The following is a 57,671-nucleotide window of genomic DNA, read 5'->3' as shown; positions in this document are numbered from 1 at the left end:
ATAATCTTTAATTAAAGTATTAGACCAATTCGTTTCTACCCAACGTTCTTGCCAAGAGTTAGAATTATTAATATAAACGACTAAACCAGCACTGTTTTGTCCATTTCTTTTGGCTACATATTCATCATTATCTGTATACAATATATTGGTAGTTCCGCTAGCTAGATTATTATGTATCCAGATTAAATTATTTAAACGCTCTTTATTTAACCATTCTTCATAATCTTGATAAAAAATTGTTGGATATCCTTCGTGTGTTAAAATATAAGCATAGGCCAACATTTTACCACTAAAAATTTCATCAGTATCATGATTGGTTACGAAAGTTACTGCTCGTGTTGAGTTTCTTTTCCATAGCATATCATCATTTAAATGATTTAAATCATTTCCTTCAAATGCATCACGCATTCTATAATAACATGCAAAGTCAAAAGCACTCACTTCAGCTTGACTAGTCCACCAATCAAGAGTTCCTGCATTACCATCCCAATACTCACCTACCGAAAATCCACCAACTTCATTTTTCCAATCTTTTACTACCCATGGCTCAAAACCTTTTACATAGTCGAATCGCCAACCATCAAAACCGATTACATTTTTATAATATTTCGCAACGCTTTCTGGATTTTTCCATAACCAATCTTGCACGTAGTTTTGGTGATGGCATAAATCTGGAAAACCTCCGAAAGCTCCAGAATCATTATTATGAATTCCGTTTGGATGAAAATCATTATATGTTCTAAAGAACTTACCCGATAACGGATTAAAATCCGTCCAGTTTGATTGACCATTAATAGGATTTACCTCACTATCTCCTCCACTATTATGGTTGATAACAATATCTGCAATAACACTTAATTGAGCATTATGTGCCTCTCCTATTAAACTTTGTAATTCTGATTTTGAACCAAAACGTGTTTCAACACTTCCCATTTGATTGTACTCACCAAAATCATAATAATCAAAAGGATCATATCCCATTGAGAAAGCTCCATTTTGTGCTTTAGTTACTGGAGGTAACCAAATAGCATCAATACCTGCATTACTCCAATCTTGTACTTTGCTTTCTACCGTTTGCCACCAAGTTCCTCCTGCGGGAACATCCCAATAAAAAGCTTGCATCATAACTCCAGAGCCTATGGGTTTTAATCCTGCACGAGCAGATAGATTACTTGCTGTTTCTTTTACATCAGATTTTAATTCAGTTTGAATGTTTTCTTCGGATGAACATCCGATAAAAATGATGATTATCGGTACGATAAACTTAATTAATTTTTGAAGGGTTTTCATAATTATTTGATTTAGTTGATGGTAAGTTATAAAGAGAATCTCGAATTGCGAAATCGATATAGAAACGAAAACGATTTCGTGTTAATAAGTTGTTGATTTTATAATTTTAAAAAGTAATAAGTGTCAAATAACAAATAAATTAACTTTTATTTATTGATATTACCAACACAACAAGGAATTCAATTTTAAACTTCTTTTTAAATTAAACAAAAAGACAGTATTTCTATACTTTCTTTTAAACTAACCTTTTATAAAATACAAATCCCGCCGAAGCGGGATTTCATTTTATATATACTACGATATACTATAATTTATGATTTCAGTACTATGTAAACATATAATACCAAAATATTATGTTGCTACTTTATATTCTTTACCGTCAATAACCATTTTGGCAATAATCTCTTTTAATATTTCAGAAGTTCCTCCTCCAATGGGTCCTAAACGGCTATCTCGTAACATTCTTGCTAGTGGGTAATCTTCCATATAGCCATAGCCTCCTAATAATTGAAGCGCATCGTAAATAACTTCATCTGCCATTTTTGTTGAAAGTAATTTACTCATACTTGCTTCTTTTACCACATATTGCCCGTCATTCAAACGTTTTGTAATTGAATAATTATATTCTTTACACATATCTACTCTACTCGCCATTTCTGCAACTTTATGACGTAATGCTTGAAACTTATTAATCGTTTTTCCGAAAGCTTCTCGTTCGCTCATATATTGAATAGCATACTCTACAGCAAATTCGGCACGAGCATGTGCATTAATTCCCATTACCAATCTCTCTAATGCAAAATGCTGCATGATATATGGAAAACCTTTTCCTTCTTCTCCCATTAAATTTTCTGCAGGCACTACTACATTATCGAATGCAATTTCACCAGTATCTGAAGCTCTCCATCCTAGTTTATCTAATTTGGTTGAAGATATCCCTGGTGTATTTCTATCCATGATAAAAATACTCATTCCTGCATGTTTTGCTTCTGGATCCGTTTTAGCAGCAACTACTAAATAATCTGAATAAACACCATTCGTTATAAACGTTTTAGAACCATTAATAACATATGCATCTCCTTTTTTAATAGCTGTCGTACGCATGCCTGCCACATCGCTTCCTCCGAAAGGTTCCGTAATACATAAGCATCCTATTTTATCACCTTCTATACTTGGTGTTAGATATTCTTTTTTAATACGATCATCTCCTTCTTTATTAACATGGGTCATCGCTAAATATGCATGTGCCCACATTGCTGCAGCAAATCCACCAGAGTTGATACGTTGTAATTCTTCTAAAAATATTGTTGTATAAAAAAGATCTAGATTTAAACCTCCATATTCTTCTGGTTGATTTAACCCAAAGTATCCCATTTCTCCGAATTTTTTCCAGATGAAACGTTCTATAGTTCCTGATTTTTCCCATTTATCGATATGCGGAACAACTTCTTTTTGTAAAAATTCTCTAAAACTTTTACGAAAAGCATCATGCTCTTCAGTAAAATACATACTGCTCATAAGTTAATTTGATTGTTTGTTTGCTATTTTGCTTCCAAATATAAGATTATTCTCTCGTATTTATTTACCGGAAAACCTTCAATGTTTTTTAATTCTGAAATATTTTGAAGTTCAGCAACCTCATCTCGATAATCAAAAATTTTCTTACACAACTCATAATCTATATATGGATTTTTTAATACTTCTTTAAATGTTGCCGTATTAACATTTATTTTTTCGATAATTGGTTCTGTAATTATTTTAAAAGTTTGTAAAACTCTTTTTATAACTTCTGGCTCTATATTCCAAACTTCGTATAATTGTTCGGGATAAGAAAAACCTTTTAATCTAGAACGGTATTTTATAATTCTTTGAGAGAGCTTTTCTCCAATACCATTAACAATTGTCAAATCTTCTGCTGTTGCTTTATTAATATCATTTGTAGAAATTACTTTCTCTGGATATTTCTTTTTACTATATGAATTTTCTTTATTACTAAAACTAACATCCTTTTTTTGATTACGCTTTACAACCCAATCTGGAAATTTAAAATATGTAGCTATTTTATTTAATAATGTATCATGCACTTTTGTTACTTGCTGAAATTCTTTAACAGAGTTTACAAACTTATTTTGCTTTCTATAACTATGCAATCTATCAATTTCATTTACCGACATTCCTAACTGATACCCTTTAAAATCGGTTATATAATTTGGATTGAAAGGATAAAGTTTGGGTTTTCTATTTTCAAGCTCTACAATTTTTAAGCTATCTATTTCTTTTTGGAAAGTTAACAATTCCGGGTGATTTGTATTTTGCAATTCATCAAAAGAAAAATCAACAAAAAAATATAAAGCTTGGGCAAGAATTATGACTACAAATAAAAACAAAATCCCATTTCGTTGGCTTTTGCTATACCAGAAATGGGATTTAAAATTTTTCATATTATAAAAACTAAAAGTAAGTTCTACTCTAGAGCTTCTTCTTTCATACTAATTGCAGTTAAATAACGCTTTAGTTGTTTTTTAACAACTGGCATTAAGAAATATAAACCAACCATGTTAGGGAAAACCATAGCAAAAATCATTGCATCTGAAAAATCCCAAATTGATTTCATACTTGCTGCTGCACCAATCACCACAAACGTTAAAAATAATATTTTATATGTTAAATCAGCTTTTTTACCTCTACCAAATAAAAACTTCCAAGATTGTAATCCGTAGTAAGACCACGAAATCATAGTAGAAACTGCAAATAAAACAACTGCTATTGTTAAAAACACATTTGAAAACGGAATAAATTGAGCAAAAGCTTTAGAAGTAATACCTGCTCCTTCATATGCTATTCCATCAATAAATACTGCTCCAGTACCATCTCCCCCATATTGAAAAGCTCCACCAAAATTAAAAATAACAATTACTAAAGCTGTCATGGTACAAATAACTATAGTATCTATAAATGGTTCTAATAATGCTACCAATCCTTCAGATGCTGAATATTTTGTTCTTACAGCAGAGTGTGCAATAGATGCAGAACCTGCCCCTGCTTCATTAGAAAATGCGGCTCTTTTAAAACCAACTAAAAGTACACCTATAACTCCACCAACTCCAATCGCCTTAGGATTAAAAGCTTCACTAAAAATTAATCCAATTGCATCATCTATTAAAGTAAAATTACTAAGAATAATATACAAACAAGCCACAATATAAAGTAATGCCATAAACGGAACTACTTTTTCTGTAACAGTTGCAATCCTCTTAATACCTCCAATAATAATAATACCAACTACAAATGCTAAAACTAAACCAATTATAGCTCCTGCACTAGTGCTCTCTAAACCTAATAATTCTTTAATTACAACTGTTGCTTGGTTAGATTGCGCAGCATTACCTCCTCCAAAAGAACCTCCAATACAGAAAATTGCAAATAAAACAGCCGATATTTTTCCTAAAGTCTTAAATCCTTTTTCTTTTAACCCTTTTGATAAATAATACATTGGGCCACCGTAAACAGTACCATCTTTTCCAACGTCACGATAATGAACACCTAATGTACATTCTACAAATTTGGTAGACATCCCTAATAAACCACAAACAATCATCCAAAATGTTGCTCCCGGCCCACCTAAAGCAATAGCCAAAGCTACACCAGCAATATTACCATTACCAACTGTACCTGAAACTGCAGTTGCTAACGCTTGAAAATGAGTAACTTCTCCTTCTTGACTTTCATCTCTAATCGTATCTTTTATATCTCCATCTATCTCTAGATCACTATGTAAATTTTCAATATTTTCTATATGCTCTTCAATATCATCAATAGTATTCATATCTACACCTTGAGCAATTCCATCTTCACCATATAAAAGTTGGGCTCCGTGTTTTTCAATATCTTCATACTTTCCTCTTACAACATTAATTGCTGTCCAGAAATGACGAATATTAGGAAAACCAAAATAAACAGTGAAAAAAGCAGCACTAAAAACTAGTAGAATTAAAACGAATGGTGTGCCTGCTATTGAGAAAAAAATCACATTGCTAAAGAAATCTGAAATAGGTTTGAACCCTTCATCAATTTGTTGATCTAAACCTTTTTCTTGTGCAAATGTTAACATCGGTGCTATAATACACAGCAACGTAAGAAGTAATTTCTTCATAATATTAAAGTATTGTTTTACTTGAATTAGTAGCGCGCAATATCATAAAAAATTGTACTTTTGACAACTTTTCATTGTTAAATCTTAACTTCCAGTTATATTTTCTTTAAATCTTTGTAAATCTTTCTTAAAAGGATTTAACTGCAACTGTAACTCTTCTTGCGTTTTATCTAAATTAAAACCTGTTTTTACAGGTCTTACAGCTCGTTGATTTAATGTTTTCGACGATATTGATTTTATAAGTGATTTATCCAACTCAAAAACATCTGCAATTTGTTGCGCAATTTCATAAATACTTAATAACGTATTAGAAGAAATATTAAATATTCCTTTAGCCTTTTTTTCTATACATACTTTACAAGCTAGTGCTAAATCTTCTACATAAGTTGGCATACGAAATTGATCTTTTACAATCGTAATTTCTTTCCCTTCGGAAAGCATTTTTCGTACCCATAACACGATATTATTTCTACTCATATCATGTACTTTTCCATACACCAAAATAGTACGAAGAATCGTATAATCGATACATGAGTTAATAAGAATTTCTTCTGATTTCAATTTTGACAATCCGTAGTAACTTAATGGGTTTGGTTTATCAGTCTCTTTATAATATCCCTTTTTCCCATCGAAAATAAAATCAGTAGAAATATGAATGAGATGTGAGTTAATTTCTTCACATAAACCTGCAAGGTTCTGAACCAACTCCACATTAATTTTATCACAGTCCTCTTTATTATCTTCACAAGTATCTACATTGGTCATAGCTGCTGTATTGATAATAAAATCAGGAACTTCGCTGATTACAATTTGTTCTAGTTTCTCAAATTCCGTTACATCTATATTGAAGTACTTATAACCTTTAGTTTTAGGATAACGGTTCTCGCCTCTAGAAAGAGCAATAATTTCAAAGTTATTATCTTCTAAAAACAAATCTAATAACGACTGTCCTAACAACCCATTACTTCCTGTAATCAATACTTTTTTCATTAAAAAATCTCTCTTAGTTTCTTAATTTGTTCTGGTCTTCCAAGTACAATTAAGTTTGAATCGGAAACTAATTTCACAGAAGCTTCAGGGTTAATAACATATTCTTGTTTCGGAGTTTTAAAACCAATTACAGTACATCCCGTTTTTTTTCTTAAATCTAAATCTAAAATTGTTTTATTAAGATATTCATCGGGTAAATCATTAACGGCTATTTCTTCCAAATTTGTAGTCGTATCACCTGCAATTGTTAATCTATCTACAAATTCAATTACATCTGGAGTTACTACTAATGAGGCCATATGCGCTCCTCCTAATTTATCAGGCATAATTACATTATCTGCTCCTGCAAATTTCAGTTTTTTGTATGAACTCTCGTTTGATGCTCTGCTTATAATTTTACAGTCTTTATTTAACTGATGTGCTGTTAAAACTACAAACAAATTATCTGCATCCGATGGCAAGGCAGTAATTAAACTTTTAGCATTTTTTATCCCTGCACGTAGCAAAGCTTCATCTAAAGTTGCATCTCCTTCAATATTCAAAATTTTATCTGCATCGAGCAATTCTATCAATTCTCTATTTTGCTCTACAACTACTACATCTTGTTTGTAATTATTCAATTTAGAAATAGCTTGCTTCCCGTTTCTTCCAAAACCGCAAACGATGGTATGTCCTTCTAATTTTTCTATTTTTTTTTGCACTTTTTTTAGTTTTATTTGATGAAAAAACTGACCACTGATTAAATATTCAGAAAAGGATGAGACTGCATAACCAAAGGTAAATAAACTCGATAAAATTAATCCAATCGTAAATATTTTTTCTTCTGTTCCAAACGGATGTACTTCACCATAACCAATTGTTGTAATAGTTATAATAGTCATATACAACGCATCAATTAAAGAATAATTGAACAATATTGCATAACCAAAAATTCCCATTGACAATATCAATACAGAAAAGAAAATGGCTTTATATAATCGTGATTCAAGTACAGAATTCATTACAAATCAAAAACAGAAGTTCGCTTGGTGTAAATCATATCTTTTAAGCGCAATAAAAAAGCTAAAGTAAGATATAACCCAAAAGATAACCCAACAGTTACAAAAGAAATATAAATAAAAAATAAACGTACATTAGAAGCACGCATACCCAGTCTGTCTGCAAATCTTGATGATACTGCAAACCCATGTCGTTCAAAAAAATGTCGTACAGAATGAATGAATTTCATTATATCAATTTTACTGCAAGATAACATTTTAACTTTATTTGTTATCAAGTCTACAAACAAAATAGAATTGGATTGCGTAAATTTGCTTTTTTCTCAAAATTTCAACATTGAAAGAACAAGAATACATTGAAGTTTACGGTGCACGCGTACATAATTTAAAAAATATTGATATAAAAATTCCTCGTGAAAAGCTAGTAGTTATTACTGGTTTAAGCGGTAGCGGAAAATCTTCATTGGCTTTTGACACTATTTATGCCGAAGGTCAGCGACGTTATATCGAAACATTTTCTGCATATGCACGTCAGTTTTTAGGCGGATTAGAAAGACCTGATGTTGATAAAATCGATGGTCTTTCACCTGTAATATCCATAGAACAAAAAACGACTAATAAGAGTCCGCGTTCTACTGTTGGAACTATAACCGAGATTTACGATTTTTTACGTTTGCTTTTCGCACGTGCCTCAGATGCATATTCCTATAACACAGGAGAAAAAATGGTAAGCTATTCAGATGAACAAATCAAAGAATTAATTTTGTCTGATTTTACTGATAAACGCATCGCTATTCTTGCCCCTTTAATTAAGTCGAGAAAAGGACATTATCGCGAACTGTTTGAGCAAATTTCGAAACAAGGATTTGTTAGAGTTCGTGTTGATGGGGAGATTAAAGAGATTGAAAAAGGGATGAAACTCGATCGGTACAAAACCCACGATATTGAAGTGGTGATTGATCGATTAGTTGTAAACGCATCCGCAGAAAAACGCTTAGAGGAAACTATTAAAACGGCGTTGTATACAGGTGATAATATTTTAATGGTAATTGATGTAGATGATAACAATCCACGTTATTTTAGTCGTGAATTGATGTGTCCTACTACTGGAATTGCTTATCCAAACCCTGAGCCTAATACCTTTTCATTCAACTCCCCGAAAGGAGCTTGTGTTTCTTGTAACGGATTGGGAATTACCAACGAAATCAATTTTAACAAAGTTATTCCAGACAATACTATTTCTATAAAAAATGGAGGAATCACACCATTAGGAGAGCAAAAAAATAGTTGGATTTTTAAACAGCTACAAAATATTGCCGAGCGTTATGATTTTAAATTAACAGATCCAATTAATAAAATTCCGAAGGAAGCTTTAACTGTTATTTTACATGGAGGTAACGAAACTTTTGAAATAACCTCTAAAGACTTAGGTGTTACTCGTAAATATGAAATTGATTTCGAAGGAATTGTAGCTTTTATTGAAAGTCAGTATAAAAATGCCGATAGCACTTCTATAAAACGTTGGGCAAAAGGTTTTATGGATGAAGTTGCTTGCCCTACCTGCAAAGGAAAAAGACTCAAAAAAGAAGCCCTTCACTTTAAGATTTTTGACAAAAACATTAGCGATTTAGCTAAAATGGATGTAGTTGAATTAGCAAATTGGTTTGCTACTATTGAAAAAAAATTATCAAAAAAACAATTAACAATTGCTTCAGAAATACTGAAGGAAATCCGAACTCGTATTCAGTTTTTATTAGACGTTGGATTAGATTATTTGACCTTAGATAGAACTTCAAAATCTCTATCTGGAGGCGAAGCACAACGTATCCGTTTAGCAACTCAAATTGGCTCACAATTGGTGGGAGTTCTTTACATTTTAGATGAACCTAGTATTGGTTTACATCAACGAGATAATGAAAAGTTGATTCAATCTTTACTAACCTTACGCGATGTTGGTAATTCTGTTTTAGTCGTAGAACATGACAAAGATATGATTGAACAAGCTGACTTCGTGTTAGATATTGGTCCTGGCGCTGGTCGTCATGGGGGAGAAATAGTAAGTGAAGGTACTTTTGAAGATTTAAAAACACACAACACCTTAACTGCTGATTATTTATCGGGAAGAAAAAAAATTGATGTTCCTAAAAAACGTAGAGAAGGCAATGGAAAAAGTATTAAACTATTTGGAGCTACAGGTAATAATTTAAAAAACGTTACGGTTGAATTTCCTTTAGGAAAAATGATTTGTGTTTCGGGTGTTTCAGGTAGTGGAAAATCTACTTTAATCAATGAAACTTTGTACCCTATTTTAAATGCGCATATTTACCGTGCAGTTAAAAAACCAATGCCTTACAAAAAGATAGAAGGCTTAGAACACATCGATAAAGTTATCGATATTGATCAGTCTCCAATCGGAAGAACTCCACGTTCTAACCCTGCCACTTACACGGGTGTTTTTGGTGAAGTACGTAGCCTATTCGCTAAAACCCCAGAAGCATCAATTCGTGGCTATAAACCTGGTCGCTTTAGTTTTAATGTAAAAGGTGGTCGTTGTGAAACTTGTCAAGGTGGCGGAGTACGTGTTATTGAAATGAATTTTCTCCCTGATGTTCATGTGGAATGTGAAACATGTCAAGGAAAACGTTTTAACCGAGAAACATTGGAAATTCGTTATAAAGGTAAATCAATTTCTGATGTATTAGAAATGACTATTAATGAAGCTGTTCAATTCTTCGAAAACATTCCTAAAATTCATCGAAAAATTAAAACGATTAAAGATGTCGGTTTAGGATATATTACCCTCGGACAACAATCTACAACACTTTCTGGTGGTGAAGCACAACGTATAAAACTAGCCACTGAATTATCTAAAAAAGATACTGGTAATACCTTTTATATTTTGGATGAACCTACAACAGGCTTGCATTTTGAAGACATTCGTGTACTAATGGAAGTTCTAAATAAATTAACTAATAAAGGCAATACGGTTCTAATTATTGAACATAATTTAGATGTTATAAAATTAGCGGATTATATTATAGATATTGGTATGGAAGGTGGTAAAAAAGGTGGAAGTGTTTTAGTTACTGGTACACCGGAAGAAGTTGCAAAACATAAAAAAAGTTACACTGCCAAGTTTTTGAAAAAAGAACTAACTTAGCGCGCTTTCTTTTTAAGAAAAATATAAATAAAAAGTGATTAAAAATGACAAATGAAGATAGAAAAATCCGCGAAAAATTACAACAAAAGACGTGGAATGAGATAAAAACAAACGATTCTTGGGCTATTTTTAAAATTATGGCGGAGTTTGTTGAAGGTTACGAAAGACTAAGTAAAATAGGTCCTTGTGTTTCAATTTTTGGATCTGCAAGAACTAAACCTGATAACAAATACTACATTTTAGCAGAAGAAGTAGCTTATAAATTAACTCAAAATGGATTTGGTGTAATTACTGGTGGTGGACCTGGAATTATGGAAGCTGGTAATAAAGGAGCACATAGAGGTAATGGGACTTCTGTTGGCTTAAATATTGAATTACCTTTTGAACAACATGACAATCCTTGGATTGACAATGGAAAAAGTTTAGATTTTGATTATTTCTTTGTTCGTAAAGTAATGTTCGTAAAATACTCGCAAGGTTTTGTAGTAATGCCTGGTGGTTTTGGTACCATGGATGAACTTTTTGAAGCTATTACCCTAATTCAAACTAACAAAATTGGGCGTTTTCCTATTGTTTTAATAGGCACAAAATTCTGGGGAGGTTTAATCGACTGGATTAAAAACACCTTAATAGAAGAAGGAAATATTAGTGAAAAAGACTTAAATTTATTTAGAGTGGTCGACACTGCAGATGAAGCTGTTGAGCATTTTAATAAATTCTACGAGAAATATCAATTAAAACCAAACTTCTAAAAAATATATTTTATATTCAACTCGTTGTATCACTTACAACGAGTTTTTTATTTTTATAAACATTGAATTTTAGAAAAGCACTCTTTTTAATTTTTGTGTTGAGTTTTACAATTGTTAAAGCTCAAAATAATTCTATTCACATAAAAGCGGAATTAGATACGCTAAACCATTCTATAAAAATTCAACAAAAAACAACCTTTTTTAATACTTCTAATAAAACCCTAACAAACTTTTTTCTTCATAATTGGGCAAATAGTTTTAGAGATAATGAAACACCTTTAGGTAAACGTTTTGTTGAAGATTATAAAAAAGATTTTTATTTTTCAAAAAGTAAAGACAAAGGAAGTACTAAAGTCTTCAATATTACCGTAAACCATTTACAATCAGATTTTGAAACATTAAAAGATCAACCAGATATTTTAAAAATAACTTTACCAGAGCCCCTTGCCTCTAAAGATAGTATTGTAATATCATCTACTTACATTGTTAAACTTCCTAGTGCAAAATTTACTGGGTACGGAAAAACTAAAAAAGGGTATCATTTACGCTATTGGTATTTAGTTCCTGCTGTGTTTCAAGACAACAAATGGCAAACTATGAGTAACTTAAATATGGATGATTTATACCAAGATGTTGCATATTATACTATAGATTTAAACGTACCTAAAAACTTTATCGTAGAAAGTAATTTATACCAATACAAAACAAAAAAAGGAAACCTAACTAATTACTATTTAGTCGGTAATGATAAAAAAGACATCATTATTAATATCAACAAAGAGAAACGATTTAAATCGTTTCAAACAAAAAATACAGAAATTAAAACAGATATTTTTGATAATAAAATAAATTATTCTGCTACACGAAAAATTATACAAAGAGAAATTAGTTTTATTGAAGAGTATATTGGCAAACACCCACATTTAGAATTATTGATAGATGCTAATACAGTAAACAAAAATTCGCTCAGAGAAATCTATGGTTTACCTCATTGGCTAAAACCATATCCTGAAAATTTTAAATGGGAAATGCATTTTTTTCAGGCATTAACTACTAAATATATCGATGATATTTTACTTTTAAACAAAAGAAAAGATTATTGGTTAAACGATGGAATTCAAACATTTATGATGATGGAGTATATTAAAAAATACTACTCCAACGTAAGTGTTTTAGGCAAATATGCTAAGTATTGGGGAATTCGAAAATACAATTTAGCAAAACTAAATCATAACGATAAATATCCTTTTATTTATCAATTTAGTGCACGAAAGTTTTACGATCAACCCTTAAATATGCGTTCAGATTCTTTATCTAATTTTAATAGAAAAGTAGTTAGCAAATACAAAGCTGGTTTAGGTTTAAAATATTTACAAGATTTTGTTGGTGAAGATGTTTTAAAAAATTCTTTAAATGAATTCTATAACAATTATAAATTAAAAATAACAGATAGTGACGCTTTTGCTTCTATTATACAGAACAAAACAAGTAAAGATTTACGATGGTTTTTTGGAGATTATATACAAACCAGTAAAAAAATTGATTATAAAATTAAAAAAGTAAAGTTTACAAAAAATAAGGATTCTTTAGAGGTTACCATCAAAAACAAACGGAACATTACAGCTCCAGTTGCTCTATATGGGGTTCAAAAGAAAAAAGTGCATTTTAAAACTTGGATAACTGATGTTGATAGCACTAAAACTATTAAAATTAAAGCGAATGGTTTTGATAAATTAGCTTTAAACTACGAGCAAATATATCCTGAATATAATTCACTAGATAATTTTAGAAACACCAACAACACATTAATTCATAAACCGCTTCAATTTCGTTTTTTAAAAGATGTTGAAAATGCCTATTATAATCAAATTTTTTACAAACCCGATATTAAATACAACCTATATGATGGAATTATTTTAGGTGTAAATTTTAGTAACAGAGCTATTATTAAACATAATTTTGAATTAAGCATCACTCCAAATTACGGTACAAAAAGTAACAGCATAACTGGTGGATTTTCTTTAGGATACAATCACTTTTTAGAAAAATCAAAAATTTATAAAATTAAATATGGTCTCAGTGGAAGTAATTTTCATTACGCGCCAAATTTAGCCTATAACGCTTTATCTCCGTATGCAAGCATCCAATTCAGAAGGAATAGTTTACGAGATGTAGGTTCTAAATTTTTAATAGGAAAACTATTTTACATCAATAAAGAAATTGCTCAAGGACAACAAGCAACTGAGCGAGATCATTATAAAGTTGCTAACCTAAAGTATGTTTACAATAAACCCGATGTTATTAAAAGCCTTCAATATGCTTTAAATGCAGAGTTAGCAAATAACTTTACCAAACTTTCTACAGATTTTCGTTACAGAGAATATTTTGATGAAAATAGAAGTTTCGATTTACGCTTTTTTGGTGGAATCTTTTTATCAAACGCATCCGAAGGAAATTATTTTAGTTTTGGTTTAAACAGAGGTTCTGATTATTTATTTGAAGAAAATCTCTTTGGAAGGTCAGAAGCAGATGGTCTTTTTAGTCAGCAATTCGTAATTGCAGATGGCGGTTTTAAATCTTTTTATAGAGAAAACTCCTATGCAAATCAATTCATTCTATCTGGTAATTCTAGCGTTAGCGTTTGGCGATGGCTAGAAGTTTATAATGATATTGCTTTATTAAAAAACAGAGATGATAATCCTCGTATTTTTTACGAAAACGGTATCCGATTAAATTTCATCCCCAACATTTTGGAATTTTATTTACCTGTTTATACCAATCAAGGGTGGGAGCTTAATCAACCAGCGTATTCTTCAAAAGTGCGATTTGTTATAACAACCAATCTTGATAGAATTTATAATTTTATTCGAAGGGGAATATTGTAGATTCTTCAACAAAAATCTAATTTTTAACGAAATATTGCGATTTGTGCAAAAAAATAGATTGTTTTTAAATTTCAATTTAAAAAACTACCTTTGTAGCAATACCAAAAAACCTATTAGTATGACACAAGAAGTAGAAGTATCTAATGCTCAACAACTTTCTTTTCAAGATTTTAAAAAAGAAGTGTTAACCGACTATAGAATTGCAAGAATTAGTCGCGAGTGTAGTTTATTAGGAAGAAGAGAAGTGTTAACAGGAAAAGCTAAATTCGGAATTTTCGGAGACGGAAAAGAAGTACCACAATTAGCCATGGCTAAGGCTTTTCAAAATGGAGATTTTCGCTCTGGCTATTATAGAGATCAAACGTTTATGATGGCTATTGGCCAATTAACACCTCAACAATTTTTTGCAGGTTTATATGCACATACCGATGTGGAAAAAGAGCCAATGTCGGCTGGTCGCCAAATGGGCGGACATTTTGCGACACATTCTTTAGATGAAAATGGAAACTGGAAAAACTTAACTGCACAAAAAAATTCATCCTCAGATATTTCCCCTACAGCAGGTCAAATGCCTCGTTTATTAGGTTTAGCTCAAGCTTCTAAAATTTATAGAAATGTACAAGGGCTAGAAAGTTTCACTAATTTTTCAGATAAAGGGAATGAAGTTGCTTGGGGTACTATTGGTAACGCAAGTACCAGTGAAGGATTATTTTTCGAGACAATTAATGCAGCAGGTGTTTTACAAGTACCTATGATTATGAGTGTTTGGGATGATGAATATGGAATTTCTGTACATGCAAAATACCAAACTACTAAAGAAAGTATTTCTGAAATTTTAAAGGGTTTTCAAAAAGAAAACGATACTAACGGATACGAAATCATCGTTGTAAACGGATGGGATTATGTACAATTAACTGATGTTTACAACAGAGCTTCAAAAATTGCAAGAGAACAACATATTCCTGTATTAATTCACGTTAAAGAATTAACACAACCGCAAGGACATTCTACTTCTGGCTCACATGAAAGATATAAATCTGCAGAACGTTTAGAGTGGGAACAAGAATTTGATTGTATCAATCAAATGCGTAAATGGATTTTAGAGTTTGAATTACAAGATTCAAACGGTGATCTACTTCGTTTTGTTGATAGTGAAGAAGAATTATTAAGTATTGAAAAAGAAGCTAAAAAAGAAGTTTCTACTGCAAAACGAGATGCCTGGAACAGTTTTATCAATGAAATTAAAGCTGAAGTTGGTATAGCTGTAAAACTATTAGATAGCGTTGCTCAAAAAAGTGAAAACAGAACTTTTATCAACAAATACAAAAACGATCTATCTGCCATTACTGAGCCAATCAGAAAAGATATATTAATAGCATGTCGTAAAACCTTACGATTAATTAGAGAAGAGGATTTTGCTGAAAAAATTGAGCTACAAAACTTCATCAAAAATGCTACCGAACAAGCAGCTGTTAAATATTCTTCTCATTTAATGAGCGAAAACGAAAAAGCTGCGACCAATATAAATGCTGTAAAACCAACCTATTCATCAGAAAAAAATACTGTTGATGCACGTATTATTATGCGTGACAATTTTGATGCTATCTTCAGTAAATATCCTGAAGCTTTAATTTTTGGTGAAGATGCAGGTCATATAGGTGATGTAAATCAAGGTTTAGAAGGATTGCAAGAAAAGTTTGGTGAATTACGTATTTCTGATACTGGAATTAGAGAGGCAACTATCTTAGGTCAAGGAATTGGAATGGCTATGCGAGGTTTACGACCAATTGCTGAAATTCAATATTTAGACTATTTATTATACGCTTTACAAATTATGAGCGACGATTTGGCTACACTTCGTTATCGTACTTTTGGAAAGCAAAAAGCGCCATTAATTATTCGTACACGCGGACACCGTTTAGAAGGAATTTGGCATGCAGGGTCTCCTATGGGAGGAATCATTAACAACATACGCGGAATTCATGTTTTGGTCCCAAGAAACATGACTCAAGCTGCTGGTTTTTACAATACAATGTTAGCCAGTGATGAACCTGCTTTAATCGTGGAATGTTTAAACGGATACCGATTAAAAGAAGAATTACCTACCAACTTAGGAGAATATAAAACTCCTGTAGGTGTGGTTGAAACCATAAAAAAGGGAACTGATATTACTATTGTTTCTTACGGATCTACTTTAAGAATCATTGAAGAAGCAGCAAAAGATTTAACACAAATTGGTATTGAAATTGAAATTATTGATGCTCAAAGTTTATTACCTTTTGATTTAAATCACGACACGGTAAAATCAGTTGCAAAAACAAACAGATTATTAGTGGTAGATGAAGATGTTCCTGGTGGAGCTTCAGCCTACTTACTACAAGAAATTGTTGAAAACCAAAACGGATACAAACATTTAGATAGCAAACCACAAACTTTAACAGCAAAAGCGCATCGCCCTGCTTATGGAACGGATGGAGATTATTTCTCTAAACCATCGGCTGAAGACGTATTTGAAAAAGTGTATGAAATTATGCACGAAGCAAATCCGGTTAAATTTAAGAGTTTATATTAGTCATAATATTAAATATCCATAAAAAAAGCCGTTTAAAAAGTTTAAACGGCTTTTTTTTATCTAGATATCTGATGGGGGGTCTAGTTTTACGCTATTCTTTTCTTTATAATCTTTAATCTTTTCATTTAAAACTCCTATAAAACTAGAAGTAGCTAGATCAGAATTATTAACTATTTCTTGCAAAGCTTCTATTCTATCCGTCATTGATTCTTTAGACAATGCTGTTATTGCAAATTTAGCTGTTGCAATATCTACTGGGTTCTCAGAAATATTAGACGACTTAATCCAACCTTCCTCAATATATTTACCATCAGCTCTTTTCCCTTTAACATTAATCCACTCATCTTGAGTAGATATAACTGCAATAATATCCATTGGGCTATATTTATTTTCTGTTTTCGTAAGTAAATCAGGTCTTTTATAAATACTTACTTCGGCTAGCATCACCCCCACTTTTCCATCTACAACCAAAAAACTAGATCTTGTCCAACCTTCTTTACCATCTACCAACTTTACTTTATAATATTGTTTTTTTGAAATTGAATCTGTAGTTTCTGCTCCAGTAAAAATAACTTTTTCACCTAAACTCATAGATGTAATCCATTTTCCTTTTGCGTTAGGAGTTTCTCTTACAGACAACTTATCTAACAAACAAATTGCTTCGCTAGGCTCGACCTCTTCTGTCGAATCACTTAAACTTTGTATTGTTTGATTATCGTCTTTAGTTTTTGTTGTTTTTCCTTCCTGTTTACAGCTTGTAAATAAAAAAGAAATTGAAATAATAGTAATAAGTATTTTTTTCATTTTAGGTTAAGTTTAATCACAAATATATAATTTTTATCAAACCATCATAATAAAACCCATTACTATAAAACTTTAATATAATGAAACTTACCTTTTAATCTCTCTTTAATAATTTGTTCATAGTATCATTTTTTCTTAACAAGCTATTTCCTATTCCACATTGCAAACAATGTTTCGGTGTACAATAGTTGCTTTTGAGTTCTAATAAAGCTTGTGTTTCGAAAGCATTATTAGCTTTTATTTTAAAATCAGCAAACTTAGAGATGGTTGAGTTCTTCTCTGGTTTTAATTGTTTAATGAGTTTTAATATTTGAGTTTCGTCTACTTCTCCTCTACTTTGTTCATAAACAAATTTTAAAGGAATAATCGTATTTATAATTAACAAATCTATAAATGGCTTTGTTAGTTTTTTTGGTGATTTTTTTGATTCCTTTTCAAATGTATAATGTGATTTCCAAAACTCATTTACCTCAACAGCAAACAACAAATAAAAATCTTCTGCCTTCTTTATTTCCATCAATTTTGAAAATAAATTTTGATATTGATGATACAATGAAACTAATTGCGCTATTCTAATTGTTGGAAAATTATTGGGCCGCATTCTAAAAAACTGAAACTGACTATTAGCCAGCGATTGTAAATTATATTTATGCTTTAAATATGCATATTCTTTTTTAAGTTGATAATGAAACTCACTTTCTAAATTGTCTTCTAAAAAGCCAGCTTGCCCAAACAGTAATGATGTTAACGACTTCTCTTTAAAACGTTCTTTTTTAATAATAGAGAAATCGAGTGATTGTGCTAAACTTAAAAAAGCATCTGCATTTACTTTTAAACCGAAGTTTTTAGCTAGTAACTGAAACAAGACCACTTCAAAATCATTGTTTGATTGCTCCAATAATTGTTTAATAACAATAGATTTGTTTTCTAAACGCTCAAAATACAATCGTTCTAACCAATTACTCAATAAAAACTTATCAACTTCAGCTATTTGACCTTCACAAGGAATCCAACGTAACTGTGTTGAGAATAAATTTTGATAGTCATTCAACAAGCCTTTATCAATCTTATCTTTTAATTCTAAAGTTGGAAGAGGCGTATTATTTTTCATAAAAACCTGCGTGTCGTCTTCATATACCACATGTAAAATTACCGCATCATAATTTACGTCGGTTTCATGTTGATGTACATACCAATCTGAAGATTTTAAATGAATCTCCACATTACCAACCCAAATTTGATTATCAATTTCAAGTTGAGCATTTAAAAAATCAGGTCCAGAGTTTTTATTTAGACTTCCATTTTTGAGAATTTTTATTTTTTCATTGCCAGTCGTTACCAGCTCTGATGAAAACAATTTGTATTGCCACACATAGTGCAAAAACTCTTCTTTCATATTGCAATTGTTTGATTTTCAATTTACAAAAATTTATTCTATCCACTTATAAGTTTAAATAATGGCAATTTTTAGTATCCATGGAAAATAATGACTTAATTTTGCTTAAATTTTTAACATGACTACAATAGAAAGTTTACAATGGCGGTATGCCGTTAAGAAATTTGACGAGAATAAATATTTATCAGAAAAACAAATAAACATTTTAAAGGAGGCTTTTAACTTAACTGCAACTTCTTACGGATTACAACCCTTAACAATGTTAGTAATTAAAAATAAAGAATTACAAAAACAGTTGGTTAAGCATTCTTGGAATCAACAGCAAATAGCACAAGCTTCTCATATTTTAGTATTATGCATACCCAAAGAACATACCCAAGAAGATGTAGAAAACTATTTTAAGTTGGTTAAAAATATTAGAAACACTCCTGATGAAATTTTAAATCCTTTTAAAGAATTTTTAATAGATAGTTTTTCTCAAAAAACACAAGAAGAATTATTTAGCTGGAATAAAAATCAGGCTTACATTGCTTTAGGGAATTTATTAACGGTTTGTGCTGTTGAAAAAATTGACTCTTGCCCAATGGAAGGTTTTATTCCTGAAAAATATGATGAAATTTTAGATTTATCTTCTAAAAATTTACAGCCTGTTTTAATACTTCCCGTTGGTTTTAGAGCAGAAGATGATTTTATGAAAGATCTAAAAAAGGTACGTAAAAATATTAATGATTCAGTTTTACACATCGATTAATAATGGGGATTATTAATTTTAAAAATGCTGGTAATTTTAAGTAATTATCAGCATTTTTTATTTGTTATATTCGTAGCAACTTAAACTTAGTATATGCAACCATTTCATATTTTATTATTAATACTAGCTTATTTTGGAGTTTTATTTTTCATTTCATATTTAACCAGTAAATCTGCTACAAATGAAACCTTTTTTAAAGCCAATAACTCCTCTCCTTGGTATTTGGTTGCCTTCGGTATGATTGGTGCTTCACTTTCTGGAGTTACGTTTATTTCTGTACCGGGTTGGGTAGAAAATAGCCAGATGAGTTATATGCAAATGGTGCTGGGTTATGTACTCGGTTATGCCATTATTGGTTTAGTACTTCTCCCACTCTATTACCGATTGAATTTAACCTCAATTTACACCTATTTAGAAGACCGGTTTGGTAAATATTCTTACAAAACGGGAGCGTCGTTCTTTTTATTATCAAGAACTGTTGGAGCGTCATTTAGATTATTTTTAGTTGCCAATGTATTGCAATTAATTTTGTTTGATGCTTACGGAATTCTGTTTTGGGTAACTGTAGTCATTACCATTTTATTGATTTGGTTGTACACCTTTAAAGGAGGAATAAAAACCATAGTTTGGACGGATACTTTGCAAACCTTATTTATGTTAATTGCTGTTGGAGTTTGTATTGTAATGATTAAAGATGAAATGCAAATTGATAGCTTATTTAGCTACGTAAGTGAAAATAGACTCTCAAAAATGTTCTTTTTTGACAATTGGAAAGCAGGAAATTTCTTTTGGAATCAGTTTTTTTCGGGAGCTTTTATTGCAGTGGTAATGACTGGTTTAGATCAAGATATGATGCAAAAAAACCTAACCTGTCGCAACTTACAAGATGCACAAAAAAACATGTTTTGGTTTACCATTGTATTGGTAATTGTAAACTTTTTCTTTTTAGCCTTGGGTGTGTTACTAACCGATTATGCTGCTTCATTTGATATTAATGCACACAAAGATAATTTGTTTCCAACCATTGCCATGAGTGGTGAATTGGGTATGGCTACTTCTCTCTTCTTTTTATTAGGATTAATTGCTGCTGCCTATTCAAGTGCCGACAGTGCGTTAACTTCGTTAACTACTTCGTTTAGTATTGATATTTTAGAAGTTGAAAAAAAATATGAAAAAAGTGAGCAGGTAAAAGTACGTAAGAAAATACACGTGTTGTTTTCTTTGATTTTAATAGCTACCATTTTGGTATTTAAATATTTTATTGCTGATGAAAGTGTAATTGCTAATATTTTTAAGTTTGCAGGTTATACCTACGGACCTTTATTAGGTTTATACGCTTTTGGGCTTTTTACCAAACTTAATGTTGCCGATAAGTTTGTACCTGCTGTTTGTATTATTGCTCCAATACTGACGTATTTAATTAGCACTTACAGTAAAAACTATTTAGATTTTGACTTTGGTTTCTTTGTATTGGTATTAAACGGAGTATTAACTTTCTTTGGATTGTTAACGATTTATAAGAAGAACATTTCTTTTGAATCTTAAATTTAAAAAATTAACCTAGCTATCGATAGATATTAATCATTGAAAAAAGATAATATAACTCATTGTAATAAATATTTGAAAAACTCAAATTGATGAAGAAAATAATATTTGGATTAATAATTTTAACATTATTTAATTGTACTACAGAAAAAGAAACGGAAAATAGTAACTCGAACACTAAACAAATTCCTACTGAAAATAGTGAAAAAATCAGAATTCTCAATTTTGGCTCAGTACATTTAAGCATGACTTCTGACGCCAATTCTTCTAAAATTAATTTAAATAACCCAAACGAGGTAACAGATTTAAAAAAACTGGTTGATAAAATTGTTGAGTTTAAACCAACTATTATTTGCCTTGAATTAGAACCTAAAAATAATGAATATATAGCATCAACTTTTTTAAAATACAAAAAAGACCAAACAAAAAGGTTAAACTACTCTGATGAATTAAACTCAATTGGACTTGAAGTAGCAAGGTTAAGTGGAACTGAAAGGATTTATGGAATAGATAGTCAAATTGGATTTGATTATCCTAGCTTAATTAAAATTGCAAATAAGAATAAGTCAGATAGTGTATTTATAGCTAAAGTTATAAATAATTATAAAAGAGTAAATGTTTTAAAATTAAAAGAACAATTTCAAATAATCAACACTAAAGAATACAAAGCTGAAACTTTTGATTTTTATAATTTTCTAGCAACAAAACACACAGAAACCGGACAAGAGGGTGCAGAAGAAATTGCAAAATTTTATGAAAGAAATTTAAAAATGTATAGTAATTTTAATGACATAGAAATGAATAAAAACGATAGGGTTTTTATTCTTTTAGGAGCAACTCACACTGCTTATTTTGATGTTTTTATTGAAAATAATGAGACTTTTAAATTGGAAAACCCAAGTGAATATACTAATTTTTAATAGCAGTAAACACAAAACTGCATAAAAGCAATCTCTGTGATTTAGCAATGTCAAATCCACTCTTAGTTACTTACTTAAGTTCTTAGCCTAAAACTACTAACTTTAATTCTGTAAAACAGATAGTGTTTTTTTAACAGCTAACTTTTTTCTAAAAATAAACCATGAATTATTTAATAACTAAAATTATAAAGTCAGTTTTAATTAGCCTTTTGTTTGTATTAACCGCGTGCAAATCAACCCAAACCTTACCCGATCCGCTAGCAGCAGGTTGGAAAGGTAAAAAAGTTTGTGAAACACTTAGTGAAAATAACAAACTACGTACCTTAAAATGTACTTTTCCCCCTGGTGTAGGACATGAAAAGCACTTTCATGCAGAACATTTTGGTTACACACTTAAAGGTGGCAAGTTTAGAATAACTGATGTATCAGGTACTCGTGAAGTAAACGTACCTACTGGATATGACTTTTACAATAAAAAAATCGAATGGCACGAAGTACTAAACATCGGAGATTCTACCGCTGTGTTTTTAATTATTGAACCTAAAAAGTAAAAATCGACTTATATCTTTTGAATAATTTTGATTACGTGAATGTCAGTTCGAGTGATTTTTTTCTGATTACAGAAAAAAATGTATCGAGAACTGTTTTTAAGTGTAAAAATTCTTATTGACTTCGTCGAATCTTACGATTTCTCAATACAAATTTTACTCTTTCCAATCGTAAAGTTCACTCGAACTGAAAGAATTTTATCAAAGAAAACATTCAATTAAACAATCTAAAACATAAAAAAACTCCTAAGCTTTCACTTGGGAGTTTTTTATTTTGTTATACAACCAATACTATTTATCAATAGAACCTAAAACACGTTGCATAAAATTGTTTAATGCTTCTTTTTTAGGAGTTCCTTCTTTAATCATTTTATCTACTTCTATCGCACCATACATATTAGAAATTAGTTCACCAATAACATCTAATTCCTCATCTTTTAACGACGGAACTTCTGTTAAAGCTTCTAACGTTTCAATAGTTTCTAAAACGAAATCTTGATCGTTCTCTTCTATAAAATTGGTTAGGTGTTTTATAACAGGTAATTTCATTCTTGTTTTATTAGTCATTGCGAAGCAAATTCTATTTGCTGTGGCAATCTGTTTATAAAAAGATTACTTCACTACGTTCGTAATGACGTTACACTACTTCTGCAACCAATTCTTTTAAAACATCAAACTTATTTGTTTGTGTTTGGTTAACGATTTTACCGTCAACAAAAGTAGCAAAAGTTGGTAAGTTACTAACATCTGCTAATTTTCTACTTTCAGGAAATTTTTCTGCATCCGTAATTATAAAAACTGTGTCTTCATTTTCTGAAGCTAGTTTTTTAAATTTTGGCTTCATAATTCTACAATTTCCACACCATGTTGCGGAGTACTGTACAATTACTTTAGTATTGTTAGCTACAATTTCTGCTAAATTATCTTGATCTAATTCTTGTAACATAATTTATTAAGTATTACAGAAAGGAGTTCGTGCAAACCCTTCACAATATACACGAACTTTAACCCTTTCTTAATTCAAATTATTAGTTTTTAGCTAAATATGCTGCAGTACCTTTAGCATTTGCTTGCATCGCCTCTTTACCTTCTTCCCAGTTAGCAGGACAAACCTCACCTTTTTCTTGTACATGTGTGTAAGCATCGATTAAACGTAAATATTCGTTTACGTTACGACCTACTGGCATGTGATTAATTCCTTCATGAAAAACAGTACCTTCTTCATCTATTAAATAAGTAGCTCTATACGTTACATTGTCTCCTTCTACTTGTACAGTGCCTGTAGCTTCGTCAAAAGTTTCGTTAGTAATATCTAGAATTCCTAAAATAGAAGATAAGTTACGGTTACTATCTGCTAATAATGGATAGGTTACTCCTTCAATACCTCCATTATCTTTAGCTGTACTTAACCATGCAAAATGAACTTCTGGTGTATCACAAGAAGCACCAATTACAATAGTGTTTCTTTTTTCGAATTCACCTAAAGCAGCTTGAAAAGCATGTAATTCTGTAGGACACACAAAAGTAAAATCTTTTGGGTACCAAAATAACACTACTTTTTTCTTGTTATTTACTGCCTCGTCTAAAATGTTTAACTTGAACGTGTCTCCCATTTCGTTCATTGCATCTACATTTAAATCTGGAAATTTTTTACCTACTGCTGTAGCCATTTTTTGTAATTTTTATTGATTAATATTCTTATTTTTTAACTCGAGCAAAGATACTACTGATACCTGCAAAAACGAAAAAAGTTGATGTTAATATTTTATATCAGTATCAACTTTATTTATGATTTAAAGTTAAAATTATTAATTAATTTTATTTGCTTGCAAATAGCTTTACATCATTCTCTGAAACTTCTTTTTCTCCAAGAATAATTAATCGTTCTACCACGTTGCGTAACTCACGAATATTCCCTGTCCAATCATATTCTTTTAATAATTTAAGAGCTCCTTTAGAAAAAGATTTTGATGGCATTCCTTGTTCAGTAGCTATTTTGTTAGAAAAATGTTCAACCAATAACGGAATATCATCACGTCTATCATTCAACGCAGGAACTTTAATTAATATTACCGCTAAACGGTGGTATAAATCTTCTCTAAACCTTCCTTCCTCAATTTCTTTTTTTAAATCCTTGTTGGTGGCAGCAAGTACACGAACATCAACTTTAATATCTTTATCACTACCCACACGAGAAACTCTACTTTCTTGTAAGGCACGAAGAACTTTTGCTTGTGCAGACAAACTCATGTCTCCTATTTCATCTAAGAAAATTGTTCCTTTATTGGCTGCTTCAAACTTTCCTGCTCGATCTTTATTAGCTCCTGTAAAACTTCCTTTTACATGACCAAACAACTCACTTTCTATTAATTCTGATGGAATCGCAGCACAGTTTACTTCAATCATTGGTGCATTTGCTCTTTCTGATTTTTCGTGTAACCAGTGTGCTACCAATTCTTTTCCTGTTCCGTTAGGTCCTGTTATTAAAACACGAGCATCGGTAGCAGCTACTTTTTCAATAATCTCCTTAATATGAGAAATAGCATCACTATTTCCTATCATTTCGTAATTCTTACTGACTTTCTTTTTTAATCGCTTGTTTTCAACAACCAATTCTTTACGGTCTAACGCATTACGAACTGTATTTAGTAATCTATTTAAATCTGGTGGTTTTGAAATATAATCAAAAGCACCTAAGCGCATTGTGTTTACAGCAGTGTCTAAATCCCCATGACCAGAAATCATTACCATAGGAATTTCTGGTTTTATCTTTTTTACTTTTTCTAAAACCTCAACACCATCCATTTTTGGCATTTTAATATCACATAAAACTAAATCGTAGTCATTTTTTGCAATCAATTCAGCACCAGCTAACCCATCTTCTGCCTCTTCAACTTCATAAGTATCATTCTCTTCAGAAATAATTTTTTTCAACACCCTACGAATTGCTGCTTCATCTTCTATAATTAAAATTTTCGCCATATTTTTTTTATTGATTTATTACGTTATAATCTTACAATTACAATTATCACGCCATCATTTTTATTCTTTTATAATATGTATATCTCTTTGTGGGAATGGAATAGAGACATTATTTTCTCTGAACAGTTTATCAATTTTAAATCGAATATCACTTTTTGGCAGTCCTGCTTGAAAACTATCATCTATAGTGAATATCAATTTAAAGTTTAATGAGCTGTCTGCAAATTCGGTAAACAAAACAATTGGTTCAGGAAAACTTAACACAGAAGGATGTTCACTTGCCGCTTGAATTAATAAATTCTTTACCAACTCTGTATCACTACCATAAGCTACTCCTACTGAGACATTTTCTCTGGTTATAGTTCCGTTTTGTGTCCAATTATACAAACTATTGGTTAAATATAAATGATTTGGAATAACCAAAACTTTATTATCAATAGTTACTGCTCGTGTAGTTCTCAATTTAATTTCTTCTACTCTACCTACTTTATCATCAAGCTCAATAATATCACCTACATGTACACTTTGATCTACTATAATAAAAATACCAGAAATAATATCTTGGAATAAGGTTTGTAATGCAAGACCAACACCTATTAAAAGTGCTGCGGATGCTGCAAAAATCGCAGTAACATTTACTCCTGAGGTGTGCAAGGTTACTAAAAAAATAATGATATATAAAAACCATCTTCCGAAAGAAAAAACAGTATTAAACTTGTTTTTATCTTCTTCCTGTAACCTCTTGACTACAAATTTTTTAAAAAGCTTGAGTAATACTGAGGTTAAAACTATAATTGCTATCGCAATTAAAATTGATTTTACATCAATCCCTATTTTATTATTAAATTCAAATTGATAATTTAAAAATTTATTAATTTCTTTCATCTCTTTTTATTTATTTATCCGCTATAACGAATCCATTTCCATAAATCTTTGTAAGTTGGTTTTTTCCCATACATTAAAATACCTACTCTGTAAATTTTAGCTGCTAACCATACTACTGCAAGAAAAGTAAGCAATAATAAAAGCATGGAGATAGCAATTTCCCACCATGCTACTCCAAACGGAACTCGCATCAACATCACAATTGGTGAAGTTAATGGGATGTATGAAAAAATTATAGAAATAGGTCCATGAGGATCATTAATTACTGTAAACGCACCTACATATACTGCTAACATTAATGGCAACATAATCGGCATCATAAATTGTTGTGTATCTGTTTCATTATCTACTGCAGCTCCAATGGCTGCAAATAAAGAGCTATACAACATATAACCTCCTATAAAATAGAAAATGAACAAGAAAAACAATGTAAATAAGGGTAGTTTTAAAATTTCTTGAACAATCATTTGAGCTTGACCTCCTCCAGCTGTTTGCTTTATTGTTTCTAATTGTTCTGGTGACATATTCGCTGTTTGCATTTCTGACATATCTACACCAAAAACTGAAGATGCGATGGTGCTAAAAATCAACAATAAAATTCCCCAAATAGTAAATTGTAATAATCCTGCGGAAGCATTACCAATAATTTTACCTAACATTAATTGAAAAGGTTTTACAGAGGAAACAATTACTTCTATAATCCTGCTTGTTTTTTCTTCGATAACACTTCGCATTACCGAAGTACCATAAATAATCACAAACATCATTAATAAGTAGCCTGCAATCATACCCACACCAATTTTTAATCCGTTAGCAAGTTTAGAACTTTCTTCACCCGAAAAATTAAACATTTTGATATCTGAACTAATTCTAGATGATTTTATCTTTTGCTCATCAATACCAAGTTGCTCCATTTTTAAGCTACGTAATTTATTATTTACATTGCCCTCTATGTTATCCATGGTATTTAAACCAGGTGTATCTTTCGAGAAAAACTCAACAGACTTCGCTAATAATTCTAAACTATCAATCTTAGGAATAATTAATACTCCATAATGATTCCCTTCTTCTACCTTCTTTTTTGTTTCTTCTATACCTAATTCAGTAAAGTCAGTATATTTTATGGTTTCTGTGCCTTTAAAATCTTCTCCAGTAAATAATCCAGAATTATCTACATATACTATTTCTTTAACCTTATCGTCATTTTTCTTAGTTAAAAATACCACTAAAGCAATCATTCCTATGGCTATCAACGGACTTAAAAAAGTCATGATGATAAACGATTTATTTCTAACCTTGGCTATAAATTCACGTTTTATAATTAATCGTAACTTGTTCATTTCTTAGCTAGTTTTATGTATCGTTTGAATAAAAATGTCGTTTGCACTCGGTACTAATTCTACAAAATGTTGCATTTCTCCATTATTTGTTAAATAGGATAACAAATCATTAGCAGAACTATTTCCTGTTAATTTTACATTTAACTTTAATCCACCATTTAGTGTCTTAAAATCTGCAGGAGATACCTCAAAATTTTCTTTTAATTTTTGTTGAACTAACTCAGGATTATCGGTTTTTAAACCAACTTGAAACGTATTGGTTCTATATTCACGTTTGATATCGTCTAGTTTTCCGTCTAAAATTTTGTTTGATTTATGAATCAATGCAATGTTGTCACACATTTCCTCAACGCTTTCCATTCTGTGAGTAGAAAAGATAATAGTAGCTCCTTCATCTCTTAGTTGAAGAATCTCTTTTGCAATTAACTGTGCATTAATTGGATCGAAACCAGAAAAGGGTTCATCAAAAATTAACAATTTTGGCTCATGCAAAACAGTAACAATAAACTGTACCTTTTGCGCCATTCCTTTAGAAAGCTCCTCTATCTTCTTATCCCACCATGCACCAATATCAAACTTATCAAACCAATATTTTAATTTCTTTTTGGCTTCCGTTTTACTCAGTCCTTTTAATTGCGCTAAATACAAAGCCTGCTCACCCACCTTCATCGATTTATACAAACCACGTTCTTCTGGTAAATAACCAATCTGTTCTATATGATGAGGTGCTAACTTTTCTCCATCTAAAATTATTTCACCACTATCTGGCATTGTAATTTGATTAATAATTCTAATTAATGAAGTTTTTCCTGCTCCGTTAGGTCCTAATAACCCAAAAACACATCCTTTAGGAATATGTATCGACACATTATTCAATGCAGTATAGTTACCATAACGTTTTACTACATTGTTAATTTCTAATAAATTACTCATTGAATTTTAGTTGATTTTTTTTCAGTTTTGGTTCGCAAAACACCTACACGCAAACTTACATATTTTCTATTGATTAGTATTTATTTTAGATAAAACGTTACAATTATACACGTTATAAAAAATTTACTATGCATGCATAATTTTTTTACGATTTACTATGCATGCATAATAAATTTTCATATATTTGAAACCAGATTATGGATAAAAGCAAATCAATAGACCACCAATTAAGAGCCACATGGCAGGCTGTTGCTAAGATGTATAATGAACAAGCATCTAAGCACGACAGTACTATGGCTATGGCCTTTGTTTTATTAAATATAGATAAAGAGAATGGCACTCCCTCAACTGCTTTGGGTCCTTTAATGGGTATGGAACCTACAAGTCTTTCTAGAATTTTAAAATCGATGGAAGATAAAGGTGTTATTACCCGAGAAAAAAACCCTGAAGATGGTAGAGGTGTACTTATCAAACTAACTGAGTTTGGTAAAGAGAAAAGAGAAGTTTCTAAAGGCCATGTTTATCAATTCAATAATAGAATAAGAGAATGCCTTACAGACAAAGAAATAGATACTTTCTTTAAAGTAACACAAACAATAAACAAACTTATAGCAGACAAAGATATATACGATGATAATATATCTTCAGAAGCTGTTTAAAATTCAAACCAATTAACTAATGAGCAAAAGAAGAATTAAAAAAGTAGCGATTATCGGTTCCGGTATTATGGGAAGTGGTATTGCATGTCACTTTGCAAACATTGGCGTTGATGTTTTACTTTTGGATATCGTTCCGAGAGAATTAAACGACAAAGAGAAAGCAAAAGGATTGACTTTGGAAGACAAAGTTGTTCGTAATCGTTTGGTAAACGATGCGCTAACAGCTTCGTTAAAATCGAAACCATCACCTATTTACAATCAAAAATTTGCTAGTAGAATAACTACTGGAAATATTGATGATGATTTACATAAAATCAAAGATGTTGATTGGGTAATGGAGGTTGTTGTTGAGCGTTTAGATATTAAACAAAGCGTTTTTGAAAAAGTTGAAAAATACAGAACTCCAGGAACGATTATTTCTACTAATACTTCTGGTATTCCTATTAAGTTCATGAACGAAGGACGTAGTGAAGATTTCCGTAAACATTTTGCAGTAACTCACTTTTTTAACCCTCCTCGTTATTTAAAATTATTCGAAGTTGTTCCAGGACCAGACTGTAAACAAGAAGTTACAGACTTTTTAATGGAGTATGGTAGTAAGTTTTTAGGTAAAACTTCTGTTTTAGCGAAAGATACACCAGCTTTTATTGGTAACCGTATTGGAATCTTCGGAATTCAATCTTTATTTCATCAAGTAAAAGAATTAGGATTAACTGTTGAAGAAGTTGATAAATTAACAGGACCCGTTATTGGTCGTCCAAAATCAGCAACTTTCAGAACTGTTGATGTAGTTGGTTTAGATACCTTAGTTCACGTATCAGACGGAATTTATAATAACTGTCCTAATGATGAAGCTCACGATTTATTTAAGCAACCAGATTTCATCAAAACGATGGTGGAAAACAAATGGTTTGGAAGTAAAACAGGTCAAGGATTTTACAAAAAATCTGTAAATGCTGAAGGGCGAAAAGAAATCTTAACGTTAGATTTAGACACGATGGAATACCGTCCTGCTAAAAAAGCAAAATTTGCAACGTTAGAATTAACAAAAACTATAGACAAACCAATTGACCGCTTTAAGGTATTAGTTGGTGGAAAAGATAAAGCGGGAGAATTCTACCGTAAGAACTTCGGAGCAATGTTTGCATATGTTCAAAATAGAATTCCTGAAATTTCAGACGAATTGTACCGTATAGATGATGCAATGAAAGCTGGTTTCGGTTGGGAAAACGGTCCTTTCGAAATTTGGGATGCAGTAGGTGTTGAAAAAGGTATCGAATTAATGAAAGCTGAAGGTAAAGAACCAGCAGCTTGGGTAACAGAAATGTTAGCTAAAGGAGAGAAATCTTTCTACACAGTTAAAGATGGAGCAACTTATTATTACGATGTTCCTGCAAAAGCACAAGTTAAAAAACCTGGTCAAGATGCATTTATCATTTTAGATAACATCCGTAAGTCTAAAGAAGTATTCAAAAACTCAGGTGTAGTTATTGAAGATTTAGGAGATGGTATTTTAAACTGTGAGTTCCAATCTAAAATGAACACTATTGGTGGAGATGTTTTAGCGGGATTAAACAAAGCAATTGACTTAGCTGAAAAGAATTATGAAGGTTTAGTGGTGGGTAACCAAGCAGCAAATTTCTCTGTAGGCGCTAACATCGGTATGATCTTTATGATGGCTGTAGAGCAAGAGTATGACGAGTTAAACATGGCTATCAAAATGTTCCAAGATACTATGATGCGTATGCGTTACTCTTCTATACCAACAATTTCTGCACCTCACGGTATGTCTTTAGGTGGTGGATGTGAATTATCACTTCATGCAGACAAAGTTGTTGCCGCTGCAGAAACGTATATGGGATTAGTAGAATTTGGTGTTGGAGTTATCCCTGGTGGTGGTGGTTCTAAAGAAATGGCTTTAAGAGCTTCTGATCAATTCCATAAAGGAGATGTTCAATTAAACGTTTTACAAGAGTACTTCTTAACCATTGGTATGGCTAAAGTATCTACATCAGCTTACGAAGCATTCGATTTAGGATTACTTCAAAAAGGAAAAGATGTTGTGGTGGTTAATAAAGACCGTCAAATTGCAGAAGCTAAGAAGCACGCAATGTTATTAGCACAAGCAGGTTATACACAACCTGTAAAACGTAAAGATGTTTTAGTATTAGGTAAACAAGCTTTAGGTATGTTCTTAGTAGGAACAGATTCTATGGAAGATAGTAAATACATCTCTGAACACGACCAAAAAATCGCTAACAAATTAGCGTATGTTATGGCTGGTGGAGATTTATCAGAACCAACTAAAGTTTCTGAACAGTATTTACTAGACATCGAACGTGAAGCGTTCTTAAGTTTATGTACTGAGCGTAAAACATTAGAGCGTATTCAGCATATGTTAACAAAAGGAAAACCTTTAAGAAACTAGAAAAATGAAAACAGCATATATAGTAAAAGGATATAGAACAGCCGTTGGTAAAGCGCCAAAAGGATTGTTCAGATTTAAAAGAGCGGATGAGTTAGCTGCAGAAACCATTGAATATATGATGAAGCAGTTACCTGAGTTCGACAAAAAACGTATCGACGATGTTATTGTTGGTAACGCAATGCCAGAAGGATCTCAAGGATTAAACATGGCTCGTTTAATCTCTTTAATGGGATTAAAAATTGAGGATGTTCCTGGAGTAACTGTTAACCGTTTCTGTTCATCAGGATTAGAAACTATTGGTATGGCAGTAGCAAAAATCCAATCTGGAATGGCAGATTGTGTTATTGCTGGTGGGGCTGAAAGTATGAGTTCTGTACCTATGACAGGTTTTAAACCAGAATTAAACTACGATTTAGTAAACTCTGGTCACGAAGATTATTATTGGGGAATGGGGAATACTGCAGAAGCAGTAGCGAACGAATTCAATATTTCTCGTGAAGACCAAGATAAATTTGCTTTAGAATCACATAACAAAGCATTACGCGCACAAGCTGAAAATCGTTTTCAAGATCAAATTGTACCTATTGAAGTTGAGCAAACTTATGTAGATGAAAATGGTAAGAAAGCAACTCGAAAGTATACTGTAACTAAAGATGAAGGACCGCGTAAAGGTTCTAATATTGAAGGATTACAAAGATTACGTCCTGTGTTTGCTGCAGACGGAAGTGTAACCGCTGGTAACTCATCTCAAATGAGTGATGGTGCTGCTTTCGTAATGGTAATGAGCGAGGAAATGGTTAAAGAATTAAACATTAAACCAATTGCACGTATGGTAAGTTATGCTGCTGCTGGTGTACCGCCTCGTATTATGGGTATTGGACCTGTAGCTGCTATTCCAAAGGCATTAAAGCAAGCTGGTTTAAAACAAGACGACATTAAGTTAATTGAATTGAACGAAGCATTTGCTTCTCAATCTTTAGCAGTTATCCGTGAGTTAGGATTAGATGCAGATATCATTAACGTAAACGGAGGAGCTATTGCATTAGGACACCCATTAGGATGTACAGGTGCTAAATTATCAGTTCAGTTATTCGACGAAATGCGTAAACGTAACATGCAAGGTCAATACGGAATGGTAACCATGTGTGTAGGTACTGGACAAGGTGCTGCAGGTATTTTTGAATTCCTGAATTAAGACACAAGATTTTAAGAATCAAGAATCAAGACAAATGCATAATTTCAAAAAATTAAAAATTTGGACTGAAAGTATCAACTTGGTTTCTGATTCTTATAAATTAACTAAAACTTTTCCTCATTTTGAAAAATTTGGATTAGTAACACAAATGAATAGATGTGCAGTTTCAATTCCTTCTAACATAGCTGAAGGTTCAAGTAAAGGTACAAATAAGCATTTTAATAAATATTTGGAGGATAGTTTAGGTTCAGCATTTGAATGGGAAACCCAATTAATCATTGCTTTTAACGAACACTATCTATCCGAGGAAAAATTTAAAGAATTAGAGCAAAAAATTAAACAAATACAAAAAATGATTTCAAGTTTCCAAAACGGCCTAAAGTCCTGATTCTTGGTTCTTGATTCTTAAAATCTATTATTACTATGTCAGATTTAAATAAAGATCTTTTACGCGGAGGACAGTTCTTAGTAAAAGAAACAAAATGCGAAGATGTGTTTACTCCAGAAGATTTTTCTGAAGAGCAAAACATGATGAAAGAAGCGGTTAAAGAATTTAACGACCGTGAAATCATTCCTTATAAAGAAAGATTTGAAAAGAAAGACTATGCCTTAACTGAAGAAACTATGCGTAAAGCAGGTGAATTAGGGTTTTTAGGTGTGGCTGTACCAGAAGAGTTTGGTGGTTTAGGAATGGGATTCGTTTCTACCATGTTAACGTGCGATTATATTTCTAGTGGTACAGGTTCTTTTAGTACTGCTTTTGGTGCACATACAGGTATTGGTACTATGCCAATTACGTTATATGGTACAGAAGAGCAAAAGAAAAAATACGTTCCTGCTTTAGCTACCGGTGAAAAATTTGGTGCTTACTGTTTAACAGAGCCAGGAGCTGGATCGGATGCAAATTCAGGAAAAACAACTGCTGAATTAACTGCTGACGGTAAATCATATAAAATCAACGGACAAAAAATGTGGATTTCGAATGCAGGTTTTGCTGAAGTCTTTATTGTTTTTGCTCGTATTGGTGATGATAAAAATATTACTGGTTTTATCGTAGAGTACGATAAAGCAAATCCTAACGGAATTACTTTAGGTGAAGAAGAGCACAAACTAGGTATTCGCGCATCTTCTACACGCCAAGTATTCTTTAATGATACGTTAGTTCCTGCTGAGAATATGTTATCTGAACGTGGTGGTGGATTTAAAATTGCCATGAATGCATTAAACGTTGGTCGTATTAAATTAGCGGCTGCTTGTTTAGATTCTCAACGTAGAATTGTTTCTACTGCAGTACAATATGCTAACGAGCGTAAACAATTTAACACTCCTATTGCAGATTTTGGTGCTATCAAATTAAAATTAGCTGAAATGGCTACCAATGCATATGTTGGTGAGTCTGCTTCTTATAGAGCTGCTAAAAATGTGGAAGATAGAATTGCTATCCGTCAAGCGGAAGGAAATTCTCATCAAGAAGCAGAATTAAAAGGTGTTGAGGAGTATGCTATTGAATGTTCTATCTTAAAAGTTGCGGTATCTGAAGACGTACAAGCTTGTGCTGATGAAGGTATTCAAATTTTTGGAGGTATGGGATTCTCTGAAGAAACTCCGATGGAATCTGCTTGGAGAGATGCTCGTATTGCTCGTATTTACGAAGGTACTAACGAAATTAACCGTATGTTATCTGTAGGTATGTTAGTTAAAAAAGCAATGAAAGGTCATGTAGATTTATTAGGTCCGGCTACTGCTGTTGGTAACGAATTAATGGGGATTCCTTCTTTTGACACACCAGACTATTCTGAGTTATTTGCAGAAGAAAAAGAAATGATTGCAAAACTTAAGAAAGTATTCTTAATGGTTGCTGGTGGTGCCATTCAAAAATTCGGCCCTGCATTAGAAGAGCACCAACAATTATTAACAGCTGCATCTAACATCTTAATTGAGGTTTACATGGCAGAATCTGCAATTTTAAGAACTGAGAAAAATGCAAAACGTTTTGGTGAGGCTTCTCAAAAAGAGCAAATAGCAATGTCTCAATTATACTTATACAATGCTGTAGAAATCATTACTAAAAGCGCTAGAGAAGGAATTATTTCTTTTGCTGAAGGTGATGAGCAACGCATGATGTTAATGGGGCTTAAGCGTTTTACAAAATATGCTAACTACCCTAACGTAGTTGCGTTACGTAACACAATTGCAGAAAAAGTAAAAGCAGAAAATAAATACTGCTTCTAATCCTCTTAGAGGAATTAGGTAACAATATATTTCGTAATTAGCTTTACGTTTTCAGCTTAACAATTTGTTTTCTGATTTCTATGAACTAATTACTGATTGAAAATTTTCTTCAACTTTTATAGGTTTTAGAATTTAGTTGTTTGTTTAAAGATCGCTGATTAATTTCAGCGATCTTTTTTTATTTGAGTTTTTAAAAAATAATGTATACTTTTAAAAGAACAAATTCTCCCCATTTTGCTATGAAAGAATTTCAACCATTTATTATTAAAAAAATAAACATGTACAAATACATCGATTATCACCTAACTTGTTTGTATAACGATGTGTTTTATACGTATATAAACTAGTTGGCAACAATATGAAAAACAAATAGAACTATGGCAAAATATCCACCTTATGTAAATGCTTATGGAAAGATAAGCGATGTTTTTGAAGGAATTAAAAGTGCATCTGTACCACCTAAATTTACTTATGATTTTTTAAGTACAGTACTTGGATTAACTTCTTCCAGTTACCGAGCAATGATTCCTTTACTTAAAAAGTTGGATTTTTTAGACCAAGGAAGTGTTCCAACTGAACATTATAAAAAATTTAGAGATGATTCTATATCAAAAAGTGTTCTTGGCGAGAAGGTCAAAGAAGCTTATAATGACCTTTATAAAGCGTCTGAATATGCACATAAATTGGACAAGGATAAACTTACTTCTAAACTAAAAACTGTACTTGGTGTTGGAGATGATGACAAAAATATTCCTTATGTTGTTGGAACATTTTTGGAATTAGTCAACCTTTCAAATTTTGATGGTAAGAAAGCTGTAAAACCTGTTCAGTCTAATAAAAAAACAGAAGAGTCAACAACAGAAACACGGAAAGAACCAATTCACAGACAAGAAGACGAAGAACACATCTCAATAAAACGAAAATTTGGGATTTCATATACAATTAATCTTAATCTTCCTGCAACAACAGAAATTGAAGTATATAATTCAATTTTCAAAGCATTAAAAGAAAATTTACTAGATGAATAATTTTGCTAAAAAACTTGAACATTTAGCATTTAAGAACTTAATGCTAGAAACTGACCTAATCGAATTAGAAGAAGGTGGAATTGATATTCAACATATAGATACTATTTCACGAAAAGATATTGTTGATACGGATTTATTTGAACACGATATTCTAGCTTCTGCTAGAAAAATGGCTCGATTTTATGTGTATTATTATGCATTTGAAAATTCAATAAGAAGTTTTATTTCAGGTCGCTTGGAAGAAAATCACGGAATAAATTGGTGGGATTTAAAAGCACCCCAAGGCGTAAAGGATAGTGTCAAAAAAAATCAAAATAGTGAACTTGACACTACAATGGCAATTCGTTCGGATGACCCATTATATTACACGAATTTTGGAGAATTAATTGATATAATTAATGCCAATTGGGAGGATTTTTCAGATACCATTAGGAGCAGAAAAGCAATGCAGTCAGTGATAAGTCAATTTGGTAGGATTAGAAATGTAATTGCACATTCTTGTGAACTAGAAGAAGACGATATTTTCAGACTGAAACTTTTGATAAAAGATTGGTTTAGGATTCAAAGCTAAAAAAATACTGTTGCCAACAATGCCTATAAGTAATTGCTTGTTCTCGCCTACTTTGGAAATTCCGCAGGAATTTCCAACTTGGTGTGTACTTGCAAAGTTAAGTGCTAACCCACGCAACTACTCATAGCCGAGACCGTTGCCAATAATTTGAAAACATCTCTTAAAAATATAGAACACGACTACAAGAATGTAGAAGAATATGGATTTTTTGTTTTCAATATTTTAGAATCTGAAAATCCGAATCCAAACATTTCTGATTTGTTAAAATCTAACCTTTTAGACAAGGCATACTTCTTTTCAAAAGAACAAATTGAAAAATGGAATCAACAATGGAATGAATTTTTTAAACCGATTCCTGAAAATGGTGAAGTAATTGAAATCTATGGACCTGTTTTAAAAGAGAAAATCTCACCATTAGACTTTGTGGAACTGAATTACAAAGAATACGTGGAAAAAATTGAGAATTATATCTCGGAATGGACAAAAAAAGGTTGGACTGATTTAGCAAGCGAGCTAAAGAAATTACATTATTACTCGAAAGATAAACTTTCATCTGAAAATCCAGAAAAAAGGAAATTCCATTTTATGGACGCTGAAAATGTGGAAAAATCAAGACAATATGAAATTAATTGGTATGAATATTTTTTTACAGTAATATCTACTCTTGAAAATTCGAACAGAATAATTGTAATGAATTTTGGAAATGATTAAAAAAACTATTGGCAACAAAGAACTGAGTTAAAAAACAAACTTTTTTAAACTAATTTAGAAACCAAAGATCGTTACACCTTTGCTGCGTCTTATTTTCATGCGAAAAACCCTCGCATACAAAACCGTACTATAAAGTCAAATCATCCTGCTATTTGGACTTCTAAAGACAATAACTTTGGACTTTTAAAGAAAACCAACAAGAGTCTTTTTATGCAATTTTGCTGTATAAAAATTTTAAACAATGGAAAAAACAGAAACCGTTTTAGTGACAGGCGGAACAGGGTTTGTTGGAGTTCAAATAATTCTACAATTATTACAAAAAGGATATAAAGTACATACAACACTTCGGTCTTTAAATAGTAAGAAGAAAGTAATTGAAACACTAAAATCTAATGGCATCATGTCGTTTGATAATCTAACATTTTTTGAAACCAATCTTATATACGATGATAATTGGGCAAAAGCAATGCAAGGCTGTAAATATGTATTAAGTGTTGCTTCTCCTGTTTTTTTTGAAATTCCAAAAGATGAAAAAAAAGCTATGCGTCCTGCCATTGAGGGCATACTCCGCATATTAAAATTTGCACAAGAAGCTAACGTAAAACGCGTTGTACTGACATCTAGCTTTGGAGCTGTTGGTTTTAGTCATACCGATAAAACCACAGAAACTACAGAAGAAGATTGGACAAACCCAAATTTAAAAGGGTTGTCAGCTTATGAAAAGTCCAAAGGATTGTCGGAGCGTGCTGCTTGGAATTACATAAAAAAAGAAGGTGGTAATTTAGAATTAAGTGTTATCAATCCTGTTGCCATTTTAGGACCTTCCTTAAGTCCGCACATTTCCGGAAGTTTTGACCTCCTAAAAAATTTGTTGGACGGTTCAATGAAAATAATACCTAATTTACCATTGAATATTGTAGATGTTCGCGATGTGGCTGATTTACACATTCGTGCAATGACACATCCTAAAGCTAAAGGGCAACGTTTTATTGCCTCAGCAGATGGACAAATTTCTTTGCCCGAAATCGCTAAATTGTTAAAAGAAAAAAATCCTGAAGCTGCCTCTAAACTACCTTTAACAATTTTGCCAAATTGGATTCTTAATCTTGCTGCATTATTTAATAATCAGGCAAAAACAGGTTCGATGTTTTTAAAAGTAAACCGAAATGTAAGCAATGTAAAAGCTAAAAGCTTTTTAGGTTGGATGCCCATTGCAAATAACGAACAAGCAATTCTTGCCTCCTTAGACAGTATGATAAAATATGGTATTATTAAATAGGATAATCAATGAAAAAATTATCTAAAAAAAAGGTAGGTTTTATAGTTCTTACTTTAATTCTTCTAATAATTATATTAATGGCTCAGACCCCTAATATCGATGAAAATTTTCGAGATCCAGATAAAATTATAGGTACTTGGAGAAGTACTGCAAAAGATTCACAGATGGAAATCTACAAATCGAGAAAAACATACAAAGGTAGATTAATAGAAGGCTGGGGACTTGAGCTATATGAAAAAGATGGTAAAACATTTAAAAAAGATAGTAAAAATCCTGACGCTAATTTACAAAACAGAACACTTGCTAATATGGAATTTATTTCCGAAATGACATTTGAAAATGGAGCATATATTGGTGGGAAGTTATATATGGCACAAATAGGCAAATCTGTAAATTGCCGAATATATTTTAAAAAGGATGAATTAATAATGAGAATCTATCTAGGATTTCCTATTTTAGGAATAACAAAAAAATGGTCGAGAGTTGAGTAAAATAAAAATTCAAAATGATAGATTCAAGTAAGGTACTCATTGCCGATATACTAACAGAACAATTTATTCCCGACCATGTCTTTTTTTATGTGGAAAAAGGAGTGATACATTGCTATGATGGAGATAAAAATTACACCTTTAAAGAAGGAGATTTTTGCATCGCTCGAAAAAATCGTTTGGCAAGATATACCGTAGAGAATACAGAAGATGAATTTGAGGTTATAATGTTATGTCTTGAAGAAACATTTTTTATAAATTTTCAAGAAAAACATAAAATAAAAACAGTTGAATTCAAATCGACCGACACTTTTGTAAAAATCCTAAAAACAGAATTACTTCAGAATTATATTAATTCATTAAAGCCCTATTATAATGGTGGGCTAAGCATAAAAGAAGCGTTTCAGGAAGTAAAATACGAAGAGCTAATTCTAATTTTATTACAAAATCAACCTGAATTGGCAGGGATATTTTTTGATTTTGGCCCACCCGAAAAGCTAAACATTGAAGCCTTTATGAACAAGAACTATGCTTTCAATGTAAACCTAGAGCGCTTTGCCTATTTAACAGGGAGAAGTTTATCAGCTTTTAAACGAGATTTTAAAGATATATTTAATGATACTCCAAGTCGTTGGTTAACTCAAAAAAGGTTGCAAGAAGCCTATTTTCTTATTGATAAAAAGAATAAACGACCTTCTGAAATATATCTTGATTTGGGTTTTGAAGCACTTTCACATTTTTCATTTGCTTTTAAAAAACATTTTGGTTTAACTCCGTCAGAACTAATCGAAAAAAATACCAGCCGCTAAAACGTATAAAATTAATTGATACATCCATCGTTACTATTTTACTACTCCTGATTTTCTTATAGAAACTCCTCACAAACCCTTTTTGCCAAATGACAAATTCTAAAAAAATGACTTTGATTAACTTGTGACTATGAAAGAATTAATAGAATACATACTACATTTTGGTAATTTGAACCAACAGCAAATAGACTTTATTTCAAAAAAAGTAACAGAATTAGAACTTGTTAAAGACGAATATTTTTCTGAAGCAGGAAAAATTTCTCGACAAGTTGGATTTATTGTCGAAGGTATTGTTCGAGTTTGTTATTACAATAATAAAGGGGAAGAAATTACTAAATATTTTATTGAAGAAAACAATCTTGTGGTAGATATAGAAAGTTTTGAAAATGAAATTCCCTCAACTGCTTACGTGCAAGCCGTTACTGATTGCCGTCTCATCTACTTTTCTAAAAAGGATTGGCAAGAACTTTTAAACACAATTGTTGGATGGGATACCATTGTACATAAAATTATTTCAAAAGCATTAATACAGAAAGTAGAAAGAAGAAGTCCTTTAGTCTCAGAAGATGCCATGCAGCGCTATTTGAAGTTTCTAGAAGTTTACCCAAACCTTGTTAATCGAGTTCCACTTTCTTATGTTGCATCTTATTTAGGTATTACACAATCTTCACTCAGCAGGATCAGAAAAAAAATACGCTAAATCCCTTTTTGTCATATGGCAAAAGATTTCATTTTGTACCAAAGTAATTTTACGGTATTAATTCTAAAAAGGTATAAAAATGAATTCTAAGAAACTCAAACAAAATAATACTGAAAACGTAAGTAAATCAGTATTAATTACTGGAGCCAATAAAAGCATTGGCTTTGAAACTGCAAAGCAATTATTACAACAAGGATTTTTCGTTTATCTCGGTAGTCGAAATTTGGAAAATGGTTTGAAAGCCGTCGAACAACTAAAAAAAGAAGGATTTAATAATATAGATACTGTACAAATAGATGTAACCAATGATGAATCGGTAAAATCTGCTCGTGCCGAAATCGGTAAAAAAACAGACGTTTTAGACGTGCTTATCAACAATGCAGGGATCTATGGAGTTGGAATTGAACCACAAAATCCACTTAATGTAACCATCAATGAATTCAAAAAAGTGTATGACACAAATATATACGGTGTGGTAAGAACCACGCAAGCGTTTATAGATTTATTAAGAAAATCGATCGAGCCAAAAATTGTAAATGTAAGTTCTAGCGTAGGTTCACTATCACTTCAAAGCGACCCAAATTGGCCCTTTTATGATTTTGCAAAATTTGCTGTATATGCTTCTTCAAAATCAGCGCTTAATATGTATACCATTACATTAGCTCACGAACTACGAGATACAGCTTTCAAAATCAATGTGGTTGATCCTGGTTACACAAAAACTGATTTTAATAATCATCAAGGAACTGGAACAGTAGAAGAAGCTGCTAAACGCATTGTAAAATATGCTTTGATTGGAAATAACGGACCAACTGGAAAATATTTCAGCGAAGAAACCAATCCTGAAACAGGAGAAATTCCTTGGTAAAAAGCAGCATATAAAATATATAAACGCAATAGCGGTTTGAGTGTAAACTTAAACCGTTTTTGTATTTAATTATGTACATTGTAAACTAAAAATCAGTGAAAAGCATTTAACAATCTAACACTTGACAAGTTGTAAATAATTAAAAAATAGCAATCTAAATGAAATACACGTTAGCTTTTGATGTTTACGGAACACTAATAAATACATCAGGAATATTCTATTCATTAGAACAAATGATTGGAGACAAAGCGAAAATATTCATGGATACATGGAGAAGCAAGCAATTAGAATATTCATTTAGACGTGGATTAATGAAAAAATACATAGATTTTTCTGTGTGTACTAAAGACGCTTTAGAATTCTGTTGTACAATGTTCAATATCAATTTAAACAAAAGACAGAAAGAAGCTTTGATGGAAGAGTATTCTGTTTTACCAACCTTCAGAGATGTTGATAGTGGACTGAGCAATTTAAAAGAAGCTGGACATCTACTATATGCTTTCTCTAATGGCAGTACAAAAGCTCTTGTCAAGCTTTTAACAAATGCACAAATTATTGATAAATTTGACGGAATTGTAAGTGTAGAAAATGTTGTTACTTTTAAACCAAGCCCTTTAGTTTATAAACATTTCAATAAAGAAACAAATTCAAAAAAATCAAATTCTTGGTTGATTTCAAGTAACCCTTTTGATGTAATTGGAGCTGCTTCTTATGGAATGTATACTGCTTGGGTACAACGTTCTAAAGATGCAATATTTGATCCGTGGGGCATTGATCCAACAATAATAATTAACCAGTTGACGGATTTATTTTTGAAATTAGATACGATGGAATAAAAATATAACCTATATAATTTTTTAACTTTATAATTCTTAAAAATATTAATATAAACTGATAGGAAATCATTTTGTAATCTGGTACAACATCATAAATAATACAACAATTAAAAAGACATAAAGAACATGATACCTATTAACGACTTATTATTATTTGGATTAGCTTCATTAATAATGGTGCTTTCCCCTGGCCCAAATATGATTTATTTAATATCTAGATCCTTATCTCAAGGAAAAAAAGCCGGAATCATATCGTTGCTTGGAGTTGTCTGTGGGTTTTTATTCCATATACTCATGGTTTCTTTCGGTTTAACTGCTATCTTCTTTGCTGTTCCTTACGCATACGTAACGGTTAAATTTTTAGGTGTAGGGTATTTACTCTATTTAGCTTACAATACAATTACATCAAAAAACAAAATATTTGATGCCAATCAGGATTTAAAAATAGACAAACCTTTAAAACTTTTTAATATTGGTTTGTTAACTAATATACTTAATCCTAAAATGGCTGTTTTTTATCTTTCTTTTTTTCCTCAATTCATTAAACCCGAATATGGTTCTATTTTAGGGCAAAGTTTTCAACTCGGAATTATGCAAGTAATTATCAGTTTTACGATTAATTTACTCATTGTTTTATCAGCAGCTAAAATGGCGAATTGGTTTTCAAAAAAACCTATTTGGTTAAGAATACAAAAATGGTTTATGGCTTCTATATTAACCGGACTTGCAGTTAAAATGGCATTTGCCAAGGCGAAATAAAAACAGAGTGTTAATAAATATAATCCATATATAATGACCAAAAAATCAGAAGAATTAGACGATTATTTAGATAATCATTACATACACCGAAGCAATTGGTTAAGGGCTGCTGTTCTTGGAGCAAATGATGGAATTTTATCTACTGCTAGTCTTGCCATAGGTGTTGCTGCTGCAAGTGATATTAGAGAACCAATTGTTTTAGCTACTTTGGCAGGATTAGTGGCTGGCGCATTATCGATGGCTGCTGGAGAATATGTTTCGGTGAGCTCTCAAACAGACGTGGAAAAAGCAGATATAGAAAGAGAAAAAGAGGAATTAAAAGATACTCCAGAACTTGAGTTACAACGTTTGTCTGAAATCTACGAAAAGAGAGGATTAAAAAAAGAAACTGCTTTACTGGTGGCTAAAGAATTAACAGAATATGATGCTTTAGGCACTCACATTAGAGATGAGTTAGGAATTAATGAAATAAGTCAAGCAAAACCAATACAGGCTGCATTTGCTTCTGGTGCAGCATTTACAGTTGGAGGAATACTTCCTTTTTTAGTAACGCTATTTCTTCCTATAAAAAACATGGAATATTTTCTTTACGGTTTTTCCCTATTCTTTCTTATAATTTTAGGTGTATTAGCAGCTAAAACAGGCGGCTCAAATATTGGAAAGGCAATTTTAAGAATTACTTTTTGGGGGACAGTTGCAATGGGATTAACAGCACTAGTTGGATATTTATTCGGTGTAAGTATTACATAAAATAACACTTTAAATGGCTCAAAAAAAAAGTAAAAACATTCTTTCTCCTAAAGAATTTGCCCACAGAGTTATAAAATATTCTATATTCTCAATTTCTATCTTAGTGTTTTCATTGGGTATTGGAATATTAGGATATCACTATATTGCTAAATTAAATTGGATTGATAGTTTTTATAATTCTTCAATGATATTAACTGGAATGGGACCCGTTAATGAAATGGTAACTGATTCAGCCAAATTATTTGCTTCTATTTATGCGATTTTTAGCGGAGTAATCTTTTTAAGCACTGTCGCTATTTTCTTTGCTCCTTTCGCTCATAGGTTAATGCATTTATTAAAAATTGAGGAATAAAAACGGTACATAACGAAGAACTAAAAAATTAAAAATCGCTGATATAAATTCAGCGATCTTTTTTATTTTTATTATCACTCAACTTATTCCGCCATATTATGCTTAACCTTCTCTTCTTCAGTAACCTTAGATAAGTTAATTGCTGTTTCTATTAATGCTAAATGAGAATACGCTTGTGGAAAATTACCTAACAAGCGTTTGGTCTTAAAATCTATATCTTCACTAAACAACCCTAAATGATTACTGTAGGTTAAAAGCTGATCAAATAACTTTTTGGCTTTTCGCTCCTCTCCTATCTTGTATAAACTATTTATAAACCAAAAGGTGCAAATGGTAAAAGATGAAGAAGGTAAGCCAAAATCATCAACGTTTTTATACCTGTAGAGTAAACCGTCGTTACTTAGTTCTCTTTCTATTCCTTTTACTGTACTCATATATTTTGGATCTTTAGCATCTATAAAACCATAAGGCTCCATCAACAAAACAGAGGCATCTAAGTCTTTTGAACCATAAGATTGTGTAAATGCTTGTACTTCATCATTCCAAGCATTTATATATATATCATTTCTAATTTCAGCTTCTATTAATTGCCATTTAGCCATTTTTGCTTTTTTCCCCATAACCTCAGCTACTTTTATAGCTTTATCTATAGCAACCCAGCATAATACTTTAGAAAATGTAAAATGACGCTCTTCAGTTCTAAATTCCCAAATTCCTTTATCAGGCTCTTTCCAGTGTTTATTAACTACCCAAACAATCCCTTTTGTAATCGTCCAAAGTTCTTCTCCATTTTCAATATCAGTACTAAAATTTACCAATTGCTGATGAATAACATCCATTAAAATACCATAAATATCATTTTGCCTTTGTTGATAAGCTGCATTTCCAATCCGAACAGGCTTTGAGTTGTTATAACCGCTTAAATGATCTAATGTTTTCTCTGTAAGAAGTTTCTCTTTATTTATACCATACATTATTTGTAATTTCTCATCTTTATTGGGGATTAAATCAACAATAAATTGTAGGAATCGTTTTGACATTCTTTTATGCCCAAGTTCAGATAAAACTTTTATAACCATAGATGCATCGCGGATCCAACAAAACCTATAATCCCAGTTTCTTACCTCGCCTATAGTTTCAGGTAATGATGTTGTAGCCGCTGCTAAAACTGCTCCTGTTTTCTCATAACTCAACAACTTTAAAGTCATTGCACTTCTACTTATTTCTTTATTATAACGCTGGTAAGTAGGTGTGGTTTCCATCCAGTTTAACCAATATACTCTTGTTCTTTCTAATTCAAGATATATTTTTCTTAAGGTAGGTTTAAAAATTTTCTCATTATAGGCTATTAAAAAATAACCATCCTCAGTTAATTGTATTTCCTCACTTTTTTCAACTTTGTTTTTATCAAAACTGGTGTATAAAAACAACGTATCAAACTTTTCTTTATCTGTTAAGCTAACTAAGAAATCTGATTTTACGTGATGCTCTGTTTCTCCTATAGCATAATTTAATTTAGGATTATAATCAACTTTAAAAGTTGGTTTACCAGAAATATATTTTATGTAACGAATTATTTCTGGAGGCGAATGATATGCATTCCCTTCTTTTTTATATCGAGGCATAAAATCTAACACTTCAAAAGCATCTATCCCATTACTAAATGTTGTTACCAAAATACAGGTATTTTCAAAATATTTTTGTGTAATATTATAAGCATCATCTGTAATAAAACTAAAGCTCCCCCCTATTTTGTCGTCTAATAATTTAGCAAAAACTGAAGATGAATCAAACTCTGGTAAACAGCACCAATCTATAGCCCCTGTTTTAGAAATTAAAGCAGCACTTCTACAATTTCCTATAATTCCATAATTTAAATTTTTTGTCAAACTTGTCTATTTTATATGGTTAACTCTTAAAAATTTATTAAATTAACGAAAATCAATTTACAAAACAAAAACGCTAGATGAATAAAACAATAATTGTTTCCAACCGACTCCCATTACAAGTAAAATTAGAAGAAGAATCATTAAATATTGTGCCTAGTGTTGGTGGTTTAGCTACTGGAATGAAATCTGTTCATGCTGATGGTAATGGTATTTGGATTGGATGGTCTGGATTAACAGAGGAAGCTCTAAATCCTGAACTGTCTAAAAAAGTTGATAAAGCTATTTTTAAAGAGAAATGTGTTAGTGTTTCGTTAACCGAAAAAGATGTAGAAGATTTTTATTTTGGTTTTAGCAACAAAACCCTTTGGCCACTATTTCATTACTTTATGGAGTTTACCGAGTTTGAAAGAGATCAATGGATAGCTTATAAAAAAGTAAATCAAAAATTTGCAGATGTAGTTTTAGCAAATGTAAATGATGGTGATACTGTTTGGGTACACGATTACCAATTATTATTACTTCCGCAATTAATAAGAGATAAAAAGCCTAATATTTCTATTGGTTTCTTTTTACATATTCCTTTTCCTTCTTTTGAAATTTTTAGAACATTTCCGTGGAGAGAAGAACTCTTAAAAGGAATGCTTGGTGCAGACCTTTTAGGATTTCATACGTACGATTATGAGCGTCATTTTTTAAGCTCTATAAAACGTATCTTAAGGCTTGAAGTTAATTTTAACGAAATAGCTTATCGCGATAGAATGGTTAAAGTAGATTCTTTTCCTATGGGAATAGATTACAACAAATTTTACAAGGCTGCTTTTGAACATACCAATCAAGAAGAAAAAGAAAAATCAGAATTACAACGTAGGTTAGATGATCATATTGAGACCTCTCAAGACACTAAATTAATACTTTCTATAGACAGATTAGATTACACCAAAGGTATTCCTAACAGAATTAGAGCTTTTGAACATTTTTTAAATATATATCCACAGTTTAAAGAAAAAGTAAGGCTAATTATGTTAGCAGTTCCATCACGTTCTAACGTGCCACAATATCAAAAACTTAAAAGTGATACCGACGAATTAGTAGGGAGAATAAACGGAAAGTTTTCAACCGTAAGCTGGACGCCTATTTGGTATTTTTATAGGTCAGTTCCTTTTGAAAACCTCATCGATTTATACACCTCAGCAGATATTGCCTTAATAACTCCAGTTAGAGATGGAATGAATTTAGTGGCAAAAGAATATGTTGCCACCAGAACAAAAAAAGATGGTGTTTTAATTTTAAGTGAAATGGCAGGCGCAGCAAAAGAAATGAATGAAGCGCTTTTAATTAATCCGAATAATTTTGAGCAAATTGCAGATACTTTAAAATATGCTATCGAAATGCCTTTGGAAGAACAACAAACAAGAATGGAGTTTCTTCAGAAAAGGTTAGAACGTTATAGCGTTGAAAAATGGGCTGATGAGTTTATGGGTTCTCTTAAAGCTACCAAAAGTTTAGACTCTCTTATTGTTGCCAAAGAAATGAATAAGGCGAACGAAAATAATATGCTATCAAACTTTAAAGCTGCAAAAAAAAGACTTTTATTTTTAGATTATGATGGTACATTGGTAGGTTTTAAAAACAACCCTGCAGATGCAAAACCAGATGAACATTTAATCAATCTTTTAGATCGTTTAAACCAAATTGAAAACACCGATATTGTTATTATTAGCGGTAGAGATAGAGAAACTTTTGAAACTTGGTATGGTAATAAAAACTATCATTTTATAACCGACCACGGTGTATGGTTAAAACAAAAAAATAAAGAATGGAACATGTTAGAACGTTTAAAAAACGATTGGATGGAAAACATTCTTCCTGTTTTAGAAACCTTTGTAGATAGAACGCCTGGTACTTTTATCGAAAAGAAAAAATACTCTTTAGCATGGCATTATAGAAAAGCTGATCCGGAACTAGCACAAATAAGAACTATAGAAATAAATACAGTACTTACCAGTTTAATCTCTAATAACGATTTGTCTGTTTTAAAAGGAAACAAAGTCATAGAAATTAAAAGTAGTAGTGTAAACAAAGGAAAAGCTACCTCTAGATGGTTAACTCAAGATAATTATGATTTTATCTTTGCTATTGGAGATGACTGGACTGATGAATATATGTTTGAAGAATTACCAAATACTGCCTACACTGTTAAAGTAGGGGTTGTAAAAACCAAAGCTAAATACTACGTTAAAGACACCCTAAAAGTTAGAGATTTATTAAATTCATTTCTCTAATTAATATTAAACAAACTATATAACAACCCATATGAAAAATACATTAGATAAATTTTCAAAACAAGCTGCTATTTATAAAAAGTTTCGTCCTACATATCCAGCAGAATTGTTTGATTTTATATATTCTAAATGTTCAAATAAAGATGTTGCTTGGGATTGCGGAACAGGAAACGGACAAGTTGCCAGTATTCTTGCAGAGTCATTTAAAAAAGTATATGCAACCGATATTAGCGAAAAACAAATACAAAACGCAACCCGAAAAGAAAACATTTTTTATTCGGTAGATAGAGCAGAAAAAACTTCACTTCCAAGTAATAGCATCGATTTAATAACAGTTGGTCAAGCAATGCATTGGTTTGATTTTGCTGCATTTAATAAAGAAGCCAAAAGGGTATTAAAACCGAACGGAATTATTGCTATTTGGAGCTACGGTTTGTTACGTGTTAATACTAAAATAAATGAAATAATCGACAACTTTTATACGAATATAGTGGGGAAATATTGGAATGTAGAACGCAGACATATAGATAATAATTACGATTCTATACAATTTGACTTTGATGAAATTAACATCTCAGAAAAATTTCAAATTCAAGTAACTTGGTCTCTTGAACAACTAAAAGGGTATATAAATACTTGGTCTAGTGTTCAAAATTATATGGAACAAAATAATGGCAACAACCCTGTTGATGAACTGATAAAAGAAATAGCGAAAGAGTGGAAAACGGATGTAAAACAAATAACTTTTCCAATATTTCTAAGAATAGGTAATCGTAAAAGTTAAAAACCATTACAACCTCTACATCTTTTTTGTCGTACTAATACCCTATTTCTTTACACTTAATTAACAGCCCTCTTCTATAATTTTAAGAATTTTGTTGAATAAATTTTCCTTAGAATGAAATATCTTTTTACTTTCCTATTAACAATCATTACGTCAATAATTGTAGCACAAGAAAATTATGTTATTATACTTTCTTTAGATGGTTTTAGTGCAGATTATATTGAAAAATATAAGACAGAAAATATAGCTAGAATTGCAAAAAAAGGAGTTAGAGTTAAGCGAATGATTCCTTCAAATCCAACAAAAACATTCCCTAACCACTATACAATAGCAACTGGTTTATATCCTGATAATCATGGATTAATAGGAAACTCTTTTTATGCTCCAAAACTTAATAAAGAATACTCTTTAAGTAATAGAACAAGTGTAGAAAACGGAGATTTCTATGGTGGAGAACCTATTTGGAACACTGCCAAAAAAGCTGGACTAAAAATTGCATCATATTTTTGGGTAGGCTCTGAAGCTAAAATAAATGGAATGCAACCCGATATTTGGAAGAAATATAATAGTAATGTTACTTTTGAACAGCGTATAGATTCTGTTATTACTTGGTTAAAATATCCTAAAGAAAAAAGACCCAATTTAGTAATGCTGTACTATAATCAACCTGATAGCGCTGGTCATAAGTATGGCCCTAATAGTAATGAAGTAGCTAAACAAATTAATTATGTCGACAGTCAAGTTGGTAATTTATATAAACGCTTAATGGAATTACCTTTTGCTAAAAACATTAATTTCATTTTAGTCTCAGACCATGGAATGAGGAGTATTTCAAAAGACAAACAAATTATTTTAGAAGATTATGTTCCTAAAACATGGATGTTGGGTATATATGGTAATAATCCTGTTTATACTATTAGAGCAAAAAAAGATAACATAGATAATATTTATAAGCAATTAAAAAAAGTCAAAAATTTAATTACATACAAACGTGGGGAGGCTCCAAAAAAATATAATTTGGCAAACAACTCTAGAACTAATGATTTAATTGTAATAGGTAAAAAAGGATATAGTGTTTTTGCTACTCATGCCGATGGTCGTTATTTTGGTGGTACTCACGGATATTTAAATTGTGATAAAGAAATGAGTGCAGTTTTTGTAGCCTCTGGCAATGCTTTTAAACAAAACTATACTCAAAGAACTATTAAAAATATTGATGTTTACAATCTAATCGCTCATATTTTAGGAATTACTCCTGCTAAAAATGATGGGGATTTTAATCGTGTAAAAAAGCTATTAAGAAATTAATACTTATAGATTTTCTATTAGCTTTAACTTTGTTAACGTAGGAAACTCAAAATAATGAAAGTAGCTTTTACGAGAATACTCAGAAACAAAACTTTTTACCAAATGATAAATTCCTCAAAATTTACTTTGTCTAACTTGCGACAATGAAAGAATTGATAGAATATATTTTGCAGTTTGGCAACTTAAACCAACAGCAAATAGACTTTATTTCAAAAAAAGCAACTGAATTAGATCTTCAGAAAGACGCGTATTTTTCTGAAGCCAGAAAAATACCTAAACAAGTCGGTTTTATTGTTAACGGTGTTGTTCGTGGTTGTTATTATAGCAACAAGGGAGAAGAAATAACACGTTGCTTTATTAGTGAAAATAGTTTAATGGTAGATTATATTAATTTTGAGTCAAATACTGCTTCATCAGAATATCTGCAAGCCATTACCGACTGTAAACTTATTGTGTTTTCAAAACAAAATTGGGAAGAGCTTTCTCAAACCATTGTAGGTTGGGACAATATTAAAAACAAGATGGTTCAAATATGTATGTTTCAAAAATCTAGAAAAGGCCCAGTAATTTCACAAGATGCCACTACTCGTTATCTGGAATTTATGGAAAATTACCCATCTCTTATTAACCGTGTTCCATTAGCTTACATTGCTTCTTACTTAGGTGTTACACAACAATCATTAAGTAGAATAAGAAAAAATATTCGCTAAATCGCTTTTTACCAAATGGTAAACAGTTTCATTTTTAAACCTTGCAATTTTGCTTTATTAAATTTAAAAATGATGAAAATAAAATCTGCATTAATTACTGGTGCTAATAAAGGCATAGGCTTAGAAACAGCTAAACAACTTTCAAAAAAAGGACTATTCATTTACTTAGGGAGTCGAGATCTAGAAAAAGGAAAAGCAATAGTAAAAGAATTAAACGACAATGGCTTTGAAAATATAAAGGTTATTGAAATAGATGTTACTAAGCCTGAAATAATTTTATCTGCAAAGAAAATTATTGAAAAAGAACAAGGGCATTTAGATATTCTGATAAACAATGCTGGTATCAGCGGCATTGTACCGCAAAATGCACTAGAAACAAGTATAGATAATTACAAAGAAGTATTTGAAGTCAATTTATATGGTGTTGTAAGAACTACACAAAGTTTCATCGATTTGTTGCAAAAATCATCGGAGCCAAGAATTGTAAACGTAAGTACTAGCGTAGGTTCTCTTTCTCTTCAAAGCGACCCAAATTGGTCAGCTTATGACTATGCTAAATATACAGTCTATGCTTCGTCGAAAGCAGCCATGAATATGTACACAATACATTTAGCTTACGAATTGCGTAATACGGCTTTTAAAATAAATGCGGTTTGCCCAGGCTATACAAAAACCGATTTCACAAACCATCTCGGAGGTGAGGTTGAAGAAGCTGGTAAACGCATTATAAAATATGCTTTAATAGACCAAAACGGACCAACAGGTAAATTTTTCAGTGAAGAAACCAATCCTGAAACGGGAAAAGTTCCTTGGTAATTAAAAAAACAGCACATAACGAGGTCTAAGATTAATAGCGGTTTGGAGGTTAACCTGAATCGCTATTTTATTTTAATTACGTAAATTGTAAAATGAAAAAGTAGTGCGTCTTAATCTGCTACTTCACTTATCATAAACCGTTAAACATTTGAAAACTAAAATATGCCACACTTTGTATTAGATTGTTCAGAAAACATAATCAATTTAAAAGAACCTAAAGAAATTATGCAAACAGTTTATGATGCCGCAGAGGCAACTAACCTTTTTGCTAAAGGAGATATTAAGGTAAGAATTAATCCTTTTAAACATTACAATATCGGTAATACTCAAAACGATTTTATTCATGTATTTGGCAATATTATGGAAGGTAGAAACACTGCTCAAAAAAGTGAGTTATCAAAAAGAATAGTTACTGCATTAAATGAGTTGTTACCACAAGTACCTATTCTTTCAATTAATATTAGAGATTTTGAAAAGGCTACGTATTGCAATAAATCGATGATTTAAAAATCACACAACAAAAAAGAGATTAACGTTCTTGTAATCTCTTTTTTTTCTTATCTATGTTTAAAAAATCTATTCTAAAGCTCCTAAATAACGTTCTGCATCCAAGGCTGCCATACAGCCTGTACCTGCTGCAGTAACAGCCTGTCTGTACTCTTTATCTTGCACATCTCCTGCTGCAAATACACCTGGTAAGTTTGTTTTGGTAGATTTTCCTTTCGTAATTAAATATCCGGTGTCATCCATATCTAACACACCTTTAAAGATTTCGGTATTGGGTTTGTGTCCTATAGCAATAAACACACCTGTTACAGGAATTTCTGTTTTGTTGCCTGTTTGGTTATTAACAGCTCTTACACCTTCTACAACATTACTTCCTAAAACCTCATCTATTTCTGTATTATACATAACAGTAATATTTTTAGTCTTATCTACACGATGTTGCATTGCTTTAGACGCACGCATATGGTCTTTACGCACTAACATTGTAACTTTATTACAAATATTTGCCAAATAGGTAGCTTCTTCTGCGGCAGTATCTCCTGCTCCAACAACTACAACATCCTGTCCTTTATAGAAGAACCCGTCACAAGTAGCACAAGCAGAAACTCCACCACCAATTAAACGTTGCTCACTTTCTAAACCTAAATACTTAGCGGTAGCCCCTGTAGAAATAATTACAGTTTCGGCTTCCAACTCAGTAGTTTCATCTACTATTACTTTATGAATCCCTCCTATTTCTTTAGAAAAATCTACTTTAGTAACCATACCAAAACGCACTTCAGTTCCGAAACGTTCTGCTTGATTTTTTAGATCTTCCATCATTGCTGTACCGTCAGTACCATTAGGATATCCAGGGAAATTATCAACTTCTGTAGTCGTTGTTAATTGACCTCCCATTTGCATACCTGTATACATAACGGGTTTCATATCTGCTCTTGCTGCATAAATAGCTGCAGTGTATCCTGCTGGTCCTGATCCAATAATCAGGCATTTAATTTTTTCTGTTGTATTCGACATAGGGATTTATTTTATAGTTGACAAAAGTAATTTTTTTTTAAAAATTTAAAGCAACTTTATCAATATCTTTTGGTAATGAATATATAACTAAAAATAATTTTAAAAAAATAATTTTATTACGGAAAAACTTATATATTTGCAATCCTAAAATTAGATAACCTTTTTCGGGGTGTAGCGTAGCCCGGTTATCGCGCCGCGTTTGGGACGCGGAGGTCGCAGGTTCGAATCCTGCCACCCCGACTAAAATTAATACCAATAGAAACTAAAACCTTGTAAACTGTATGATTTACAAGGTTTTATGGTTTTTAGACTATCATAAGAATTGAATTAATATAGTTTAATTCGGTTAACAATTCGGTTAACAGTTAGCAAAGTAAAAAAGTGTTAACCGAATAGAAGCTTAAAATACTGTAATTGAAATAGTTGATTTGACTTTCGTCTCGATGAATGTTTAACAAAAAGACGACAACTATGCAATCACAAACCACCTTTAGCTTATCATTTTGGGTAAGCGCTTCACGTAAGATTAATAACCAAGTTTCTGTTTATGCTCGAATAACAGTAAACGGTAAACGTGCAAATATCAGTTTGCAACGAAAAGTAATTGTATCTGAATGGGATTCCAACAAAGGAAGAGCAAGAGGGAATAAACAAGAATCGCGGCTACTCAACAGATATTTAGACCAGGTTAAAAATAGAATCTATGAAGCTCACGATGAACTTGTAAAAGAAAAAGCGTTTATTTGCGCCCAATCCATTAAAGCAAGGTTTCTAGGAGAAGATAACGAAGAATATTCTCTACTTACATTGGTTGATTATCACAACACCCAAATGAGTGAATCTTTAAGTTATGGTACTTTAAAGAATTACTTCACAACTCAAAAGTATATCAAGCTTTTTCTAGCCAAAAAGAAAATCCAAGATATCTACTTATCTCAATTATCGTTTCGTTTTCTGGTTGACTTTGAAAAGTTCTTACGTTCCTATGTTCCGGAGGACCATCAAAAGCAAATGGAAAACAATACGGTTATGAAGCATATCCAACGACTTCGTAAAATGGTTACATTAGCCTATAAAATGGAATGGATAGATAAAGACCCATTTATAAAATTTAAGCCAACGTACATTAAGAATGAGCGCGAGTTTTTAAGTGAAGATGAACTGCAAACTATTATTGAAAAAGAATTTGAAATTGAGAGACTTGAGCTTGTTAAGGATTTATTTGTTTTTAGTTCTTACACAGGTTTATCATATATAGATGTCATGAACCTCAACGAAGATAATATCACATTTGGTATCGATGGTGGCAAATGGATTATCACTAATAGACAAAAAACGCATAACAAAGTAAAAATCCCATTATTACCAATTGCTGAAGAAATAATTCAGAAATATAAAGGGCATATTAAAACCAAGAAAACTAAAACCTTATTTCCTAATATTTCAAACCAGAAGTTAAACTCATACTTAAAGGAGATAGCAGACTTATGCAAAATCAAAAAGAACCTTACTTTCCATATTGCGCGTCATACATTCGCCACCACAATAACATTAAGTAACGGTGTACCCATTGAAACTGTATCAAAGTTACTTGGCCATTCTAAAATTGCTACAACTCAAATTTATGCTAGAGTAATTGAGCGCAAAGTTAGTCATGATATGGAAGCTTTAAAAAAGAAATTAACGATTAATAAAAAACAAAAAATCGTATAGCCTTTAGTTCGTTAAGATAGACATTCAAAAAACAACTCTTAGGTTACTATAAAAGTTATTTGTTTAGCCAAGCTTTAAACTCTGCTGCTTTATTCTTACTAATAATAATATCAGCATCAGTTTTTGGTAAAACGTCTATTTTTAACTGGCTATTTCCATATCTTATAATTTTATCAATAGCATTGATTGATAAAATATTTTGTCTATTTGCTCTAAAAAATAACGTTTTATTTAAACTATTATACAGTTCATCAAGACTACTATTACTTGTTGATTTTTTTCCATCTAAACTTACTACATAAGTAATCGTGTTTTCTGTATAGATATATGCTATTTGTTCAATTAAAAGAGGTAATAATTCGTTTTTAGAATAGGTCAATATTCTATGCTTATCAGAACTCTCATTTTCAGTTGAATTTATAGATTCATCAGATTTAATTTTGGTTTTGTAGTTTACTAGATCATGATTTAATTTAGAAAGACTTAATACTTCATCAGATAGTTCTTCATTCTTTAATTCTAATCTATTTTCATAGCTACTTCCTATTAGTCTTACTGTAAAGAATGAAAGAATAACAATTAAGGTTCCTGTTATAGCGTAGACTATGATAAATTTGTTTTTTAACTCACTAATTAGTTCTTTAATTTTTTTAGTGTTAGCGTGTGCAGCTACAATCCAATCTGTATTCTTAACCGGGTACACATAGATAATTTCAGATTCTCTACTTTCTTCACTAAAAGTTCTAATTCCCCCACCTTCTTTTTTGTTTTTTAGGTAATAGTAAAAATCTTTTGAAGTTGCATCATCATTAATTGTAGAAATAAATGATTCTTCTGGAGTAGCATATTTTCCAACCCTTTCAAGGTTTGGGTGGCAAATCTCTTTTCCTGACCAATCAAACATACAAATAAAACCAGTTTCATTGTCTGTGTTTTCTATACTCTTTTGAATATTATTAATGACGTCTTTTTCAGGAACACCATTATTTAATTGAGATGAAATCATATAAGAAAACTCTTTGGCTTCTCTTTTACTAGATTCCATTTGTATTTCTAAAAGTTGCTCAGTATTTACATCTATAAGATAGTTCATGCTGTAATAGCCAACTAAGTAAACAATAAAAAGTAAAGATGTAAAAGTGAATAGATAAAGCTTGTCTTTTTTCATTTTAGAAAATCAAATTGTAATAATTCCTTCTCTACAAATTTAGTTATTCATAATAAACTAAATGTTCTCAAAAATTATTATTTCAATAATTTTTCAGCTCTTTTTTTTCCTTTTCAACCTCTTATTTTTCCCTCTTATAAAGATTTATAGTGTAGAGACTCTGTGTAATTGCTTGATTTGCTGAAAATTTTAAAACAATTAACATTAAAAGAAAATGAAAAAAATTATTACAAAAGGTGCCTTCTTTTTTATGGCATTAACGGTTTTACTACAAAGTTGTAGTAGTGATGATGATAACAATTATGTTGATCCAGAACCAAGTGGAGCAACAGTTCAGTTATCAAATAATTCTACATTAGGAAGTATTTTGACAGACGCAGAGGGTAAGACTCTCTATTTCTTTTCAAAGGATACTAAAGATACTTCAGAGTGTTTAGGGGGGTGTGTAGATATTTGGCCAATATTTTATTCAGAGAACTTAACGGTAGGTTCAGGCTTGAACGAATCAGATTTTGCAACTATTACACGTACAGATGGTGAATTGCAAACAACTTACAAAGGATGGCCGTTATACTACTTTGATAATGACAACGCTGCAGGTGATACCAACGGAGAAAATGTAAATAATATTTGGTACGTAGCCAAACCAGATTACTCACTAATGTACGCGAAGGCACAATTAGTAGGTCATGATGGCAATAACTATACAAGTAATTACACCGTAGGTGACGAAGAAACAAGTTATATCGTTGATATCGATGGAAGAACATTATACACCTTCATGAATGATACAAACAATACCAATAATTTCACTAATCCAGACTTTTCAAATAATGGTGTTTGGCCAATTGCTGAAATTACCTTAGACCAAATACCAAGTATTTTAAACAATGGTGATTTTGGAACAA

At 31.4% G+C, this 57,671-nt stretch carries 52 protein-coding genes and 1 tRNA gene (1 of these 53 only partly in view); 34 read left to right on the top strand and 19 right to left on the bottom strand.

The features are described from left to right. From C7447_RS12545 to C7447_RS12515, 7 genes are all read right to left on the bottom strand, one after another. Window positions 1-1,290: the 5' portion of an alpha-amylase gene (locus C7447_RS12545; protein WP_148870861.1), read on the bottom strand. It extends 96 nt beyond the left edge of the window; only the first 1,290 of its 1,386 coding nucleotides appear in the window; its start codon is at window positions 1,288-1,290; its stop codon lies off the left edge, out of view. Between the two features lie 351 nt (window positions 1,291-1,641). Then, complete coding sequence (locus C7447_RS12540; RefSeq protein ID WP_148870860.1) at window positions 1,642-2,808, bottom strand: acyl-CoA dehydrogenase family protein; 1,167 nt, start codon at window positions 2,806-2,808, stop codon at window positions 1,642-1,644. A gap of 23 nt (window positions 2,809-2,831) precedes the next feature. Continuing rightward, complete coding sequence (locus tag C7447_RS12535; RefSeq protein WP_148870859.1) at window positions 2,832-3,731, bottom strand: ComEA family DNA-binding protein; 900 nt, start codon at window positions 3,729-3,731, stop codon at window positions 2,832-2,834. A gap of 23 nt (window positions 3,732-3,754) precedes the next feature. Next, window positions 3,755-5,443: an alanine/glycine:cation symporter family protein gene (locus C7447_RS12530; RefSeq protein WP_148870858.1), complete on the bottom strand. Its 1,689-nt coding sequence runs from the start codon at window positions 5,441-5,443 to the stop codon at window positions 3,755-3,757. An 84-nt stretch (window positions 5,444-5,527) separates the two neighbouring features. Beyond that, window positions 5,528-6,433: an SDR family oxidoreductase gene (locus C7447_RS12525; RefSeq protein WP_148870857.1), complete on the bottom strand. Its 906-nt coding sequence runs from the start codon at window positions 6,431-6,433 to the stop codon at window positions 5,528-5,530. Beyond that, window positions 6,433-7,434, bottom strand: coding sequence for a potassium channel family protein (locus C7447_RS12520; protein WP_148870856.1), 1,002 nt, complete (start codon window positions 7,432-7,434; stop codon window positions 6,433-6,435). Before C7447_RS12520 ends, C7447_RS12525 begins: the two co-directional genes overlap by 1 nt. Then, complete coding sequence (locus C7447_RS12515; protein WP_148870855.1) at window positions 7,434-7,661, bottom strand: PspC domain-containing protein; 228 nt, start codon at window positions 7,659-7,661, stop codon at window positions 7,434-7,436. The genes C7447_RS12520 and C7447_RS12515 overlap by 1 nt, the downstream gene beginning before the upstream one ends. A gap of 107 nt (window positions 7,662-7,768) precedes the next feature. Here C7447_RS12515 and uvrA point away from each other — a divergent pair, with 107 nt between their 5' ends. The 4 genes from uvrA to C7447_RS12495 all read left to right on the top strand — a co-directional run bounded on the left by uvrA (window position 7,769) and on the right by C7447_RS12495 (window position 16,800). After that, the gene (gene uvrA / locus C7447_RS12510; protein ID WP_148870854.1) at window positions 7,769-10,591 is read left to right on the top strand and encodes an excinuclease ABC subunit UvrA; all 2,823 of its coding nucleotides are present in this window, start codon (window positions 7,769-7,771) and stop codon (window positions 10,589-10,591) included. A gap of 44 nt (window positions 10,592-10,635) precedes the next feature. After that, window positions 10,636-11,343: an LOG family protein gene (locus tag C7447_RS12505; protein ID WP_148870853.1), complete on the top strand. Its 708-nt coding sequence runs from the start codon at window positions 10,636-10,638 to the stop codon at window positions 11,341-11,343. 62 nt (window positions 11,344-11,405) lie between these two features. Beyond that, complete coding sequence (locus tag C7447_RS12500) at window positions 11,406-14,228, top strand: gluzincin family metallopeptidase (RefSeq protein WP_148870852.1); 2,823 nt, start codon at window positions 11,406-11,408, stop codon at window positions 14,226-14,228. A gap of 118 nt (window positions 14,229-14,346) precedes the next feature. Further along, on the top strand, window positions 14,347-16,800 hold the full coding sequence (locus C7447_RS12495) for an alpha-ketoacid dehydrogenase subunit alpha/beta (RefSeq protein ID WP_148870851.1): 2,454 nt from the start codon (window positions 14,347-14,349) through the stop codon (window positions 16,798-16,800). Window positions 16,801-16,860: 60 nt separating this feature from the next. Here the strand turns inward: C7447_RS12495 and C7447_RS12490 are convergent, their stop codons facing one another. Together C7447_RS12490 and C7447_RS12485 are read right to left on the bottom strand one after the other, a co-directional pair. Further along, the gene (locus C7447_RS12490; RefSeq protein WP_148870850.1) at window positions 16,861-17,604 is read right to left on the bottom strand and encodes an SH3 domain-containing protein; all 744 of its coding nucleotides are present in this window, start codon (window positions 17,602-17,604) and stop codon (window positions 16,861-16,863) included. A gap of 94 nt (window positions 17,605-17,698) precedes the next feature. Further along, on the bottom strand, window positions 17,699-19,000 hold the full coding sequence (locus C7447_RS12485; RefSeq protein ID WP_148870849.1) for a DUF2851 family protein: 1,302 nt from the start codon (window positions 18,998-19,000) through the stop codon (window positions 17,699-17,701). Window positions 19,001-19,118: 118 nt separating this feature from the next. Here C7447_RS12485 and C7447_RS12480 point away from each other — a divergent pair, with 118 nt between their 5' ends. The 4 genes from C7447_RS12480 to C7447_RS12465 all read left to right on the top strand — a co-directional run bounded on the left by C7447_RS12480 (window position 19,119) and on the right by C7447_RS12465 (window position 22,767). Continuing rightward, window positions 19,119-19,751 carry an NAD(P)H-dependent oxidoreductase gene (locus C7447_RS12480; protein ID WP_148870848.1) on the top strand — a complete coding sequence of 211 codons (633 nt, stop codon included), beginning with the start codon at window positions 19,119-19,121 and terminating at the stop codon, window positions 19,749-19,751. A 93-nt stretch (window positions 19,752-19,844) separates the two neighbouring features. Next, window positions 19,845-21,296 (top strand): sodium:solute symporter, encoded by a 1,452-nt coding sequence (locus C7447_RS12475; protein WP_148870847.1) that lies wholly within the window; start codon window positions 19,845-19,847, stop codon window positions 21,294-21,296. 92 nt (window positions 21,297-21,388) lie between these two features. Continuing rightward, complete coding sequence (locus C7447_RS12470) at window positions 21,389-22,216, top strand: DUF5694 domain-containing protein (protein ID WP_148870846.1); 828 nt, start codon at window positions 21,389-21,391, stop codon at window positions 22,214-22,216. A gap of 161 nt (window positions 22,217-22,377) precedes the next feature. After that, a complete protein-coding gene (locus tag C7447_RS12465) occupies window positions 22,378-22,767 on the top strand; it encodes a cupin domain-containing protein (RefSeq protein ID WP_148870845.1) in 390 nt (129 codons plus the stop codon). 288 nt (window positions 22,768-23,055) lie between these two features. Here C7447_RS12465 and C7447_RS12460 read toward each other — a convergent pair whose 3' ends face one another. The 7 genes from C7447_RS12460 to C7447_RS12430 form a co-directional block, all read right to left on the bottom strand. After that, window positions 23,056-23,313 (bottom strand): DUF6952 family protein, encoded by a 258-nt coding sequence (locus tag C7447_RS12460; RefSeq protein WP_148870844.1) that lies wholly within the window; start codon window positions 23,311-23,313, stop codon window positions 23,056-23,058. A gap of 88 nt (window positions 23,314-23,401) precedes the next feature. After that, window positions 23,402-23,710 carry a thioredoxin family protein gene (locus tag C7447_RS12455; protein ID WP_148870843.1) on the bottom strand — a complete coding sequence of 103 codons (309 nt, stop codon included), beginning with the start codon at window positions 23,708-23,710 and terminating at the stop codon, window positions 23,402-23,404. A gap of 82 nt (window positions 23,711-23,792) precedes the next feature. Further along, a complete protein-coding gene (locus C7447_RS12450) occupies window positions 23,793-24,434 on the bottom strand; it encodes a peroxiredoxin (RefSeq protein ID WP_148870842.1) in 642 nt (213 codons plus the stop codon). Window positions 24,435-24,582: 148 nt separating this feature from the next. Then, complete coding sequence (locus tag C7447_RS12445) at window positions 24,583-25,746, bottom strand: sigma-54-dependent transcriptional regulator (RefSeq protein ID WP_148870841.1); 1,164 nt, start codon at window positions 25,744-25,746, stop codon at window positions 24,583-24,585. 60 nt (window positions 25,747-25,806) lie between these two features. After that, the gene (locus tag C7447_RS12440) at window positions 25,807-26,631 is read right to left on the bottom strand and encodes a mechanosensitive ion channel family protein (RefSeq protein WP_148870840.1); all 825 of its coding nucleotides are present in this window, start codon (window positions 26,629-26,631) and stop codon (window positions 25,807-25,809) included. A gap of 14 nt (window positions 26,632-26,645) precedes the next feature. Continuing rightward, window positions 26,646-27,971: an ABC transporter permease gene (locus tag C7447_RS12435; RefSeq protein WP_148870839.1), complete on the bottom strand. Its 1,326-nt coding sequence runs from the start codon at window positions 27,969-27,971 to the stop codon at window positions 26,646-26,648. 3 nt (window positions 27,972-27,974) lie between these two features. Further along, window positions 27,975-28,904, bottom strand: a complete 930-nt coding sequence (locus C7447_RS12430; RefSeq protein WP_148870838.1) for an ABC transporter ATP-binding protein — start codon at window positions 28,902-28,904, stop codon at window positions 27,975-27,977. A gap of 197 nt (window positions 28,905-29,101) precedes the next feature. Here C7447_RS12430 and C7447_RS12425 point away from each other — a divergent pair, with 197 nt between their 5' ends. The 17 genes from C7447_RS12425 (at window position 29,102) to C7447_RS12340 (ending at window position 44,569) form a co-directional block, all read left to right on the top strand. Then, entirely contained in the window at window positions 29,102-29,563 is a 462-nt protein-coding gene (locus C7447_RS12425; protein WP_148870837.1) for a MarR family winged helix-turn-helix transcriptional regulator, read from the top strand. A 19-nt stretch (window positions 29,564-29,582) separates the two neighbouring features. After that, entirely contained in the window at window positions 29,583-31,991 is a 2,409-nt protein-coding gene (locus C7447_RS12420; RefSeq protein WP_148870836.1) for a 3-hydroxyacyl-CoA dehydrogenase/enoyl-CoA hydratase family protein, read from the top strand. A 4-nt stretch (window positions 31,992-31,995) separates the two neighbouring features. Further along, a complete protein-coding gene (locus tag C7447_RS12415) occupies window positions 31,996-33,186 on the top strand; it encodes an acetyl-CoA C-acyltransferase (RefSeq protein ID WP_148870835.1) in 1,191 nt (396 codons plus the stop codon). Between the two features lie 34 nt (window positions 33,187-33,220). Beyond that, a complete protein-coding gene (locus C7447_RS12410) occupies window positions 33,221-33,574 on the top strand; it encodes a four helix bundle protein (protein WP_148870834.1) in 354 nt (117 codons plus the stop codon). 35 nt (window positions 33,575-33,609) lie between these two features. Continuing rightward, window positions 33,610-35,418, top strand: coding sequence for an acyl-CoA dehydrogenase family protein (locus C7447_RS12405; protein WP_148870833.1), 1,809 nt, complete (start codon window positions 33,610-33,612; stop codon window positions 35,416-35,418). 377 nt (window positions 35,419-35,795) lie between these two features. After that, window positions 35,796-36,446 carry a DUF5343 domain-containing protein gene (locus C7447_RS12400; protein WP_148870832.1) on the top strand — a complete coding sequence of 217 codons (651 nt, stop codon included), beginning with the start codon at window positions 35,796-35,798 and terminating at the stop codon, window positions 36,444-36,446. After that, window positions 36,439-37,017 (top strand): Swt1 family HEPN domain-containing protein, encoded by a 579-nt coding sequence (locus tag C7447_RS12395; protein WP_148870831.1) that lies wholly within the window; start codon window positions 36,439-36,441, stop codon window positions 37,015-37,017. The genes C7447_RS12400 and C7447_RS12395 overlap by 8 nt, the downstream gene beginning before the upstream one ends. A 147-nt stretch (window positions 37,018-37,164) precedes the next feature. Next, the gene (locus C7447_RS12385; protein ID WP_148870829.1) at window positions 37,165-37,728 is read left to right on the top strand and encodes a hypothetical protein; all 564 of its coding nucleotides are present in this window, start codon (window positions 37,165-37,167) and stop codon (window positions 37,726-37,728) included. A 241-nt stretch (window positions 37,729-37,969) separates the two neighbouring features. Further along, complete coding sequence (locus C7447_RS12380; RefSeq protein ID WP_148870828.1) at window positions 37,970-39,007, top strand: SDR family oxidoreductase; 1,038 nt, start codon at window positions 37,970-37,972, stop codon at window positions 39,005-39,007. Between the two features lie 8 nt (window positions 39,008-39,015). Then, complete coding sequence (locus C7447_RS12375) at window positions 39,016-39,498, top strand: DUF2147 domain-containing protein (protein WP_148870827.1); 483 nt, start codon at window positions 39,016-39,018, stop codon at window positions 39,496-39,498. 14 nt (window positions 39,499-39,512) lie between these two features. Further along, the gene (locus C7447_RS12370; RefSeq protein ID WP_148870826.1) at window positions 39,513-40,304 is read left to right on the top strand and encodes an AraC family transcriptional regulator; all 792 of its coding nucleotides are present in this window, start codon (window positions 39,513-39,515) and stop codon (window positions 40,302-40,304) included. Window positions 40,305-40,434: 130 nt separating this feature from the next. Then, entirely contained in the window at window positions 40,435-41,004 is a 570-nt protein-coding gene (locus C7447_RS12365) for a Crp/Fnr family transcriptional regulator (RefSeq protein ID WP_148870825.1), read from the top strand. A gap of 79 nt (window positions 41,005-41,083) precedes the next feature. Further along, on the top strand, window positions 41,084-41,872 hold the full coding sequence (locus tag C7447_RS12360; RefSeq protein WP_148870824.1) for an SDR family NAD(P)-dependent oxidoreductase: 789 nt from the start codon (window positions 41,084-41,086) through the stop codon (window positions 41,870-41,872). A 158-nt stretch (window positions 41,873-42,030) separates the two neighbouring features. After that, on the top strand, window positions 42,031-42,708 hold the full coding sequence (locus tag C7447_RS12355) for a haloacid dehalogenase type II (RefSeq protein ID WP_148870823.1): 678 nt from the start codon (window positions 42,031-42,033) through the stop codon (window positions 42,706-42,708). A gap of 126 nt (window positions 42,709-42,834) precedes the next feature. After that, window positions 42,835-43,467 (top strand): LysE family translocator, encoded by a 633-nt coding sequence (locus C7447_RS12350; RefSeq protein WP_148870822.1) that lies wholly within the window; start codon window positions 42,835-42,837, stop codon window positions 43,465-43,467. A 33-nt stretch (window positions 43,468-43,500) separates the two neighbouring features. Beyond that, entirely contained in the window at window positions 43,501-44,217 is a 717-nt protein-coding gene (locus C7447_RS12345) for a VIT1/CCC1 transporter family protein (RefSeq protein ID WP_148870821.1), read from the top strand. A 13-nt stretch (window positions 44,218-44,230) separates the two neighbouring features. Continuing rightward, complete coding sequence (locus C7447_RS12340) at window positions 44,231-44,569, top strand: hypothetical protein (protein ID WP_148870820.1); 339 nt, start codon at window positions 44,231-44,233, stop codon at window positions 44,567-44,569. Between the two features lie 83 nt (window positions 44,570-44,652). On the opposite strand, the gene C7447_RS12335 is transcribed toward C7447_RS12340, so the two are convergent. Beyond that, complete coding sequence (locus C7447_RS12335) at window positions 44,653-46,458, bottom strand: glycoside hydrolase family 15 protein (RefSeq protein ID WP_148870819.1); 1,806 nt, start codon at window positions 46,456-46,458, stop codon at window positions 44,653-44,655. Between the two features lie 77 nt (window positions 46,459-46,535). Between C7447_RS12335 and C7447_RS12330 the strand changes: the two genes are divergently transcribed. The 6 genes from C7447_RS12330 (at window position 46,536) to C7447_RS12305 (ending at window position 52,865) form a co-directional block, all read left to right on the top strand. After that, entirely contained in the window at window positions 46,536-48,740 is a 2,205-nt protein-coding gene (locus tag C7447_RS12330) for a bifunctional alpha,alpha-trehalose-phosphate synthase (UDP-forming)/trehalose-phosphatase (RefSeq protein WP_148870818.1), read from the top strand. A gap of 31 nt (window positions 48,741-48,771) precedes the next feature. Beyond that, the gene (locus tag C7447_RS12325; RefSeq protein ID WP_148870817.1) at window positions 48,772-49,524 is read left to right on the top strand and encodes a class I SAM-dependent methyltransferase; all 753 of its coding nucleotides are present in this window, start codon (window positions 48,772-48,774) and stop codon (window positions 49,522-49,524) included. 114 nt (window positions 49,525-49,638) lie between these two features. Next, complete coding sequence (locus tag C7447_RS12320) at window positions 49,639-50,832, top strand: alkaline phosphatase family protein (protein WP_148870816.1); 1,194 nt, start codon at window positions 49,639-49,641, stop codon at window positions 50,830-50,832. Between the two features lie 143 nt (window positions 50,833-50,975). Beyond that, window positions 50,976-51,542, top strand: a complete 567-nt coding sequence (locus C7447_RS12315; RefSeq protein ID WP_148870815.1) for a Crp/Fnr family transcriptional regulator — start codon at window positions 50,976-50,978, stop codon at window positions 51,540-51,542. Between the two features lie 69 nt (window positions 51,543-51,611). Then, window positions 51,612-52,358, top strand: coding sequence for an SDR family oxidoreductase (locus C7447_RS12310; protein ID WP_317128808.1), 747 nt, complete (start codon window positions 51,612-51,614; stop codon window positions 52,356-52,358). Window positions 52,359-52,520: 162 nt separating this feature from the next. Further along, the gene (locus C7447_RS12305; RefSeq protein ID WP_148870814.1) at window positions 52,521-52,865 is read left to right on the top strand and encodes a 5-carboxymethyl-2-hydroxymuconate Delta-isomerase; all 345 of its coding nucleotides are present in this window, start codon (window positions 52,521-52,523) and stop codon (window positions 52,863-52,865) included. Between the two features lie 69 nt (window positions 52,866-52,934). Here C7447_RS12305 and trxB read toward each other — a convergent pair whose 3' ends face one another. Continuing rightward, window positions 52,935-53,882 carry a thioredoxin-disulfide reductase gene (gene trxB / locus C7447_RS12300; protein WP_148870813.1) on the bottom strand — a complete coding sequence of 316 codons (948 nt, stop codon included), beginning with the start codon at window positions 53,880-53,882 and terminating at the stop codon, window positions 52,935-52,937. A 165-nt stretch (window positions 53,883-54,047) separates the two neighbouring features. Here trxB and C7447_RS12295 point away from each other — a divergent pair. Then, window positions 54,048-54,122: transfer RNA gene (locus C7447_RS12295), tRNA-Pro, on the top strand. Between the two features lie 231 nt (window positions 54,123-54,353). Then, window positions 54,354-55,595, top strand: a complete 1,242-nt coding sequence (locus C7447_RS12290; protein ID WP_148870812.1) for a site-specific integrase — start codon at window positions 54,354-54,356, stop codon at window positions 55,593-55,595. A gap of 55 nt (window positions 55,596-55,650) precedes the next feature. Here the strand turns inward: C7447_RS12290 and C7447_RS12285 are convergent, their stop codons facing one another. Then, a complete protein-coding gene (locus C7447_RS12285; protein ID WP_148870811.1) occupies window positions 55,651-56,763 on the bottom strand; it encodes a LytTR family transcriptional regulator in 1,113 nt (370 codons plus the stop codon). Window positions 56,764-56,977: 214 nt separating this feature from the next. Here C7447_RS12285 and C7447_RS14860 point away from each other — a divergent pair. Continuing rightward, window positions 56,978-57,671, top strand: a 694-nt coding sequence (locus C7447_RS14860) for a COG4315 family predicted lipoprotein (RefSeq protein ID WP_170246033.1), incomplete at its 3' end; no start/stop codon positions are given.

The sequence above is a fragment of the Tenacibaculum adriaticum genome (assembly GCF_008124875.1).
Taxonomy (GTDB): domain Bacteria; phylum Bacteroidota; class Bacteroidia; order Flavobacteriales; family Flavobacteriaceae; genus Polaribacter; species Polaribacter adriaticus.
Note: the sequence above shows the minus strand (reverse complement) of the source record. Positions and strands in the feature narration are given on the sequence as shown.

Excerpts from the sequence above, each read along its gene's own strand:
- C7447_RS12425 (WP_148870837.1), top strand. The coding sequence starts at position 29,102 with ATGGATAAAAGCAAATCAATAGACCACCAATTAAGAGCCACATGGCAG.
- C7447_RS12395 (WP_148870831.1), top strand. The coding sequence starts at position 36,439 with ATGAATAATTTTGCTAAAAAACTTGAACATTTAGCATTTAAGAACTTA.
- C7447_RS12290 (WP_148870812.1), top strand. The coding sequence starts at position 54,354 with ATGCAATCACAAACCACCTTTAGCTTATCATTTTGGGTAAGCGCTTCA.
- C7447_RS12400 (WP_148870832.1), top strand. The coding sequence starts at position 35,796 with ATGGCAAAATATCCACCTTATGTAAATGCTTATGGAAAGATAAGCGAT.
- C7447_RS12480 (WP_148870848.1), top strand. The coding sequence starts at position 19,119 with ATGACTACAATAGAAAGTTTACAATGGCGGTATGCCGTTAAGAAATTT.
- C7447_RS12355 (WP_148870823.1), top strand. The coding sequence starts at position 42,031 with ATGAAATACACGTTAGCTTTTGATGTTTACGGAACACTAATAAATACA.
- C7447_RS12525 (WP_148870857.1), bottom strand. The coding sequence starts at position 6,433 with ATGAAAAAAGTATTGATTACAGGAAGTAATGGGTTGTTAGGACAGTCG.
- C7447_RS12365 (WP_148870825.1), top strand. The coding sequence starts at position 40,435 with ATGAAAGAATTAATAGAATACATACTACATTTTGGTAATTTGAACCAA.
- C7447_RS12495 (WP_148870851.1), top strand. The coding sequence starts at position 14,347 with ATGACACAAGAAGTAGAAGTATCTAATGCTCAACAACTTTCTTTTCAA.
- C7447_RS12420 (WP_148870836.1), top strand. The coding sequence starts at position 29,583 with ATGAGCAAAAGAAGAATTAAAAAAGTAGCGATTATCGGTTCCGGTATT.
- C7447_RS12485 (WP_148870849.1), bottom strand. The coding sequence starts at position 19,000 with ATGAAAGAAGAGTTTTTGCACTATGTGTGGCAATACAAATTGTTTTCA.
- C7447_RS12305 (WP_148870814.1), top strand. The coding sequence starts at position 52,521 with ATGCCACACTTTGTATTAGATTGTTCAGAAAACATAATCAATTTAAAA.
- C7447_RS12520 (WP_148870856.1), bottom strand. The coding sequence starts at position 7,434 with ATGAATTCTGTACTTGAATCACGATTATATAAAGCCATTTTCTTTTCT.
- C7447_RS12405 (WP_148870833.1), top strand. The coding sequence starts at position 33,610 with ATGTCAGATTTAAATAAAGATCTTTTACGCGGAGGACAGTTCTTAGTA.
- C7447_RS12380 (WP_148870828.1), top strand. The coding sequence starts at position 37,970 with ATGGAAAAAACAGAAACCGTTTTAGTGACAGGCGGAACAGGGTTTGTT.
- C7447_RS12540 (WP_148870860.1), bottom strand. The coding sequence starts at position 2,808 with ATGAGCAGTATGTATTTTACTGAAGAGCATGATGCTTTTCGTAAAAGT.
- C7447_RS12370 (WP_148870826.1), top strand. The coding sequence starts at position 39,513 with ATGATAGATTCAAGTAAGGTACTCATTGCCGATATACTAACAGAACAA.
- C7447_RS12310 (WP_317128808.1), top strand. The coding sequence starts at position 51,612 with ATGATGAAAATAAAATCTGCATTAATTACTGGTGCTAATAAAGGCATA.
- C7447_RS12470 (WP_148870846.1), top strand. The coding sequence starts at position 21,389 with ATGAAGAAAATAATATTTGGATTAATAATTTTAACATTATTTAATTGT.
- C7447_RS12450 (WP_148870842.1), bottom strand. The coding sequence starts at position 24,434 with ATGGCTACAGCAGTAGGTAAAAAATTTCCAGATTTAAATGTAGATGCA.
- C7447_RS12435 (WP_148870839.1), bottom strand. The coding sequence starts at position 27,971 with ATGAACAAGTTACGATTAATTATAAAACGTGAATTTATAGCCAAGGTT.
- C7447_RS12445 (WP_148870841.1), bottom strand. The coding sequence starts at position 25,746 with ATGGCGAAAATTTTAATTATAGAAGATGAAGCAGCAATTCGTAGGGTG.
- C7447_RS12315 (WP_148870815.1), top strand. The coding sequence starts at position 50,976 with ATGAAAGAATTGATAGAATATATTTTGCAGTTTGGCAACTTAAACCAA.
- C7447_RS12350 (WP_148870822.1), top strand. The coding sequence starts at position 42,835 with ATGATACCTATTAACGACTTATTATTATTTGGATTAGCTTCATTAATA.
- C7447_RS12415 (WP_148870835.1), top strand. The coding sequence starts at position 31,996 with ATGAAAACAGCATATATAGTAAAAGGATATAGAACAGCCGTTGGTAAA.
- C7447_RS12330 (WP_148870818.1), top strand. The coding sequence starts at position 46,536 with ATGAATAAAACAATAATTGTTTCCAACCGACTCCCATTACAAGTAAAA.
- C7447_RS12515 (WP_148870855.1), bottom strand. The coding sequence starts at position 7,661 with ATGAAATTCATTCATTCTGTACGACATTTTTTTGAACGACATGGGTTT.
- C7447_RS12505 (WP_148870853.1), top strand. The coding sequence starts at position 10,636 with ATGACAAATGAAGATAGAAAAATCCGCGAAAAATTACAACAAAAGACG.
- C7447_RS12345 (WP_148870821.1), top strand. The coding sequence starts at position 43,501 with ATGACCAAAAAATCAGAAGAATTAGACGATTATTTAGATAATCATTAC.
- C7447_RS12340 (WP_148870820.1), top strand. The coding sequence starts at position 44,231 with ATGGCTCAAAAAAAAAGTAAAAACATTCTTTCTCCTAAAGAATTTGCC.
- C7447_RS12490 (WP_148870850.1), bottom strand. The coding sequence starts at position 17,604 with ATGAAAAAAATACTTATTACTATTATTTCAATTTCTTTTTTATTTACA.
- C7447_RS12475 (WP_148870847.1), top strand. The coding sequence starts at position 19,845 with ATGCAACCATTTCATATTTTATTATTAATACTAGCTTATTTTGGAGTT.
- C7447_RS12285 (WP_148870811.1), bottom strand. The coding sequence starts at position 56,763 with ATGAAAAAAGACAAGCTTTATCTATTCACTTTTACATCTTTACTTTTT.
- C7447_RS12530 (WP_148870858.1), bottom strand. The coding sequence starts at position 5,443 with ATGAAGAAATTACTTCTTACGTTGCTGTGTATTATAGCACCGATGTTA.
- trxB (WP_148870813.1), bottom strand. The coding sequence starts at position 53,882 with ATGTCGAATACAACAGAAAAAATTAAATGCCTGATTATTGGATCAGGA.
- C7447_RS12455 (WP_148870843.1), bottom strand. The coding sequence starts at position 23,710 with ATGTTACAAGAATTAGATCAAGATAATTTAGCAGAAATTGTAGCTAAC.
- C7447_RS12410 (WP_148870834.1), top strand. The coding sequence starts at position 33,221 with ATGCATAATTTCAAAAAATTAAAAATTTGGACTGAAAGTATCAACTTG.
- C7447_RS12325 (WP_148870817.1), top strand. The coding sequence starts at position 48,772 with ATGAAAAATACATTAGATAAATTTTCAAAACAAGCTGCTATTTATAAA.
- C7447_RS12465 (WP_148870845.1), top strand. The coding sequence starts at position 22,378 with ATGAATTATTTAATAACTAAAATTATAAAGTCAGTTTTAATTAGCCTT.
- C7447_RS12440 (WP_148870840.1), bottom strand. The coding sequence starts at position 26,631 with ATGAAAGAAATTAATAAATTTTTAAATTATCAATTTGAATTTAATAAT.
- C7447_RS12430 (WP_148870838.1), bottom strand. The coding sequence starts at position 28,904 with ATGAGTAATTTATTAGAAATTAACAATGTAGTAAAACGTTATGGTAAC.
- C7447_RS12460 (WP_148870844.1), bottom strand. The coding sequence starts at position 23,313 with ATGAAATTACCTGTTATAAAACACCTAACCAATTTTATAGAAGAGAAC.
- C7447_RS12375 (WP_148870827.1), top strand. The coding sequence starts at position 39,016 with ATGAAAAAATTATCTAAAAAAAAGGTAGGTTTTATAGTTCTTACTTTA.
- C7447_RS12360 (WP_148870824.1), top strand. The coding sequence starts at position 41,084 with ATGAATTCTAAGAAACTCAAACAAAATAATACTGAAAACGTAAGTAAA.
- C7447_RS12320 (WP_148870816.1), top strand. The coding sequence starts at position 49,639 with ATGAAATATCTTTTTACTTTCCTATTAACAATCATTACGTCAATAATT.
- C7447_RS12535 (WP_148870859.1), bottom strand. The coding sequence starts at position 3,731 with ATGAAAAATTTTAAATCCCATTTCTGGTATAGCAAAAGCCAACGAAAT.